A 56,635-nucleotide genomic window follows, 5' to 3' on the forward strand; every position below is an offset into this window, starting at 1 on the left:
CCGGTTCGCGCACAAATTCTGTCCTGAAGTCACCGTCCATCAAAGACTCTCTCCTCGCCCTGCTCTGCCCGTTCATAGGACACCAAGGCGGGGATCCCCGCCCCAGCTTACCCACAACTATATATCGTGGCAAAGCTCTGACAAGCCCCGAATTTCCACAATATATCGCGGATTGTTATGCCGATTCCGTGACGGGCATGTGACAGTTATCCACAGCTTGCAGACCCCACCATCCGCGCGCTATGCAAGGCGCCATGACCCGATTGATCCGCTTCAACAAACCTTTTGACGTATTGCCTCAGTTTACCGACCGGGCCAATGCCGACAGCCCTCGCAGCACATTGTCAGATTACGTCGATGTGCCCCGTGTTTATCCTGCCGGGCGGTTGGACCGCGACAGCGAGGGGTTGATGCTGTTGACCGACGACGGCAAGCTTCAAGCGCAGATTTCTGACCCCAAGCACAAGATGCCCAAGACGTATTGGGTTCAGGTCGAAGGTAGCCCAGATCCCCACACCCTCGAGGCCCTGCGAGAGGGGATCGAGCTCAAAGATGGCGTGACGAGCCCTGCCAAGGCTCGGCAAATGAATGAGCCACAAGACCTGTGGGCCAGGACGCCACCTATTCGGACGCGCAAATCCATCCCAGACACCTGGATCGAATTGACCATATTCGAAGGCCGCAATCGGCAAGTCCGGCGCATGACAGCAGCCGTCGGACATCCAACACTGCGATTGATCCGCTACGGCATCGGGGCGTGGACCTTGGACGGGTTAAAGAGCGGTGCCTGGGACGAGCTGCAGGTTCCCGTGATCGAGGCAAAGTCTCGTCCAAGTGGCAAGGATCACCGCAAAACGCACCGGCGTCGCTAACAACCCAATGACGCTTGCGTTCCACGGTGCCGCGCCTCGCCGCAGGCGAGGCGCCCGGCCCAACGCCGTAAAAGCCCGTCAGGGCATGAATCGGGGGCGGGAGTGCTCCCAGTCTATCCCGTAAGGCAAGCTTACTGACGGCTCAGAACAAAACGCTTCGAGATGCGATCAACCGGCGTCCCATCCCTCAACGGTCGGCCGTGGGCCACAGAATGATCCTGAAACCCCATCTTAGCATAATAGCTTAGTCCCGGCACATTGTCGGCGCGGATTGTGGCGTTGATCTGAGCATACCCCAGTTTGCGTGCCACCCGCGCGGTTTCAGCAAACAAGGCCCGACCGACGCCGCGCACAACCGGATCTTGCCGGGCGAAACTGGCAATGTCGGCGCAATCCGGAGGCAAATCCTCGGAGACGCCCAACCATTGAAATCCTACAACCTCTGTGTCTGCATTGACGGCAACGTGGCAACACACCTGGTCAAGACCAGCGAGAAAGTTCTCGCGGAACAGGGATTCGGAGAACGGGATCTCACGCGCCGTGGTTCCGCCCGCCTCGATTATTTCGTTCAGTATGCGGCAGCTTTCAGCCGCATCATCCGGCATCATCGGGCGGACGGTCAGTGTCATGGTTAGAGGCTCAGCTTGTCACGCATAAAGGCCAACGCGACGCTCAGCCCGTCCGGCGCAATACCGTGGCCTGTGCCCTTCATGACGTGCGCAAAGACTTCTTTGAACTCTGCAGCTTGCAGCGCCTCGGCTGCCTCGGGCAGCGATTGCGGAGGTACCACATCGTCAGCATCGCCATGCACCAACAAGATTGGCATCCGGCTGACAACCTCGTCCTCTAACGTTTCGGGGCTGAGCAACCGGCCCGAGAAAGCCACGATCCCGGCAACGGGATCTTCGCGGCGCGGTGCCACGTGCAGGCTCATCATCGTGCCTTGGCTGAAGCCGAACAAAACCACCTGCTCGGGCAGAACATCCTCGTCCACCATCAGCGCGTCCAGAAAAGCATTGAAGTCATCGACCGCTGACGCCATGCCGCGCATCGCTTCTTCCTCGGACGAGCCATCGATCCAGGGAATTGGGAACCACTGAAACCCATTGGGCATTCCGGGGATCTGCTCGGGCGCATCGGGCGACACAAACAGAGTATCCGGCAGATGTTCGGCCAAAGGATCGGCCAGCCCCAGCAAATCGGCGCCGTTGGCCCCATAGCCGTGCACGAACACCACAACCGAGCGTGTACTGCTCGAAATCGGCTCCTTGCGAAGCGCGTTCAAAACTCTGGTCATCTGATACCTTCCCTGTCTTTGGCAACGCGGTAATAGGCCCACAAAACCCGCGCTGCAACCGAGCGCCATGGAGACCATGCTTCGGCGATGGCCCGCATCTCTTTTTCCTTTGGTCGATCCGGCAAGTTATAAAGAACCCGCGCGGCCTCTTGCAGGGCCAGGTCACCGTGCGCAAAGACGTCTGCCCGCCCCAGCGAAAACATTGCATAGATCTCGGCCGTCCAAACACCAATGCCTGAAACTTCGGTCAAAACCGCAATTACCTCGTCATCGGCTGCGATTCGCAAGGCTTTGAAATCAATGCGAGCCTCGGCCATCGCGCGCGCGTAACGCATTTTCTGGCGGCTCAAACCTGCGGCGCGCAGGTCGTTGTCGGTGGCCCACATAATCTTGCGCGGCCCGGTCAGGCGCGCTTCTTTCATACGTTTCCAGATCGCATTGGCAGAGGCAACGCTCACTTGCTGGCTGACAATTGCACTCAGGAGCTGTTCAAACCCGTCCGGTCTGCGGCGGAGGGGCAACGGCCCGGTTTGATCCATGGCAAAAGCCATGCGTGGGCAGGCTTCTCGCAACCAATCCGCACCCTCAATGACACACTCTGGCGTTTCAATAATGCGTCCGATGTTGGTCATATTCATCCCTAACCAGCCGTCCTGCACCCTACCTGCATCACACCACGTTTCAACCCGCTTGTGCGCAAACAATTTCAAGGTTACGCATGCGACATGACCATGACCGCTGCCCCGACCCCATCACCTACAGATGACAGCCGCGCCAAGCGCAATGTTGCTGTTCTTGTCGCCGCCCAAGCCTTGCTGGGGGCGCAGATGCCGATGATCTTCACGATTGGAGGCCTGGCAGGTCAGTCGCTGGCCAGCAACGTTTGCCTCGCCACCTTGCCGATCTCGCTGATCGTTCTGGGGTCGATGCTGACGGCCACGCCAATTTCAGCGATCATGCAGAAATGGGGCCGTCGTTCAGGCTTTTTGATCGGCAGTGCCGGAGGGGCCGCGGGCGGTCTGGTCGGAGCCTATGGCCTTTATCTGGGATCATTCCCGATTTTCCTGCTCGGCAGTTTCCTGACCGGAATCTACATGAGCGCGCAAGGGTTCTATCGCTTTGCAGCCGCAGACACCGCGTCCGAGGCATTTCGCCCCAAAGCGATTTCCTATGTTATGGCGGGCGGACTGGTGTCCGCCGTCATTGGCCCGCAGTTGGTCAAGGCCACCAGCCAGGCCTTTGTGGTGCCCTTTATGGGCACATATCTGACGGTGATCGCGATCAATATCATCGGCTCGCTCCTGTTCTTTTTCATAAACATTCCCAAACCCGAAGCCCCGGCAGAAGACGCCCCGAAGGGTCGTACCCGGTGGGAGCTGATCACCACTCCACGCATCGCGGTCGCCGTAATCTGTGCCATGGTGTCTTATGCGCTGATGAACTTGGTCATGACCTCGACCCCCTTGGCGGTCGTGGGCTGCGGCTATACCGAAGGAGATGCTGCGGATGTTGTAACCAGCCACGTCTTGGCAATGTTTGCACCCAGCTTTTTCACCGGCCACCTAATCGCCCGCTTCGGCGTGGAAAAGATCGTGGCCACCGGCCTTGTCATCCTCGCCGGTGCCGGCGCCGTAGCCCTGCAAGGCGTAGACATCGGCAATTTCTTCATCGCTTTGATCCTGCTGGGGCTTGGCTGGAACTTTGGGTTCATCGGGGCCACCACCATGCTGGCAGGTGCACATGAACCGCACGAACGGGGTCGTATGCAAGGCCTGAATGACCTGTTGGTGTTTGGCGGTGTGACCGTAGCCTCGCTCGCTTCGGGCGGGTTGATGAACTGCTCGGGCGGCTCACCGACCGAGGGGTGGACAGCCGTTAACCTGGCGATGGGTCCCTTCTTGGTGTTGGCAGGCGGCGCGTTGATCTGGCTGGTTTTGCGTCCGAAAGAGGCCTAATGCTAGATCTCGAGACGCTCCCGCCCTCGCTACATGCCCTGACGGGCCCTTGCTCAGTTGGGCCAAGCGCCTCGCCTGCGGCGCGGCGCGGCACCGCGATACGGAACCGGATGACTTCCGCGGTATTCGTCGACCGGTTAATGCGGCAACTGACGTGCGTCAGTTCTTGCGAGACACACCATTGACAATGTCGAGACATCCCGTCTCGATCGCGGATAGCATGCCTGCATCAATGTGCGGACGGTAGATAACCCACATCCGGGCACGTATCTCACGCCCTTTGGCCGTGATCCGCAGAACCTTGCCACGCCTGTCATCTGCGGCCTTCTCGCGCGTCAGCAGCCCCTCTTCAGCCATACGCACCACCTGGCGCGAAAAGCTGGATTGATCGAACAACAATCGCTCTTCCAACCGGACCGGGCGCAACCCATCGGGATGCTGCTCCAATTCCCACAGGACATCGTACCAATTGAGCTTAGGCAGACCCGCGGTAACAAGCGCGCGCTCAACATCGCGATAAATACGTGTCCTTACCCGATTGAGGGCAATCCAAGCCCGTTCGCGCGTCTCGAAATCAGTCACATGGGCCCCTTTGAGGTGAACCGTGTCATTTCAAGGAAAATACATCCATATTCGAAATGTTTGAACAAGCCCCATTGCAATTCACCACCGTCCACTGGCCGCAACCCAAGCCAAGTGCAGGCGAGTGCTGACCTCACCGAGCGCCAAATCCCCTGCAGCAACGCTTCCGGGATTAGCAATCGCCCGTTTCAACACACTCTCTGCCTGCCATCCCGCCAACAACGCTGCACGCGCCGGAGCAGATACGGCCCACCGATTGGTCCGCGCCTTGACCAGCCGGTCTAACGCCCTTTCCGCCAACGTTCTCACAGCATTCGGCGTGCCATCAAGCAACGGTATCCGCCCGCGTGCCTCTAGCTCAGGGATGGCTCGCAACCATCCCGCGATACCGACTGCGTAGGCAAAATCCTGTACGACCTCACCCTCAGCAGGACCCAGGGCCTGAGCCGCTGCCACCATCAGATTGCCGGAACTGCAAGTGATGTAACGATCGAAATGCCCACCATCCTCGAAAGGATCTTTGTATACATCCCAACGCCTTACAGAAACATACTCGTCCAAGATTGCTGCCAGATGCGGAGACAGGACACCGGCCAGGGGCGTCACGACTTCATGCCGCCGTACAGGGCCACCATCTGCGATTTCCTGCAGGGCGTCCCGCCACCACTGCAGGCGCATTTCAGCGATCATCGGCTCTTGCGTAACCCACGGGGCGCGCGTGACTTCGACGTTCAGGGCATAGAGCGGAAAGAGCACCGCCCGCGCCGCCACGGGCGCAGCCATCGCCGCGCGAAACCGCTCGGGGTCTGCCTTTTCGACCAGGGCCGCGCAGGCGTTCAGATCCGCATCAAATTCCATAATCTGCTGCTCCTGCGACGATGCTCAACCCGCGACGTCGCGGATCAATTTCCATTGGATCGCGTCCAGCAGCGCCTCAAACGAGGCGTCAACGATATTTGCACTGACCCCGACAGTCGACCAATGTCGCCCCTGCCCGTCTTCGCTGTCGATAATGACGCGCGTGACGGCCTCGGTCCCGCCTTGGGTGATCCGTACCTTGAAATCGACCAGCTTCATGTCACTTAAGGCCGCAGAGTACTGCCCCAGATCCTTGGCCAGCGCCTTGGCCAGCGCGTTCACCGGTCCCCGGTCGCTGCCAGTGTCATCCATGCTTTCGCTGACCGAGAGCTTTTTCTCGCCATCCACCTTCACCACGACAACCGCCTCGGACAGGCTGACCATCTTGTTGTATTTGTTCTTGCGCCGCTCGACCGTGACCTTGTAGCGCTTGACCTCAAAGAACCGCGGCAACTGCCCCAACTCTTCGCGCGCCAACAGCTCGAAGCTCGCCTGCGCGGTGTCATAGGAATACCCTTCGCCTTCGCGCATCTTGATCCGTTCCAGAATGCGGCCCAAGGCGGGGTCGCCCTTTTCCACGCTCATACCCGCATCCGCCAGACGCTTACGCAGGTTCGACTGTCCGGCCTGGTTCGACATCGGGATGATACGCGCATTACCGACCACGCTGGGGTCGACGTGTTCATAGGTCGACGGGTCCTTGAGGATCGCGCTCGCATGCAGCCCTGCCTTATGCGCAAAAGCCGAGGCCCCCACGTAAGCCGCCTGTTTCGATGGCACCCGGTTCAGGATGTCATCGAGCATCCGGCTGATGCGCGTCAATTCGGCCAGCGCTTCATGGCTCACGCCGATCTCGAACGTGCTGGCATAAGGCTCCTTCAGCAGCAGCGTCGGGATCAGCGCAGTCAGATTGGCGTTGCCGCAGCGTTCGCCAAGGCCGTTGAGCGTCCCCTGGATCTGCCGCGCGCCTGCGTCCACCGCTGCCAGCGAGCAGGCCACCGCCTGTTCGGTGTCGTTGTGGGTGTGGATGCCCAGCCGGTCGCCGGGAATTCCGGCGGTGATGACTTCGGACACGATCCGGCCCACTTCGGACGGTAATGCACCGCCATTGGTGTCACACAGAACGATCCACCGCGCGCCAGCCTCCAGCGCCGCCTTGCAGACCGAGATCGCATATTCGGGGTTGTCCTTGTAGCCGTCAAAGAAATGCTCGGCATCATACAACGCCTCGCGGTCCTGTCCGACGATATGTGCCATGGATGCGGCGACATTGTCGGTGTTTTCTTCCAACGGAATGCCAAGCGCTTCGGTCACGTGGTAGTCATGCGATTTACCGACCAGACAGACAGCACCCGTGCCCGCGTTCAGCACCGCCGCCAGCACATCGTCATTGGCGGCTGAGCGGCCCGAGCGTTTGGTCATGCCAAAGGCGGTCAGCATCGAGCGGGTCTTTGGGACCTCGTCAAAAAAGGCGCTGTCAGTGGGGTTCGCCCCGGGCCAGCCGCCTTCAATGTAGTCAATACCAAGGGAATCGAGCGCCTGTGTAATCTGCACCTTCTCGGCGGTCGAGAATTGCACGCCCTGCGTCTGCTGCCCGTCACGCAGGGTGGTGTCATAAAGATAAAGGCGTTCCTTGGTCATTCTTCTGGCTCTCTGGCTAGATCGGGCAGTGCCCGGCCGCGGGTGGGTGCAAAGCGCCCGCCCATGGGGGCGGTCGGGCGCTGCCCGGGCTAGCCCGGGCGGGACAGTGGCTAGATGTTCTCCAGTTTCGAAGAATCAAAATCTGAAGCGGGAACTAGCTCAACAGAATCTCGACTCATCCTCACCTCCAAGCCTGCGTTAACAAGCACTGATTTGAAATCATCCAACTCTGAAAAGTTCTTTGTTTGCATTGCATCAGATCGTAGTTCTTGAAAACGCAGAGCCAGCTCAACAAGCGTTTCGGCAATTCGTTCAGAAACGTTGTCGGAAACTTCTAACCCAACGTTTGCCCCAATGTTGCTCCCAAGCGTAGTCATATGAAACTGCTGGAACTTCTCAACAATTCTCTCGGGAGCGAAACCCAAAATCTCTAACGCCGCCGCCAGCTCGGAAATTTGAGCATTCTTTAAGTACTTTCGGACGTGAGTAATCGCGAGCGGCGTATTCAGATCGTCCGCAAGTGCACTCAAAAACTCTTGAGGTAGTTCACCAAAGGATTGATTGGGCCGGTTTTTTTCAAGTCCCGGACGACCAAGAACTTGAGCTATTTTGGTAAGCGTCTGTCGTGCCTCCTTTGCCTTCTTCTCAGTCCAATCCATCGGCTTGCGATAGTGGGTCTGCAAAAACACAAAGCGGATCACCTCACCCGGCACGCCCTGATCCAACAGGTCGCGGACGGTGAAGAAGTTGCCAAGCGACTTGGACATCTTTTTGCCCTCGACCTGCAGCATCTCGTTGTGCAGCCAGTAGTTAGCGAAAGTATCGTCTCCATGCGCGCAGCAGCTTTGCGCAATCTCGTTTTCGTGGTGCGGGAACATCAAGTCATTACCGCCCCCATGAATGTCGAAAGTATGGGGCTTAGCCAATGCCGCTTCTGAAAGAAGGCCCCGTTCAAGCGGCTGTTTCCACAGTAGATCTTCGGCCATAGCCGAGCATTCGATGTGCCAGCCCGGACGGCCCCGGCCCCAAGGGCTGTCCCAACCGGGCTGTTCATCGGTCGACGGTTTCCACAGCACAAAGTCCATCGGGTTCTTTTTATACGGCGCGACTTCGACCCGCGCGCCTGCGATCATGTCATCGACCGAGCGGCCCGAAAGTTTGCCGTAATGTTCTTTCCATGAATCCACGGCAAACAGCACGTGCCCCTCGGCAGCATAGGCATGACCTTTGGCGATCAGGTCTTCGTTCATCGCAATCATCTGGGCAATGTACTGTGTTGCGCGCGGCATGTGGTTGGGTTCCATCGCCCCCAACGCGCCCATATCCTTTAGATACCAATCAATGGTCTCTTCGGTTCGTTCGCGCACCAACTCTTCTAATGTGCCCGCGGCTCCGGCCTCTTTGCGGGTCTGGGCAGTGGCGTTGATCTTGTCGTCCACGTCGGTGAAGTTGCGCACGTATTTGACGTGTTCCGCGCCAAAAACATGACGCAGCAAACGATAGAGTACGTCAAACACCACCACGGGACGTGCGTTGCCCAGATGGGCGCGGTCATAGACAGTGGGCCCACAGACATACATCCGCACGTTTTCAGGATCGATCGGAACAAAATCCTCTTTTGTCCGGCTCTTGGTGTTGTGCAGTTTGATCGTCGTCATGTCTTTGATCCTCAGGAACAGGCTCGGGTCACCACAGGGCGCTTATGGCCGCGGGCTTAGCAAGTTGTCTTGTAAATGAAAACGAAAGAAACCAGCCCGCGACGATGTCAGCAGGTAATGCAGCAGATAATGATGCAAATGGTCTGGTTCATGTGTCCCGCATAACATGGCCCGATCAATCCGCCAAGTCTTGAGTGAACGTCTTCCTTAAGTCACACTGCCGAACATGAGCCGAGAGATCGTCAATGCCATCTGTGAACCCTTTCCCGGAGCCGAACTGTCGGACCCCTGGGGTGGTGGTCATGATGCGTGGAAGGTGGGCGGCAAGATGTTTGCTTGTGTGGGCTCGATGGGCGACGGGGTTTCGGTCAAGACACCTGACATCGAGACGGCGCAGATGCTGATCGAGGCCGGTGTCGGCGTGAAAGCCCCCTATTTCCACCGCAGCTGGATCAGGTTGCCGTGGGACACGGACGCGGACGAAATGCGCCACCGTCTTGAGGCGAGCTATGACATTGTGCGGTCCGGGTTGACCAAAAAGCTGCAGGCGACCCTGGCACCCCGCGCCTGACGTACGGCTATTCGCAGATGCAGAAAATCAACCTGCATTTGGCGTGTGCTAAGCGTGCACACCCCGTGCACCGCCACCACGTAGAAACACGAGCGCGCGCCAGTGCGTTGCATCCAAACTCTTCCGTATTGACCTCAACCCGACTTGAGGCACTAGGCTCCTTCCACCTGCCCGAATTCACCATCAAGGAGCGATCATGAAATTCACCACCGCTGGCGTGATCCTTTTCACCCACAACTACGACGCCTGCGTCGACTTCTATGGCCGCGTGCTTGGGCTGGACATGTCGCATCGCATAGATCGGGCTGGCGAGCAGCTCACGACCTTTCGGCTGGGGGATACCTATCTGATGGTGGAAGAGGGTGGTGTTGGATCTGCACACGCAAAGACGATTGGCCAAAACCCAACGAAATTCCGGTTTAACGTTCCAGATGTCGCAGTGTCCGTGCAGGAGCTGAAGGATCGGGGGATTACCCCCAAGGTCTGCCACCACGGTTGGGGCACCACCGCAGAATTCACCGACCCGGACGGGAACCGCTGTGCACTGCGTTCTGACGATGGGTTTGGAATTTGAGCCGACCCTGGCAGAACTGGAATTGACAAATCAGCGCGGCTCTGCCCCTCTCCGCCGGTGGCCAGTTGAGGGAGACAAACATGCAGCTGTCGCATCGCATCACACATTTGACCGGCGGAGGGTCGGACGGCTGGGACGTGTTTTATCGTGCCCGCCGGATGAAGGCCGAGGGCGTTCCGGTTACCGAGCTCACCATCGGCGAGCATGACATAGGCACGCACGCGTCGATTCTGGCGGCGATGAATGCGTCGGCCAAAGGCGGCCATACAGGTTATGCCATGGTGCCCGGTGTGGCCTCGTTGCGCGAAACCGTTGCGAAACGGATCGAAGAACAGACCGGCGTGCCGACCACAGCCGACAACGTGATGATCACCCCCGGTGGCCAGGCCGCGTTGTTTGCGGCCCACGCCGCGACCTGCAATGCTGGCGATACTGCGCTTTATCTTGATCCCTACTACGCGACCTATCCCGGCACGATCCGGGGTGTGGGTGCTGTCGCCAAGGCGGTTCAAACCCATGCCGAAGACGCATTCCAACCCCGTGCAGCAGACATCGACGCCGCAGCTGAAGGCGCAGTATCTCTACTGATCAATTCGCCCAACAACCCCACCGGCGTTGTCTATTCCCGCCAAACGCTGGACGGGATCGCCGAAGTCTGCAAGGCGCGCGATCTGTGGCTGATTTCAGACGAGGTCTATGACACGCAAGTGTGGGAGGGCGAGCACATCTCGCCCCGCGCGCTGCCCGGCATGGCTGAACGCACGTTGGTGGTTGGCTCGATGTCGAAATCACACGCCATGACCGGTTCGCGCTGCGGCTGGATCGTAGGTCCGACCGAGGTGATCACTCATCTGATCAACCTGGCAACCCATACGACTTATGGCGTGCCCGGGTTCATTCAGGACGCTGCTGATTTTGCACTGAACGCGGGGGACGAGCTGGAAGCCGAAGTCGCCGCCCCATTCCGCCGCCGCAGGCTGTTGGCCAAGGACATCTTGGCCGGACAGAACACGATCAGCCTGGTGCCCGCGCAAGGCGCGATGTATCTGATGTTGGATGTCCGAGCGACGGGTATGAGCGGCGAAGACTTCGCCAATGCCTTGCTGGATGCCCACCACATTGCCGTCATGCCCGGCGAGAGTTTTGGTCAGGCTGCGGCCGGTCACATCCGGGTGGCGATGACGATCGCAGACGAGGAATTTGCCAAGGCGTTGCAAACGCTGTGTGCCTTTGCAACCGAGCGGGCCAACACGGTGGCCGCCCAGTAGCGAAAACCGGCGCGGTGGACATCGCCGCGCCGGGGTACTCGTTACGCTGAAAACTCTAGAACCGGAACGAGGCGCGCAGATTCACGGACGCCGAATCCAGATCCGATGTCGAGCTGCTCACATTGCTGAACTTGTGCTGCAAAACCTCACCGCTCACGGTGAACTGCTCGGTCACCTGATAAGCAACACCCAGACCGTAGACATAGCCGTTTTCGTTTCCCAGCGACGTATAGGCGCGCGAGGCCCCCACCACGGCATAGCCAAGCGCGGGGCCGAAGTCATAACCGCCCTTCAGTTTAAGGTTGGCCACATTGTCGACCGTGCCTCCACCTGCTGGCAGGCCAAGGTCAAAGCGAGTGACCTCTAATTCGCTACCAACGACGAAATCACCAAAGTCATAGTCATAGCCGATGTGACCGCCAAAGGTAGTCTCTTTGCCATCGGCTGCGCCAGGTCCGTCAACATCGGCATGTCCGATGCTGAAACCGGCATAAGGCCCAGTCCAATCCGCGGCCATGGCGGCAGGCGCGCCAAGCAGCGCGACTGAGGTTACTGCAGGAACCAAGAGTTTCATTTTACACTCCAATCTTCTTTGCACACCGCACGGGGATTACCGTTTAACAGCATACCTTTGCACCAATCCCCGTGCCGTGTGACAGTGAGATGGAAACGGATTCCAACTGCTTCAAGACGACTGACAGAAAGCGTGCAAGGTGCCGCGCAATTCCCGCAGGTTTTCGCGCATCGGGCGAAAACCTGCCCAAAATCACCGCTTTCAGCGTCGCAAATAGGACAGATCAGCCATGCACCTCTTGAAAAAATGGACCGAAGTTTAGGGGAGAGCCATGCAAGCAGAACAGAGTAAAATCTGTCTGGTGAGCCGCACCATTGGTGCGGATCGTGGCCGTGCCGCGCGGGGACGACCGGACCCGAGTTGATCTGAAGCAAAACTCCAGTCAACTCACATCGGACCAAATGACATGAACGACCAATCCCGATCCACTTTGCGCAGCGGCGGACGCGCCGCGCGCCGTGCTGCCCGTGCAGCCGCCCTGCCCGATCACCTGCGCCCCATTCGCCACGGCATGGAAAGCCGCGCGCTGAACCTGCTCAGCCAGCAGGATATGGAACGCATTCACTCTGCCGCGCTGGACGCTTTGGAAACCATCGGCCTGGCCGATGCACCCCAAAGCGGTATCGACTATCTGGTGGATGCAGGCTGCACCCTGGGCGACGATGGCCGCATTCGGTTCCCACGCGCCCTGGTCGAAGATATGCTGACCAAAGCAAACCGCGACGTCACGCTCTACAGCCGCGATGGCAAGACCGACCTTGATCTGACCGGCGCCAAAGTTCACTACGGCACCGCCGGGGCGGCTGTGTCGATGGTGGACCCCGATGGGCGCAATTATCGCGATTCAACGGTGCAGGATCTGCACGACGCCGCGCGCATCTGTCAGCACCTTGATAACATTCACTTTGTCCAACGCCCGATGGTGTGTCGTGACATCCCCGACAATCGCGAGATGGACCTGAACACGATCTATGCCTGCACATCCGGCACCTTCAAACATATCGGCACCTCGTTCACTGAGCCATCTTATGTGAAACCCGCACTGGAAATGCTGCACATGATTGCAGGCGGCGAGGACAAGTGGCGCGAACGGCCTTTCATGTCGAACTCGAACTGTTTTGTCGTACCACCGATGAAGTTCGCCACCGAGGCCTGCGAAGTGATGGAGGAATGCATCAAGGGCGGTATGCCGGTGCTGCTATTGTCAGCGGGCATGTCAGGAGCGACGGCGCCATCCACCGTGGCAGGCGCCATTGTGCAGGCGACCGCCGAATGTCTGGCCGGTCTGGTCTATGTCAACGCGGTCAAGCCGGGTCATCCGGCGATCATGGGCACATGGCCCTTTGGTCTGGACCTGCGCACCGGCGCGATGACCGTGGGGTCTGGCGAACAGGCGTTGTTGAGCGCAGGTTGCGCGCAGATGCACCGGTTCTATGACCTGCCGGGCGGGGCTGCGGCTGGCGCTGCGGATTCCAAGCTGCCCGATATGCAGGCCGGGTGGGAGCAGATGTGTTCGGCTGTCATGACCGGCCTGTCGGGGCTGAACATGGTGTACGAGGCTGCCGGCATGCACGCCTCGCTGCTTGGGTTCTGCTTTGAAAGCCTGATCTTAAGCGACGATCTGTTGGGACAAGCCTTGCGCTGTGTGCGCGGGATCGAGGTGACGGACGAAACCATGGCCCTGGACCAGATCGCCGAGGTTTGTCTGGGCGGCACGGGGCACTATCTGGGCACCGATGCCACGCTGAGCCGGATGCAGCAGGACTTTGTCTATCCCACGTTGGGCGATCGTACCTCGCCCAAGGAATGGGCAGAGTTGGACAAGCCCGATCTGGTGCAAAAGGCCACGGCCAAGAAGCTGCAGATCCTGGCGGAACGCTCGCCTGCAAACTTCTCACCCGATCTGGATCAGGCGATCCGCGCGGCATTCAACATTCACTTACCGTCGTAATTAACTGTAATATTTAACTTAATGGCGCACAGGTCTTAATTGAACTGCGCGCCTTACTCCTATCGGCCTAGCCGTCGGATTCAGGCAGCAGACCGGCCTTTTGCGCGGCGCCCACTTCTTCGCCGTCCAGAACACCATCGGCATTCTGATCCATCGCAACAAAGCTGCTGGCGTCCAGTTCAGGAAAGACGGCCTGCACCTCCTCCAGTGTCAGAACACCGTCGTCGTTGGCATCCGCCTGAGTGGCGGCCCACGCCGGGGCGGTCAAAAGAAGGCTGGCAATTGGCAGGGCTTTGATCAGTTTCATGAGGCACTCCTGTGTTTTTTTGGATGTCCGTTGATTGGACCCCCTTAGAAACAGGCAAACCAATCGCGCCGTCACTGGGGGACATGCAGATCGCAGAATTCCAGCCAACACACGCCGGATTCGCCCTCGTGGCTGCGCAAAGAATGGCGGGGCAAAATTCCGCGCATCGCGATCGGCGGAACTCGCCGGGATAAAGACCCCAGAAAGAGCAACCCTTTGCCGAAATTCGCCCAAAACGTGCACCGGCGCCTTTTGGCCGGTTCCCTTGAGTCGCAAAAAAAAGGGGGCCAGTGGCCCCCTTTGAGTTTCGCTTTCCAGGCTCATCTAGTTTACCGCCCGGTGTTTTTTTGCCTGCGGCCTGGACTGCGTCTGGGGCGAGCGCACCCGCCCCGTGGTCAGGTGGGAAGGACTGGTCTTCCGGCCCACCCTGTCTCGTCGGGGCCAGGATCACCGAGGGTGGATCCTTGTGTGGCCCCTACGCATCCCCCCAAGGGAACGCGATCTGTTTGCCTGTGGTTTACGAGCAGCCGCTCGTTGACCCGCAGGTGTTGCACTTCATGCAGGTGCCGTTGCGCACCAGCGTGTAGTTTCCGCATTCGTTGCAAGCCTCGCCCTCATAGCCCTGCATTTTGGCCTTGGCGCGGGCATCCATGCCCATGGCGACCACAGGGGCCGCATCCGAGGCTGTCTCGGGAACGATTGTTTGCAACGCGCTGACCGGATCAACTGCACCGTTCAACGCAGTGCCGTCCGACTGCCCACCGTTCAGCACCACAAGATCCTGCGGCAGACGCTTGCGCAGATAGCCGGTCGAGCTGATTTGTTTCAGCACTTCCAATGACTTGGACGCCGCAGTTTCGCTGATCTCGTTGATGTTGGACACGCCCTCTTCCTCGCCGCGACCGATGTCGTCGAATGTGGCACCCTCGGGCTTTACATGCGCCAGATCGGTGCGGTCCAGATATGACACCGCCAGCTCGCGGAAAATATAATCAAGGATCGAAGTAGCGTTCTTGATTGAATCGTTGCCCTGTACCATGCCCGCCGGTTCGAACTTGGTGAAGGTAAAGGCATCGACGAACTCTTCGAGTGGCACGCCGTATTGCAGACCAACCGACACGGCGATGGCAAAGTTGTTCATCATCGCGCGGAAGCCGGCGCCTTCCTTGTGCATGTCGATGAAAATCTCGCCCAGCTTGCCGTCCTCGAACTCGCCGGTGCGCAGGTACACCTTGTGCCCGCCAACGACGGCTTTTTGGGTGTAGCCCTTGCGGCGGTGGGGCAGCTTTTCACGGTGGCTGCGAATGATTTCCTTGACCACAACCTTTTCGATCACTTTCTCGGCCAGCACGACGGCCTTTTCCTGGATCGAACCGCTTTCCAGAATTTCAGCGGCGTCATCGTCATCCTCGACCAGAGCTGCAGCCAGCGGCTGGCTGAGTTTCGAGCCGTCGCGATAGAGCGCGTTGGCCTTAACCCCCAGCGACCAGCTGAGTTCATAGGCTTTCTGGCAGTCCTCGATGGTGGCATCGTTGGGCATGTTGATCGTTTTCGAAATCGCGCCCGAAATGAACGACTGCGCGGCGGCCATCATGGTGATGTGGCTGTCCACCGACAGGAAGCGCTTGCCCTTCTTGCCGCAAGGGTTGGCACAGTCAAAGATGTGATAGTGCTCTTCCTTCAGATGCGGCGCCCCTTCCAGGGTCATGGTGCCGCAGACGTGGTCGTTGGCGCCATCAATGTCGGCTTTGGTGAACCCAAGGTGGCGCAACAGGTCAAAGGTGGGGTCGTTCAGCTTGTCGGCAGGGATGCCCAGAACACCAGTGCAGAACTCTTCGCCGAGGGTCCACTGGTTGAACACAAACCGGATGTCGAACGCGCTTTCCAGCGCCGCATCGATTTTACGCAGTTCGTTAGGACCAAAACCATGGCCGGTCAGCGAGGTGTGGTTGATCCCCGGCGCGTTGCCGATGGTACCGTGACCGACGGCGTAAGATACGATCTCTTCGATCTCGGACGAGCTGTAGCCTTGGAACTCCAGAGCTGCCGGAACAGACCGGTTGATGATCTTGAAGTATCCGCCGCCTGCAAGCTTCTTGAACTTGACCAGAGCAAAGTCAGGCTCGATCCCAGTGGTGTCACAATCCATCACCAAACCGATGGTGCCGGTGGGCGCGATGACGGTGGCCTGCGCGTTGCGATAGCCGTTCTTTTCACCAAGGCTCAGCGCCTCGTCCCAGGCGGACATGGCCAGATCGACCAGGCGCACATCGGGGCAGTTGGCGTGATCCAGCGGTACTGGTTTAACGGCCAGCTTTTCATACCCATGCGAGGCACCGTGGGCCGCCTTGCGGTGGTTGCGCATGACGCGCAGCATGTGGTCGGCGTTGCGCTGATACCCCGAGAACGGACCCAGCTCGCCGGCGATCTCGGCCGAGGTGGCATAGGCGACACCGGTCATGATCGCGGTCAGCGCACCACACAGCGCGCGGCCCTCGTCGCTGTCATAGCCGTGGCCCATGTTCATCAGCAGACCGCCGATGTTGGCATAGCCCAGACCCAGCGTGCGGAAGTCATAAGACAGCTGTGCGATTTCCTTGGACGGGAATTGCGCCATGGTCACGCTGATTTCCAGCGTCAGGGTCCACAGACGCGCAGTGTGCATGTAATCGTCGGCCTGAAACTTGCCATCCTCAAGGAAGGTCAGCAGGTTCATTGACGCCAGATTACAGGCGGTGTCGTCCAGGAACATGTATTCCGAACAAGGGTTTGAGCCGCGAATTTCACCGTCTTCGGGGCATGTGTGCCACTCGTTCACCGTGTCGTGGTACTGAATACCCGGATCGGCGCAGGCCCAGGCCGCGTGGCCCACTTGGGCCCACAGGTCGCGCGCTTTGATGGTCTTGGACACTTTGCCGTCGGTGCGGTTGATCAGCTCCCAATCGGCGTCTTTTTCGATCGCCTTGAGGAAGGTGTTAGTGACGCGGATGGAGTTGTTGGAGTTCTGGCCCGAGACCGAGCTGTACGCCTCGGAATCCCAGTCGGTGTCATAGGTCGGGAATTCGATGCTGGTGTGGCCCTGCTTGGCATAATCCAGCACGCGTTTGATGTAGGTTTCCGGGATCGCGACCTTTTTGGCCTCGCGGATCGCCTTTTTCAGCGCGTCGTTGTGGTTGGCGTCATAGGCGTCATCAGCCTTGCCATCCCAAGTGCGCAGCGCCTCAAAGATACCGTTCAGCTTGGCCTCGTGCATCTTCGAACCCGCGACGATGCTCGCCACTTTCTGCTCTTCGATGACCTTCCAGTTGATGAAATCCTGAATATCGGGGTGATCGGCATCGACGATGACCATTTTCGCGGCACGGCGCGTGGTACCGCCCGACTTGATCGCGCCGGCCGCGCGGTCGCCGATTTTCAGGAAACCCATCAGGCCACTGGATTTGCCACCACCGGACAGGGCCTCGCCCTCGCCGCGCAGATGGCTGAAGTTGGTGCCAGTACCCGAGCCGTATTTGAACAGGCGCGCCTCGCGGACCCACAGGTCCATGATGCCACCTTCGTTGACCAGATCATCCTCGACGCCCTGAATAAAGCAGGCGTGGGGCTGCGGGTGCTCGTAGGACGATTTGGATTTGGTAAGTTTGCCGGTTTTGTAATCGACATAGTGGTGGCCCTGCGCCGGGCCGTCGATGCCATAGGCCCAATGCAGGCCGGTGTTGAACCACTGGGGCGAATTTGGCGCGGCCCGTTGGGTGGCCAACATGTACCGCATCTCGTCGAAATAGGCACGCGCATCTTCCTCGGTCGAGAAATAGCCGCCCTTCCAGCCCCAATAGGTCCAGGCGCCCGCCAGACGGTCGAACACCTGTTTGGATGATGTCTCACCCCCAAATTCGACGTTGCCATCTGGGGCCGAGCGCCACAGGAATTCGGGCACGTCTTTTTCGCGGACTTTTTTCAGTCGCGAGGGCACGCCTGCTTTGCGGAAATATTTCTGGGCGATGACGTCGCTGGCGACCTGGCTCCAGCTGCCCGGCACTTCGATGTCGTCCAGTTTGAACACGATCGTGCCGTCAGGATTGCGGATTTCAGACGTGGCCGAGACAAAATCAAGCTCTGCGTAGGCGTCCTGACCTGCTTTGGTGAATTTCCGTTCTATCTTCATCCCGCTGCCCCTAAATTCCAGCTTCCAACTTATGGCCCCATCAGCCCATGAATTTGCCCCGAACCAGTCCCAGGGCCGTGACAGAAGGAAAAGACATCCCGTCGCGGCCGAAGCCACGTCAAAACGGCGCTGCCGCGCCCATTTTCCGAGAGTTACCCCACTGTCGCGTCGCGCTGCTGCCCTCTGGTCATACCTACCAGATTTAGTGGCAGTGCGTCCGACCCCCACAATCTGGCGTATCTAGGCCCAAGAGGTCAACGCTCTTTTTACCAAGCTTTGGGAAAGATTTGTATTGACGCCTGCCAAGATTCTGGTCGGTCCCAGCGGGTTCCGATTCCTCCACAAGTTATGCCCAGGGCGCAGCATCCGGGATGCCCCAAGCATGATTGGGATTTCTCGATTTTTCCGGCACACTTACCAGATTTCATTAACAATTATTAACGCATCTCTCTGCATCGCGGCGCAAAAAGGGAGGTCACAAAATCCTGTGGCAAAATTGTCAAATTTGATGCGAGGCGCGGTGCTGAAACTCGAAGAACATTTGCTCGATCCGAGAGAATCGGGGGGGACCCGACGCCTTGCCCGAAAACTAGGCAGCCACAATATGTCGTGGCACCGACCCCCAATGAACACCAAAGGCAGAGCCAATCTCTCGGCTCTGCCTTTTGCACAATGTACCAGATTTAGTGTTGCGCGTGCTGGTTCAGGTAACTGCGCAGGTCATCCGACCCCACAACTTGTGCGCTGGAAAACACGACGCTGCCATCGAGCATGGCTTCTTTCATATTGGGCAACTCATGCGCGATGCCCTTGTGGCAATCGATGCAGGTCTTTTCGCCAGTAAACAAAAGCCGCTCGTGAAAGTCAGCCGCACGCGGGCTTTGCCGGGTGATGTCCATCGACTCGGCCGAGTGACAGTTGCGGCATTCCAGCGAGTCGTTGGCCTTGAGCCGCGCCCATTCGTGCTGCGCCAATTCCAGCCGCTTCTCTACAAACTTCTCCCGCGTGTTGATGGTGCCAAAGATCTTGCCCCAAACCTCTTTGCTGGCCTGCATCTTGCGCGCGATTTTTGGCGTCCATTCATGTGGTACGTGGCAGTCTGGGCATGTGGCCCGAACACCCGAGCGGTTGGAATAGTGAATGGTGGTTTTCAGTTCGGCATAAACGTTGTCGCGCATCTCGTGACAACCAGTACAGAAGGTCTCGGTGTTTGTCAGTTCCAGCGCGGTGTTGAACCCGCCCCAGAAAACGATCCCCATGATGAACCCGCCCATGGTCAGCCCACCCAGGCTGTAATGGACGCTGGGGCGTCGTATGGTGCCCCAGAGTTTGCGCAGGAAGCCCAACATCAGTCGCTGCCTCCCTTATTTTTCTCGACGTATTCAAGCACGCTGTCGATGTCGACAAAGCCGTTTTCGACCAACGCTTTGGCCTCGACCTGAACCACGTGGCACTGGTTGCAGAAGTACCGGCGCGGCGTGACAGACGCCAGGAATTGATTATCCCGGCTCATGAAATGCGTGATCGACACCATCGGGGCCTGGCTGACCTCAATCGCGGTGCGGCTGTGGCATTGCAGACATTGGTTGGCGTTCAGGTCGATCTGATAGCCGTCGATTTTGTGCGGGATCAGCGGTGGCTGCTCTGGATAATTACGCACCTGGCGCAGGTCCGAGTTCACCACCTTGGCGATTGCGGGCGGCTCGGCGTTGTCCGCCAAGGGTGTCCCCGAGCGCAAGGTTGCCACGGATTCCTGTGCAAAGGCTGCACCGGCAAAGATGATAGCTGCGGCGGTAATCCAAATGGTACGTGTCATGATCAGGCCCCCACTGGTACGATTTTGACCGCGCACTTCTTAAAGTCGGTCTGTTTCGACAGCGGATCGGTGGCATCCAGCGTGACCTTGTTGATCAACTGACGCGCATCGAACCACGGCACAAAAACCAACCCTTTGGGCGGCTTATTACGCCCGCGCGTTTCCACCCGGCTAAGGATGTGACCGCGCCGCGATTCCACTTTGACCTCGGACCCGCGACGCAATCCCATGACTTCGGCATCGTCGGGGTGCATATAGACCAACGCATCCGGGATCGCCTTGTGCAGTTCAGGCACCCGTTGAGTCATCGAGCCCGAGTGCCAGTGTTCCAGCACGCGCCCGGTCGACAGCCAGAAGGGGTATTCGTCATCCGGTTTTTCAGGTGCGGGTTCGAACGGCAGGGCAAAGATGATCGCCTTGCCGTCCTTATGGCCGTAGAATTCAAAATCGCTTCCCGCAGTGACGTAGGGGTCGGACCCTTCCTTGAATCGCCACTTGGTCTCTTTCCCGTCGACAACGGGCCAACGCAAACCGCGCACCTCGTGATACGTGTCAAACGGTGCCAGATCGTGCGCCTTGCCGCGACCGAATTCAGCGTATTCTTCGAACAGGCCTTTCTGGATGTAAAACCCGAAATCTTCGGCCTCGTGATTGGCGTATTCGTCAGATGCTTGTTCCAGCGGATAGGCGTCGACCTTGCCGTTTTTATACAGCACCTCGTAGAGCGTTTTTCCTTTGTAGTCGGGATTGGCGTCCAGAATTTCGGCGGGCCAAACCTCGTCCGTGGTGAAGCGTTTGGAAAATTCGACCAGCTGCCACAGGTCCGATTTGGATTCGCCGGGGGCGTCGACCAGCTGGTGCCAGAACTGCGTGCGCCGTTCGGCGTTGCCATATGCGCCTTCTTTCTCGACCCACATGGCGGCGGGCAGGATCAGGTCGGCGGCCTCGGCCGTTACGGTTGGATAGGCATCGGACACCACGATGAAGTTGTCAGGGTTGCGATAGCCCGGCAGCCCCTCTTCCATCATGTTGGGCGCTGCTTGCATGTTGTTGTTCACTTGCACCCAATAGCAATTGATCTTGCCGTCCTTCAGGTCGCGGTTCTGTTTCACCGCGTGCGAGCCGACCCAATCGGGCACCCCACCTTCGGGCAGCTTCCAGATCTTTTCCGCCTTCTTGCGGTGATCGGGGTTGTTCACCACCATGTCGGCGGGCAGACGGTGTGAGAAGGTCCCAACCTCGCGCGCCGTGCCACAGGCAGAAGGTTGACCGGTCAGCGAGAACGGCGAGTTTCCGGGGGTCGAGATTTTGCCCGTCAGCAGGTGCAGGTTGTAGATCATGTTGTTGACCCAAACGCCGCGGGTGTGCTGGTTCACGCCCATGGTCCAAAGCGACATCACCTTGGTATCGGGGTCGGCATAAAGCTTGGCAATCTTTTCCAGCGCGTCTTTGGGGACGCCTGACATTTCGTGTGCCTTGTCGAGCGTATAGGGCTTCACGAACTCTGCGAATTCTTCGAACGACATGGGTTCGGATTTGCCGCTATCAGGGTTGGCAGCAGCCTGTTGCAGCGGGTTTTCGGGGCGCAAGCCATAGCCGATGTCTTGCGCGCCCTTTTTGAAGTTCACGTGCTTGGACACGAAGTCTTTGTTCACCGCGTCGTTTTCGATGATGTAGTTGGCGATATAGTTCAGAATCGCCAGATCGGTCTGCGGCTCAAAGATGGCCGGGATGTCCGCCAGATCAAAGCTGCGGTGGGTGAAGGTCGACAACACCGCCACCTTCACATGTGGATGGCTGAACCGGCGGTCTGCAATGCGGGTCCACAAGATCGGGTGCATTTCCGCCATGTTCGAGCCCCAGAGCACGAATGCATCTGCGTTTTCGAAATCGTCATAACAGCCCATCGGCTCATCAATGCCAAAGGTCCGCATGAACCCCACAACCGCACTCGCCATGCAGTGGCGCGCGTTGGGGTCGATGTTGTTCGAGCGGAACCCGGCTTTCATCAGCTTGGAGGCTGCATAGCCTTCCCAAACTGTCCACTGGCCCGACCCGAACATGCCGATGCCCTTGGGCCCTTTCTCTTTCAACGTGGCCTTCCACTTTTCGGCCATGATGTCGAAAGCTTCGTCCCAGCTGACAGGTTCAAACGCGCCGTCTTTGTGAAACACACCATCCTTTTTGCGCAGCAAGGGCTGCGTCAGACGATCCGAGCCATACATGATCTTGGACAGGAAGTACCCTTTGACACAGTTCAGACCCCGGTTCACCTCGGCCTTGGCATCGCCGTGACTGGCCACGACGCGACCAGCCTTGGTCGCAACCATGATCGAACAACCCGTCCCGCAAAATCTGCACGGCGCCTTGGACCATTTCAAATCAGTAAGCTGCGCATCCGTGACCAGGTTTTGCGCCGCTGCCGGTATCGGCAACCCTGCCGCCGCAGCCGCGGCCGCAACGGCCTGGGCTTTGATGACATCGCGTCGTGACAAGTTAGGCATTTTAATCTCCCCGATCTAAAGACCTTGTTCTTTTTGATGGTAGACAAGAGCCACGCTGACAACACCGTCGAGCAGGCTCAGTGAATTCATGTGTGCGACGATCACCGCTTCGCTGTTCGTTTCCAGCGTGACGATGATCTTTCCGGTGTCGTCGGTCATCGCGACCTCGGCCCCGTCGTGTGTAAGCACCCGCGCGCAAACCGCATCCAGGTTTGCCGGGTCTGCCCTGAGCAGCAGGCTCGAGATATGAACCTCATCCATCATGCGAGAGCTCCGCTAGTGTGATTGCATCGGTTGGACACAACGGCAGGCAGGCCCCGCAGCCGGTGCAGGCGTCCTGATTGATCGCGATCTTGCCCACAGGGCGAACTGACAGATCCAGACGCAAGGCCGATCTGTCGCAAATATCCGTGCATAGTTGACATCCGATCCCCATCGACAGCATGCAACCATCCGAAATCTGCGCGACCAACGCCCAAGGTGGGTCGCTTGTGTCGGAAAAAACCGGCTCTGGGCACGCCTGTGCACAGGCTTCGCAAAAGATGCAGGCCCCCGCCGAAAAATCGACGACTGGCGTGTTCCCCGGCCCCGGCTTCAGAATCGCTTCGGGACAGGCATCAATGCAGCGGCTGCAACTGGTGCAGGCGGATTTGATCGTTGTTTCGCTGGACCAAGGCGGTCGAAAATCTGCCGACCGACCCGTTAGTACCTTGCGAAAGCTGGGGGCACGAGTCTGAGTGGTCATTTTTTCTTTCTAGCCGGTGGGCGGCCCGTAAAACATTTGCAATATCCAGACGAAAAAGCCCCAACCGCCAACGATCGCGACGGCAAGTGCCGGAGCACAAACAACAGCAAGGATCAGAAAGGCCGTGCGCTCATCCGATTTTCGCGGCAGCGCAGGATCATCGTGGAAGTCCGGAGTATTCGTCATAACACCTTAACCTCTTCGAATATGTATAGTTGAGGTTACATCGAGTCCCGACGAAGTCAAAATCTTTCACAGATTTCCGGACTTATCCCGAATCTGGCCCAACTTGAGTTGCGTTCCTGCGATCAAGCCCCCGATATCCGATGCCCTGTTCGCTTTTGAAATGGATGCATGATTTGGGGGCGTCCTGATTTGACCTAGATCAAGTCGCGGCAATCACCAGGTAACAAACTGACTTTGATCAAAGCGGCATAAACCTGGGACATCCCATTCAAAGGGCCGGCCCGCAAAAAAGCTGAAGGCCCCAACAAAGTTGGGGCCATCGAAATCGAATAACGATTTTCAGCAAAAAGTGGTCGGGGCGGCGAGATTCGAACTCACGACCCCCTGTACCCAAAACAGGTGCGCTACCAGACTGCGCCACGCCCCGGACCGTGCGTCTTCCTAGCGAGGTTGATCTGATTTGAAAAGCCCTAACAAGGCCATTCAGCCGGTCCATCCGAAAAAACTTTGTGCCGCAGAACCGTACCCTTTGAAATTCCATACCGTTTGGCCAGCCCCGCGTTGATTTCCAACACAGAATAGACCTGATCACCGCCGGGAATTGGCGTCTCATCGCCGGGAACGGCACCATGATGCACGTGGCTGACCACCCCTGTTCGGTCGACAAAGATCATATCCAGGGGAATCAGCGTGTTCTTCATCCAGAACGCCACCCGTTGAGGACGCTCGAAGACAAAAAGCATGCCCGCGCGCGCCGCCAGATGATCGCGAAACATCAATCCGCTCGACCGCTCTTTCGGGGTCTGCGCAAGCTCGATGGAGAATTGGATTTCGAATTGGTCGTTTTTGAGTGTGACTGCGTCCGCCTGACACGCAGCTGCAACCGATGAAACGGCGCCGACAAACATGAACATCACCAGCGCCACAACTCGGTAAAACAACACTTAGTCCTCGTCTTGGATTACTGCCACTTCCCAGGCCAACACTTCGGCCGCCATCCGGCCCCGTTTGCCATCAATCACGCGCATGGCCAAAGCTTCACCTGGCTGTAAATCGGCAAGACCCGACTGACGCAACACCTCGACGTGAAGGAAGACGTCTTCGGAGCGGCCAAAGACGTTTGCAAAGCCAAACCCCTTGCCCTTGTCGAACCATTTCACGCGAGCGGGTTCCAGCTCGGCGTTTTCTATGGCCTCGGCATCAAGTTCAGCAAAATCCGCCAGGACAGCTGTTTCACCACGTTCGGGGGGAGCAATCGAAATTACTTCGACGGCCTGAACGCCACGGTCCGTGCGATGGGTCACGATTTCAATCTGGGCGCCATCGGCAACCGAACTTTGTCCAAAATTCCGCAACACATTCACATGTAACAGGATGTCTGGACCGCCATCGTTCGAGACAACGAAGCCGTACCCTTTTGCAGGGTCGAACCATTTCACGTGACCTTGCACGTGGTACATACTGCTTAGATCTTCAGCCACTGATCTTCCATTGCGAAGTGTTAGTTAACGATATTTCAGACCCTTGGTGTGCAGGATTTTGCATCCGAAATTCAAGTGAAAAAAGGTTAGCAAAAACAACGGCTTGCGTTTCACGATACGTGAGCATCACGGATTTAGGCGCTGTACTTGCCATGTTTCACCTGAATTTTCCCTGACCCACGCAAACCGGTCGTGCAACCTGAACGTACCATCGGCCCAAAATTCGATGTGGCCCGGTCTCAGCCGATAGCCACCCCAGAAAGACGGTCGTGCCGGATTGGTTCCATGCTTTGCCGTAACCTTGGCCACTTCTGCTACCAGCGAAGCGCGGCTGCTCAGTGGTTTTGACTGTTTCGACGCCCAAGCTCCCAAGCGGCTTTTGAGCGAGCGAGAGGCGTAATAGGCATCTGCCTGTGGGCCATCTTCGCGCGTAATCTCGCCCCGCACGCGGATCTGGCGCCTAAGCGATTTCCAGTGCATCACAAAAGCCGCCTTGCCAGCTGCATCAAGCTCGTTGCCCTTGGTACTGTCGTAGTTCGTGTAGAACACAAAGGCGTCGTCTTCGATTTCCTTGAGCAACACCATACGCACATTGGGCAGCCCGTCAGCATCCACGGTCGCAAGCGCAATTGCATTAGGATCATTGGGTTCAGTGCCCTCAGCCTCGGTCAGCCAGTGGCGTGCAATTGCGAACGGGTCATCGCCCGCAAAGATGCCTTCGCGATCAGTCATTCCATCCCCATAAACGTCCTGTTGATAACCCTATGCCCAAGCATCACATCGGGCAAGCCCTGCTCGCGCTCTTGAAGCTGACAATTCAATCGCCTAAACCAAACGACACACAACGCGACGTTAGGCGGAGAACCGAACATGTCAAATCAGCTGATGGCCGGAAAGCGTGGCCTCATCATGGGACTGGCGAATGACAAATCCATCGCGTGGGGTATCGCAAAAGCGCTCGCCGACGCAGGGGCCGAGTTAGCCTTTTCCTATCAAGGGGATGCATTGAAAAAGCGGGTCGATCCGTTGGCCGCCCAATTGGGCAGCGCGATTGTATTGCCGTGCGACGTAGGCGATGAGGCCTCGATAGATGGCCTATTCAATGCGCTGCAGGAAAAGTGGGGCAAGCTCGATTTCATCGTTCACGCCATTGGTTTTTCCGACAAGAACGAGCTGCGCGGACGGTATGTTGACACCAGCCGGGCCAATTTCCAGCTGACCATGGACATATCTGTCTATTCCTTTACCGCCGTTGCAGCGCGGGCCGAAAAGATGATGGATGCGGGCGGTTCAATGCTGACGCTGACCTATTACGGTGCTGAACAGGTCATGCCCCACTATAACGTCATGGGTGTGGCCAAAGCTGCGCTTGAGGCATCGGTGAAATACCTGGCCGAAGATCTGGGCAAAGACGGTATCCGCGTCAACGCCATTTCCGCTGGTCCGATCAAGACGCTGGCCGCCAGTGGTATCGGCGACTTCCGCTACATCATGAAGTGGAACGAATACAACTCGCCCCTGCGCCGTAACGTGACCATCGACGATGTGGGCAATTCGGCGCTCTATCTGCTGTCGGACCTTAGCTCAGGTGTCACCGGTGAAAACCTGCACGTTGATGCCGGTTATCATGTGGTCGGCATGAAGGCGGTCGACGCCCCCGACATATCAAAGTAGCGCGTCATGAGCGTCGCTGCGTTTCTTGCTACCTGGGCCGTCTGCCTGCTGGCGGCGGTCAGCCCCGGCCCTGCCGTCCTGATGGCCGCGCGCGTTGGCCTGGCCGAAGGTTTCAAAACCGGCTTTGCTCTCGCTGCGGGCATCGGTGTTGGTGCCGTGGCCTGGGCTGCGGCGGCGCTTTTTGGTCTGTCGCTCTTGTTCGAATACGCGCCGGTTCTTCTCACCGTACTCAAGATCGGCGGCGCAGCGTTTCTGATCTGGCTTGCCATTTCGATGTGGCGTCACGCGGATGAACCCATCGCCGAACCTGACCCCACGGCCACGCCGCGTTCGGTGTGGTCGGCCTTTCGCCTTGGCGTGTTGACGCAATTGGCCAACCCCAAACCAGCCGTGTTCTTCGGCGCGGTCTTTGTCGGTATGGTCCCGGTCGGGACATCATTCTGGACGCTGGCCGCCCTGCTCTTTTGTATTTTCCTAGGCGAAACGCTGTGGAACGCGCTTGTGGCCCGGCTTTTCGCTCTTGAGAAAACGCGCCGCTTCTATATGACCCTCAAACACCTGATCGATCGCACCTTTGGCGGGCTTCTGGCCCTGCTCGCAGCAAAGGTCGCGGCCACCTGACGCCATTACCAAGCCGGGAGCGCTGATATGACCGACCGTCTGCCACACGAAAAAGGGTTCCACATCAGCTGGGATCAAATCCACCGCGACAGCCGCGCCCTGGCGTGGCGACTTGACGGTCAAGGCCCCAACGATGGCGCATGGCGCGCGGTTGTCGCCATCACCCGAGGCGGCATGGCCCCCGCGATGATCGTCAGCCGCGAGCTGGATATCCGCACGGTCGACACCATCAGCGTGAAATCCTATCACCACCAGGATCAGGGACAGGCAGAAGTTCTGAAATCCCCTGACGCTGAATTGATGGGTGACGGGACAGGCATCCTGATCATCGACGATCTGGTCGACAGCGGGAAAACCCTGGAACTGGTCCGCAAATTGTTCCCCAAAGCGCATTTCGCCACGGTCTATGCCAAACCCAAAGGCCGTCCTTTGGTTGATACCTTCATCACAGAAGTAAGCCAGGACACATGGATCTTTTTCCCTTGGGACATGGCGCTGCAATACGTCGAACCTTACCGCGGAACCGACTGATCCGAACGGCTGCTTGGGTGAGCCCGAGCCCACAACTCCAAAAAATCAAAGCGCGCCACAGTTTCTCAGATCGGCTGCGCTCATTTTGACATCAGGACCCGCGCAATGACCCAGAGCCGCACCGCGAACACCTTTGCACCACCAGTGATGGAGGCGCGCCGCTGGCTCGACGGTGTTACATTCTCTGCTGACCGTCCCTTGATCAACGTCAGCCAAGCTGCTCCGGTTGATCCCCCGCCACAGCCCCTGCGGCAAGCCATGGCCGACTTTGCGCTCACTGAAGACAGCGCACATCTTTATGGTCCGGTTCTGGGCAATGATGATCTGCGGGCAGGTCTGGCCAAAGAAATCTCGGCTCACTACGCCGCTAAGGTACGTGCCGATCAGGTCGCGATCACCTCGGGTTGCAATCAGGCCTTTGCCTGTACCATTTCGGCCATTACTACCGAAGGGGATGAGGTTATCCTGCCAACCCCATGGTATTTCAATCATAAAATGTGGCTGGACATAGCGGGTGTAAACGTGATCGCGCTCCCCGCCGGGGCCGACCTGCTGCCTGATCCGGTCAAGGCCGAGGCCCTCATCACCCCCCGCACCCGCGCCATTTCACTGGTCACGCCCAACAACCCGGGCGGCGTGGAATACCCAGCCGAGCTGGTCGGGGCGTTCTTTGATCTGGCCCGCAAACATGGGCTGTACCTGCTGCTGGACGAGACCTATCGCGATTTCGACAGCCGTGACGGCGCCCCGCATCCGTTGTTTGACCGCCCCGATTGGGATGACACTCTGGTACATCTCTACTCATTCTCCAAAGCCTACCGTCTGACAGGCCACCGGGTTGGCGCACTGGCCACCAGCCCTGCGCTGCTGTCCGAGATCGAAAAATTTCTGGACACTGTCGCCATCTGCCCCGGCCAGATTGGCCAGCATGCCGCCCTGTGGGGAATGGAAAACCTGGGCGAGTGGCTTGCAGCCGAGCGTCAGGAAATCCTGGACCGCCGTGCGGCCATTACCGAAGGCATGCCCGCGCTCGAGGCGAAGGGATGGAAGCTGATGGGCCTTGGTGCCTATTTTGCGTACCTCGAACATCCTTTTGACCTGCCGTCTGACGAATTGGCCCAGAAACTGGTGCCCGAGGCGGGCGTTTTGCTTTTGCCCGGCACCATGTTTATGCCCGCAGGCGACCCCGCCGGGAAACGCCAGGTTCGGGTGGCCTTTGCCAATCTGGACCGGGCCGGGATCGGGCAACTCTTGGACAGGTTGCAAAGCCTGCCCTTCTGATCCCGTTCGGCCCTTGCCCACCGGCACGCGCCATCGTAGACAAGGCGTCGATCAATAAGGCGCGCGTGATAGAGCACGCGCCGAAACAGGGGGCGAACCATGGCCGCAGGCGTCAAAAGTCTATCGAAAACCTTTGTCTGGATCCTGATGGGCCTGCTGATGCTGGGTCTTGCAGGATTTGGCGCGACCAACCTGACCGGCACGGTGCGTACCGTGGCAACCGTTGGCAGCCAAACGGTCAGCGTTGATGACTATGCCCGCGAGTTACAGCGTGAGATCCGCGCCGTTGAGGCGCAGACGGGCCAGAGCCTGCCCATGGCACAGGCCCGCCAATTGGGCGTCGACCGGATCGCCCTGGCAAACCTGGTCAACCTCGCCTCGCTGGACAACGAAGTGTCCGAATTGGGCGTGTCTATCGGTGACACGAATCTGCAGCAAGAAATCCTTGAAGTGCCTGCCTTTCAGGGCGTCGATGGCAATTTCGATCGCGAGGGTTATCGCTTTGCTTTGGAGCAGGCCGGTCTGAGCGAGGCAGAGTTCGAAGACGACCTGCGCCGCGAATCCGCGCGCACCTTGGTGCAGGGTGCGATCATGGGAGGGGTGGAAATGCCCTCCACCATGACCGATCTAATCATCGATTACGTCTATGCCCGCCGCAGCTTTACCGTGGCCACCGTGTCCGCCGAGGCCCTGACCACCCCGGTTCCGACGCCCACCGACACGCAGTTGCAAACGTTTTACGACGAAAACTCTGACCAGTTCACTTTGCCCGAAACCAAACGCCTGACCTATGCGCTGCTCTCACCCGAGATGCTGTTGGATCAGGTCGAGCTGGACGATGCATCGGTGCTTCGTCTGTTTGAAGAACGCGAAGCTCAGTACAATCAGCCCGAACGCCGCCTGATCGAACGGTTGGTCTTTGCTGATGAGGCTGCCGCGCTGGACGCCAAGGCACAATTGGAAGTGGGCGGAACCACATTTGAGCGCCTGGTTGAGGAGCGCGACCTGTCGCTGGCCGACATTGATCTGGGCGACGTGGCCGCCGATCAAATGGGAGAGGCCGCAGAGGCGATCTTTGCAGCCGAAGTGGGCGATGTGGTCGGCCCCCTGCCCTCGTCGCTTGGCCCGGCGCTGTTCCGTGTGAACGGCACCCTTGCCGCGCGCGTCACTGCTTTTGAAAACGTCGAAGCCGAGCTGCGCGACGAGCTGGCGGCAGAGCGCGCCCGCCGCCTGATCGAGGCACAAGCCGAAGACATCAATGACCTGCTTGCAGGTGGGGCCACGCTGGAAGAGCTGACCGGTGAGACCGACATGACAGTCGGCGAAATTGACTGGACCACCGAGAGCTCGGATGGTGTGGCCGCCTATGCCGGTTTTCGCGAAGCAGCGCAGGCCGTGCGTGACGGCGACTTCCCCGAGATCGGCTTTCTCGAGGACGGTTCGATTTTTGCCCTGCGCCTGAACGAAGTGCTGCCGCCGCGCCCCGAACCTCTGGACAGTGCCCACGAGCGTGTCGCAGCCGTCTGGACGGCAACCGAGACCAACGCCGCCCTAAGCGCGCAGGCCGACAGTGTTCTGACCACGCTGGTCACCGAGGGCGACTTTGCCGCGACTGGCCTGCCCACACGGGTAGAAAACGGCCTGACCCGCACCGCGTTTCTGGACGGCGTCCCGGTTGATTTCATGAACCAGGTGTTCGAGATGGAGCCCGGCGAGCTGCGCGTGATCGCAGGCCAAGGGCGCGCATTCATTGTCCGTCTAGATGACATCCTGCCACCTGCGGACTCTGCAGAACTGCAACAGACCCAGGACGCGGTGGCGGTGCAGATGAACCAGGCCCTGTCCCGAAACCTTTTTGACGTCTACGTCCGCGACGCTCAGACCCGCGCCCAGCCAACACTGGACCAGCGTGCTCTGAATGCGGTGCAGGCCAACTTTCAATAAGAGCTGAGATATGGCCCTGACCCCCGACTACGACAGCTTTGCCCGCGCCTATGAAGCGGGTGAAAATCAGGTCGTCTATACCCGACTGGCCGCTGATCTGGACACGCCAGTGTCGCTGATGCTCAAGCTGACGGGCGCGCAAAAAGACGCCTTTATGCTGGAATCCGTGACCGGAGGCGAGGTCCGCGGTCGCTATTCCATCATCGGGATGAAGCCGGACCTGATCTGGCGCTGTCATGGGGATCAGTCCGCTTTGAACCGTTCGGCACGCTTTGACGCGGATGATTTCACGCGCCAGGACGGCGACCCGATGGCCAACCTACGGGCTTTGCTTGCAGAAAGCCGGATTGATCTGCCCGATGACCTGCCGCAGGCGGCTGCGGGTCTGTTCGGTTATCTGGGCTATGACATGGTGCGGCTGGTGGAGCACCTGCCTGACGTGAACCCCGACCCGCTCGGCCTACCCGATGCGGTGATGATGCGCCCGTCGGTCGTTGCCGTTCTGGACGGGGTCAAGGGAGAAGTCACCGTTGTTTCACCGGCTTGGGTCAGCGACGGGCAGTCAGCCAAGGCGGCTTATGCTCAGGCGGCTGAACGTGTGATGGACGCGGTGCGCGATCTGGAACGCGCCATGCCTGCCGAAACCCGCGATCTGGGTGATGCGCGCGAAGTGGCGGAACCCGTCAGCAACTTTACCAAATCCGGCTATATGGAAGCGGTGGAAAAGGCCAAGGACTACATCCGCGCGGGCGACATCTTTCAGGTGGTCCCGGCACAACGCTGGACGCAGGAATTCCCGCTGCCGCCCTTTGCCCTCTACCGCTCGCTGCGGCGCACGAACCCGTCGCCCTTCATGTTCTATTTCAACTTCGGCGGCTTTCAAGTCGTGGGCGCCTCGCCCGAGATTCTGGTACGCGTCTTTGGCGACGAGGTCACGATCCGCCCCATCGCAGGCACACGCCCACGCGGTGCCACGCCCGAAGAAGACCGCGCGCTAGAGGCCGAGCTGTTGGCGGACAAAAAGGAACTGGCCGAGCACCTGATGCTGCTGGATCTGGGCCGCAACGACACGGGCCGGGTCGCCAAGATCGGCACCGTACGCCCTACGGAACAGTTCATCATCGAACGTTACAGCCATGTGATGCACATCGTGTCCAACGTCGTGGGTGAGCTGGCCGAGGACAAGGACGCGCTGGATGCGTTCTTTGCCGGGATGCCAGCGGGCACTGTTTCTGGTGCGCCCAAGGTCCGAGCGATGGAGATCATCGACGAGCTAGAGCCGGAAAAGCGCGGCGTCTATGGCGGTGGTGTGGGCTATTTCAGTGCCGGTGGTGACATGGACATGTGTATCGCCCTGCGTACGGCAGTGGTGCAGGATCAAAAGCTGTATATTCAGGCCGGTGGCGGAGTTGTCTATGACAGCGACCCCGAGGCGGAGTACATGGAGACGGTCCATAAATCCAACGCGATCCGGCGCGCCGCGGCGGATGCGGCGCGGTTTACCGGGAATGGGAACCGCTAGTTCGACGTCAAAGTCTGTTAACAAATAGCCGGGCTCGTCAGGGCTTTTTCTTTGAGCATCGGCGTAAATCCACTCCTACCGCACAAACTTCACAAAACCCTGTTATGGTCTCAGCGTGACACCAGACTCACCCCGAGTCGGGTGGCTATCCGTTTGAAAAGACCATTCGCAAAAAGAGGTTCGTCATGTCCGGTTTCATGTTGTCGCGTCGCCAATTCCTGGGCACCACTGCCGGGTTCATCGCCCTTCACCCGTTTTCGGCCCGTGCCGCCACCAATCAGGCACATCTGCGGATCATGGAGACGACCGACCTGCATGTGCACGTCTTTCCCTATGATTATTACGCTGACAAATCGCGCGACACCGTGGGCCTGGCGCGCACGGCGTCCATCATCAAAGAGATCCGGGACGAGGCCACAAACTCGGTTCTGATCGACAATGGCGACTTTCTGCAGGGCAACCCGATGGGGGATTACATCGCTTATGAACGCGGCATGAAGGATGGCGACATGCACCCCGTCGTTACCGCGATGAACACCGTTGGGTTTGATGCCTCGACCCTTGGTAATCATGAATTCAACTATGGTCTGGATTTCCTGATGAAATCGCTGGCCGGGGCCGACTTCCCCGTGGTCAGCGCCAATGTCGCGCTGGAACAGGGCAGCGATCCGACCAAGGACAAGACGCTAATCGAGCCCTATGTGATCCTCGATCGCAAGGTGACCGATGGTGCGGGCGCCACGCATCCGATCAAGATCGGTCTGATTGGGTTCGTGCCGCCGCAGATCATGAACTGGGACCGCCGCCACCTAGAGGGCAAAGTGCAGGCGCGTGACATTGTTGAGACCGCGCAGGCGTTCGTGCCCGAGATGAAGGAACAGGGTTGCGATCTGATCATCGCGCTCAGCCACTCGGGCATTGGCGAGGCCGATCACAGCGACGGCATGGAAAACGCCAGTGTGCCACTGGCGGCCATTGATGGAATCGATGCGGTTCTGACCGGGCACCATCATCGTGTCTTCCCCTCGTCGGCTTACGACGGCATGGCGGGCGTGGATGTGGCGAGTGGCACCATTCATGGTAAACCGGCGGCCATGGGCGGGTTCTGGGGGTCACACCTGGGGCTGATCGACTTGATGTTGGAACGATCCGGCAACGAGTGGAAGATCGTGAGCCATTCCGTTGAGGCGCGGCCGATTTCGAAACGCAACGAGGATCGTTCGATCGCTGCGCTGGTGGAAAGCCAGCAGGATGTGCTCGACTCGGTCCAAGCCGATCACGACGCGACACTGGCCTATGTGCGCCGGGCCGTCGGCAAAACAGACGCGCCGCTGCATTCCTATTTCGCCTTGGTAGCCGATGACCCCTCGGTGCAGATCGTGTCGATCGCACAGCTTTGGTACATCGAACAGATGCTGAAAGGCACCGAACACGAGGGCCTGCCGATCCTGTCCGCCGCCGCCCCGTTCAAGGCCGGTGGTCGTGGTGGACCCGAGTATTTCACGGATGTGCCCAAGGGCGATGTGGCGATCAAGAACGTCTCGGATCTGTACCTTTATCCCAACACCGCCCGCGCTGTTCTTGTCACCGGGCAACAGGTCAAGGATTGGTTGGAGCGTTCGGCGGGTATGTTTAATCAGGTCGAACCCGGCAAGGCGGATCAGGTGCTTCTGAACCCCGAATTCCCCAGCTACAACTTTGATGTGATGGACGGCGTGACCTATCAAATCGACCTGAGCCAACCGTCCAAGTTCACCCCCAAGGGTGAGTTGGCAAACCCGGATGCAAACCGGATCGTCAACTTGCAATTTGACGGCCAGGCCATTGACCTGAATTCGAAATTCGTGATTGCGACGAACAATTACCGCGCTGGTGGTGGTGGCAAATTCCCCGGTGCCATGGGCGACACGGTGATCTTTGAAGGCCCCGACACCAACCGCGACGTCATAGTGCGTTACATCGTGGAAAAGGGAACGATCAGCCCAAAAGCTGACGCCAACTGGTCCTTTGCACCGCTGGCTGACACTTCGGTCCTGTTCGACACCGGACCCAAGGCGGCGGACTATGCGGACGACGTCAAAGGCGTCACCATCGAACCTGCAGGCGATGGCCCTGACGGCTTTGCCCGTTTTCGCATTCAGTTGTAGAGAGGTCCGTCCTGAACCGACCAGGAAGGCCATTCAGATAACAGAAGCAAGAAAAGTAACCCAAACTGTGCTCGGCAATATTTGCCGGGCAACCCGTGTTAAGGGTGTCAAACATCTTTAAGACTTAGGGCTACTGGTCCACTTCACGCTTGAGGCGGGCCATCTTGAGCCGTTTGGTTTTTTCTTCGCGAGCCACCCGTTCGTCTTGCAGAATCTCACGCGCCGCAAGGTCGGTTTGCTCGTCTTTGGACAGCCGTTTGCCCGGAAGGTAGGGCTCTTTCTTTTGTGTCATTCGCCACAACTTTCGCTGCCAGAGTCGGTGTGATTGAGTAGGACGGCCCATGGGGCCGTCCTGCGATCTCTCACTTAGGCAAGCGCGATGTTGGTTGCGCTGCTGCGACCATCACGACCATCTTCAATATCGAAGGTCACTTTCTGGTCGTCGGACAGGCCGGTCAGCCCTGCGCGTTCTACAGCAGAGATATGTACGAAAATATCCTTGCCGCCATCTTCTGGGGCGATAAACCCGAAACCTTTGGTGGTGTTGAACCATTTCACGGTGCCATTGGCCATCCCGTGGACTCCTTTTGGATAATGCCATCAGCGTGTTGCGGTGGCCTTTGCGTCAGTCAGAGCAATCGAGACTGAAGCCGAAACTGGAGACAGTTGGTCGAGGTGCGATAACAGTCGCCGGTGCTGTATGGCTGCATGAGACGTGAATAACAAGGGTCGCCTGTAATTGGCCTGAAACGGCGGGGTGCCGAGCCGAGACAACTGCATCACCTTGAATGAAACCGCAGCTCTGATCGTGCGTGTCGTCCGTCAGGCAGCCAACGCTGCTTTGTCTCGAATTATCACATTGACCAGCCGCACTAAGCCTTGCTTTCGATCATTGACCTTACTCACGCGTCAACACCGCCGAAATCGGCGCAAGCGCCACGCGGCTGGCGCGGTCTTGCAGGCCCCAGAGCAGCAGTGCCGATACCGTGTCGGGACGTACGCGGCCCAGCATGATTACCGCGCCCTCTTGGCCTGCGCGGAACGCAGCCTGATCCAGAAAGCGTCGCATCACCGTGGGGGATTGCCCTGCCCCGTCGAAATCGCGGAACACTACGGCGGATGGCACGCCTGCGCGCGCGGCCAGCTTTTGTGCCGTGTTCAGCCCGTTGTCCTGCGTCACCAGCCCACGGCCCGTGCCCCCAGCAATGGCAGCCATCTGGTCCGACAGCGCGCGGTTGCCCTGAAAGCCGGTTTCAGTGCCTTCGATGATGGCGACTGTTTCGGGCAAAGTCTCAAGCCATACGGACATTGATACCTCGGCATCCTGCGCCGTAGCGGCGGCTGGCAGGTTGGTCATTGCAAGCACTTCGAACCCGGCATCGCGATAGGTCTTCATCTTGTCCGCTGCGCCCGGTTTGGACGGGTCGATGGCAAAAGACAGCGGATAAGGAAACTCTTGCAACGCCTCCAGTCCCAGCGAATCCTCGTCATCGATCAGAACAATGGCCATCAATGGCTTGTCCTCAGAGTTCTCGAACGGCGCGGCATAAGCTTCGATCGGGATCACGTCGAGGCCCGACTGGGCGGCAACAACTGCGTCGCGCTCGGTCAAGGGCACAACCGGTGTGCCAATACTTGGGCTAGGCGCAGTTCCGGCCAGGCTGCCCTCGCGCGGGGCTTCTCCCTGTTGCGGTGGTTCTGCATCTGCGTCCGGTGTTGGTGCTTCTGGCGCAGGTTGTTCGGCGGTCTTCGTATCGGGTTCGGGCGCTTCCTCAGTCGAGGGCGCCTGAGTTTCCGGTGCAGCAGTCGCAGCTTCAGGTTCAGACTGTTCCGGTGCCGGAGCTGCCGGGGCCGCATCCTCGGCCGTTTGGGAGGTTCCAAAACCCGTGCCGCCGTCTTCGACAACGGGGGCTGCGGGCTGACTGGGTTGTTCGATGACGTTGGGCGCCTGGGTCTGATCATCTGGTGCGGGCAGTTCTGTCGTGGACGTCGACGGTGCTACGGGATCATCTGCCTGGACGGCCACGTCGGTGTTGCCTGTGGTCTGCGGAGTATCCAGTTCGCCAGTGGCGTCACCAACGGAGGGCTTATCGCCAGGTTGCGTGTCGCTGTTGGTCATGGCGTCCAGATCGTCACCAGTGGCCTGACCTGCGTCTGGTGCGCGTGGTGCCAGTTCGACAAGATCCGCGTCCTTGCCTGCAGGTGCCTGACCGCTGCCTTGCTCGGTCGGCGCGGGATCACCCCCGGCAGTGGGGGTATTGGCCACCAGTTCGGGCCGCTGTGAAAGAGGGAACGACAAAGACGAAATCGCCGCCGCACCTGTCACCACAACGCCCCCGACCAGAAGTCCTCCGAAAAATCCACGCATTGCTGCCGTGCCCCTTTTGCCCGTTGCATTCCTGTCACCGTCTAAGCGGCGTTGATGATCGATACCATTTGCCCTGCCAAGCGCCCTTGACGCTGACCTACAAGCCTGAACATGTATACGCCAACACTATACTGCGGCTGAGGCTTTTGGCACCAGCCCCTAATGAACGGATCATCATGCTGCTGCTGATCGACAACTACGACAGTTTTACCTACAACCTCGTGCACTATCTTGGCGAGCTTGGGGCCGAGGTCGAAATCCACCGAAACGATGCCATTGACGTGCAACAGGCAATGGCGATGAACCCTGCCGGAATCTTGCTTAGCCCGGGGCCCTGTGACCCCGATCAGGCCGGGATCTGCCTGGCATTGACCAAAGCCGCAGCCGAGACGCGCACGCCGCTGATGGGCGTGTGCCTGGGCCATCAGACAATCGGCCAGGCGTTCGGTGGTAATGTGGTGCGCTGCCATGAAATCGTGCATGGCAAGATGGGCACCATGTCCCACACCGGCAAAGGTCTGTTTGCGGGCCTGCCGTCCCCGTTTGAGGCGACGCGCTATCATTCGCTGGTTGTGGATCGTGATACCTTGCCCGACTGCCTTGAAATCACGGCAGAATTGGAAGACGGCACCATCATGGGCCTGCAGCACAAAGAGCTGCCGATACACGGCGTGCAATTCCACCCGGAATCAATTGCCTCTGAGCATGGTCATGCCCTGTTGCAGAACTTCCTCAACGACATGAAGGTTCCCGCATGAGTGACGCCCTCAAGCCGCTGATCGGCACTGCAGCCGAGCGTGCATTGACGCGCGACGAAGCCGAGACCGCCTTTGGCATCCTGTTCAATGGCGAGGCTACGCCGTCCCAAATCGGTGGCCTGCTGATGGCACTGCGCACCCGCGGTGAAACGGTGGATGAATACGCTGCCGCCGCCGCTGTCATGCGCGCCAAATGCAACGCCGTGCGTGCGCCTGAGGGGGCGATGGATATCGTCGGAACCGGAGGCGACGGCAAAAACACGCTCAACATCTCGACCGCGACCGCATTTGTGACCTCAGGTGCCGGTGTAATTGTGGCCAAACACGGCAACCGCAACCTAAGTTCGAAATCTGGCACTGCCGATCTGCAATCGCAGATGGGGATCAATGTGATGGTCGGACCGGATGTGGTTGAGCGCGCCTTGGCCGAGGCCGGGATCGGTTTCATGATGGCGCCGATGCACCACCCGGCCACTGCCCATGTGATGCCCACACGGGCAGAGCTGGGGACGCGGACAATTTTCAACATCCTTGGCCCTCTGACCAATCCAGCTGGGGTGAAACGCCAGCTGACCGGTGCCTTTACCCGCGATCTGATCCGCCCGATGGCCGAAACTCTGGGCCTGCTCGGGTCGGAAAAAGCCTGGCTGGTCCACGGTTCGGACGGAACGGATGAGCTGACCATCACCGGCATCAGCTGGGTGGCCGCATTGGAAGACGGCGCCGTGAAAGAGGTGGAGCTGCACCCCGAGGATGCGGGCCTGCCCGTGCATCCGTTCGAGGACATCGTCGGCGGCACTCCAGAAGAGAACGCCATCGCCTTCCGTGGATTGCTCGACGGCACGCCGTCAGCCTACCGCGATGCGGTTCTGCTGAACTCTGCTGCCGCTCTGGTCGTGGCCGAGGCCGCGTCCGACCTGCGCGAAGGCGTAGCCATGGCAGCCGAGAGCATCGACAGCGGCAAGGCCAAAGACAAGATCACCGCGTTGGCGCGGATTACACAGGGCACGACATGACCGACACCATTCTCGACAAGATCAAAGCCTACAAGCTGGAAGAAGTGGCCGCCGACAAGGCCCTGAAATCGTTAGATGAGCTGGAATCCCAAGCCCGCGATGCAGGCCCCGTGCGCCCCTTTGCCAAGGCGCTCTTTGATGGGAGCCGCGAAGGTTACGGCCTGATCGCGGAAATCAAAAAAGCCAGCCCGTCCAAAGGCTTGATCCGCCCCGAGTTCGACCCGCCTGCGTTGGCCCAAGCCTATGAAGCCGGTGGCGCGACCTGCTTGTCGGTGCTGACCGACACGCCCAGCTTTCAGGGTGAAAAGTCCTTTTTGACCCAAGCGCGCGCAGCTTGCAGCCTGCCTGCGCTGCGCAAGGATTTCATGTATGATCCCTATCAGGTCGTCGAGGCCCGCGCTCTTGGTGGTGACTGCATTCTGATCATCATGGCATCGGTCGAGGACACCCAGGCCGCCGAACTGGAACAGACCGCGTTTGATTGGGGCATGGACGTGCTGATCGAGGTGCATGACGAGGCCGAACTGGAACGTGCCGAGCAGTTGAAAAGCCCCCTCATCGGCATCAACAACCGCAATCTCAAGACGTTCGAAACCTCGCTGGACACCACCAAGCGTCTGTCGAAACTGGTGTCGATAGAGCGCACCATTGTCTGTGAAAGTGGCCTGAACACCGCCGACGACCTAAGCGACATCGCACGCTACGGTGCGCGCTGCTTCCTGATCGGCGAAAGCCTGATGCGGCAGGACGACGTGACCGCCGCGACGCGCGAGATCCTGTCCAACCCATTGGTTCCGGGGGCAAGGTAATGGCGCTTACGCATTTTGACGGCAAGGGTGACGCGCATATGGTGGATGTGTCCGACAAGGACGTGACATCGCGTATTGCCGTTGCCCAGGGTTACATTAGAATGCAGCTTGAAACCTTTGAAATCATTTCAGAAGGTCGCGCAAAGAAGGGTGACGTTTTGGGCGTGGCCCGATTGGCTGGCATCATGGGTGCCAAGAGAACCGCGGACCTGATCCCGTTGTGTCACCCATTGCCTATCACCAAAGTCTCGGTCGAGATGGAGCTGGACGTTGATCTACCCGGTGTGCGGATCGAGGCGACCGTAAAGACCACCGGCCAGACTGGAGTGGAGATGGAAGCGTTGACCGCAGTGTCGACCACGGCGCTCACGATCTATGACATGTCCAAGGCCGTCGATAAATCCATGGATATTGGCGGCATCCATGTGCAGCTGAAAGACGGTGGCAAATCAGGCCGTTACGAGGCGAAATGACAACCGAGGGTCGTTCTCTGGAACTATACTTTGTCGATGGGCATCCCGATGGAATGCTGACAGCCGAGGTCTTCAATTGGACTGGGCATGTCCTTCGCATTCCACGAACCAGATTAGCCGAAGGCCTTGCCCGACCGGAAGCGCGCCAAACCGGCGTCTACCTGCTGTTGGGTGAGGATAGCTCTGGCGAGTTAGCCTACATCGGCGAAACAGAGGATATGGCCCAAAGGCTGTCGCAGCATGCTCGGGAACGTGATTGGTGGGATGAAGCCGTATTAATCACCACCTATGGAGATGCACTACATAAAGCGCATGTCAAATATTTGGAAAGCAACTTGGTCAACGCAGCTCTGGGCGCGGGGAACCGACGCTTAGAGAACGGTAACAAGCCTGCGGGAGCGAGTCTGAATGAGGCCGCCACCGCAAATATGGAGAGTTTTCTGGAAACGCTCCATATGGTTCTGCCCGCCATCAAAGTAGACCTGTTCCGTTCCGGTCGGCGTGGCAGTGAAGTGGACCTGGACCAGGGCACACCTTTACCCGAAGGCCAAGAATTCATACTACGCGTCCCAAAGCATGGCATCGAGGCTCGCGCCATCCTGGCAAACCAAGAGATGATTGTGCAGGCAGGCTCACGAATCCGCGAAAACTGGGTTGGCGACCGTAAGCACAACACGCACTATTGGAAAATCCACGACACCATCAAGCAAGGAGGCTTGATCATTGCGTCCGACGATGGCGCAGTTCTGGCTCAGCCGTTTGCATTTTCCAGCCCGTCTGCTGCTGCTGCAGTCATAACTGGTCGTGCTGCGAATGGTAGAACAGCCTGGAAAACGCCTACTGGCCAATCGTATGCAGAGTGGGAAGAAGAGAGACTTTCAAAAGGTTTGTCGTCGTGATCACCGTTGACGACGCCCGCGCGCTGCTTTTGGACCTAGTTCAGGTCAGCGATATCGAAGAGGTTCCACTGGCCCAAGCCGCCACCCGGGTGTTGGCCAGTGACGTTGCCGCCACCCGAGACCAGCCCCCTTTTGCGGCATCGTCTATGGACGGCTATGCCGTCAAGGCCGCCGAGGTGGAGCAGCATGCCATGTTCAAACTCATTGGCGAGGCAGCAGCAGGCCACGGCTTTGACGGCACAGTTGGTGCCGGTCAGGCGGTGCGCATCTTTACGGGCGCGCCAATTCCGCAAGGTGCTGATTTCGTCGTCATTCAAGAGAACGTTGATCGCAAAGGCGATCTGATCACCATTTCGGATAACCCCGGTTACAAGGACAACATCCGCCCTGCCGGCGTGGATTTCCGCATTGGCGACACAATCGCTGCACCACGTCTTATCCGGGCCGAGGATGTGGCGTTGATGGCATCAATGAACATCCCTCGCGTCCCCGTGCGCCGCAAGCCGGTTGTGGCGTTGATTTCCACTGGTGATGAGCTGGTCATGCCCGGCGAAGTTCCTGGACCGGATCAAATCATCGCCTCGAACACCTTTGGCCTCAAAGCGCTGTTCGAACGTAACGGAGCTTGCGTGCGCGTCTTGCCAATTGCCCGCGACACGGTGGCCTCGCTTGAAACCACCTTTGACCTTGCTCAAGGCGCGGATTTGGTGGTGACCATCGGCGGCGCTTCAGTCGGTGATCACGATCTGGTGGAACAGACCACGCGGCAATTGGGAATGGAGCAGTCATTCTACAAGGTCAAGATGCGTCCCGGCAAGCCGTTGATGGCTGGTCGATTGGGCGAAGCGGCCATGGTTGGCCTGCCCGGTAACCCTGTATCTGCAATGGTTTGCGGGTATGTCTTTATCTTACCTATGCTGCGCAAGATGTTGGGACAGGACAATCCGACCGATACACTAATGACCGCGACCCTTGGTCAGAACTTAGCGCAAAATGGGCCGCGCCAACACTATATGCGCGCCCGCGTCGAGAATGGGAAAATCACGATTTTCGACAATCAAGACAGCTCTCTTTTGTCCGTATTGTCGCAATCTAACGCACTCGCCGTACGACCTGCAGAAGACCCCGCTCGCAGCGTCGGAGATGACCTGCACTACCTGCCGTTGTAGGACTACCAAAGAACAAGCGTTGACACAAAACAGGAACATGCGTAGAACAAATGTAAACGCATAGATCCTGAGGTGACGTGATGCTGACCAAGAAGCAACTGGATTTGTTGGAGTTTATTCACAAACGGCTCCAAGCGGACGGCGTCCCGCCCAGTTTTGATGAAATGAAGGTCGCTTTGGACCTGCGCAGCAAATCCGGCATTCACCGTTTGATCACAGCGCTGGAAGAACGCGGGTTTATTCGGAGGCTGGCACATCGGGCTCGCGCGATTGAGATTGTCAAACTGCCCGAAAGCTTGGGTGGTGAACCAACAACCGGATTTACACCGCGTGTTATCGAAGGTGATCGACCGGAAGCGGGGCGCCCCGCGAACTCAGAACCTGTAGCCATTCACGCGGTGGAGCTACCCTTGGTGGGACGCATTGCCGCCGGTCACCCAATCGAGGCAATTAGAGATCAATCGCATCAGGTTGCTGTGCCCGGGCAGATGCTGTCAGGCAAGGGTGAACACTATGCCCTTGAAGTCAAAGGCGATTCGATGATTGATGCGGGCATCAACGATGGCGATGTGGTAGTCATCCGCGAAACCTCTACCGCAGACAACGGCGACATCGTCGTGGCCCTGGTCGAAGATCAGGAAGCCACGCTGAAGCGCTTCTTTCGCCGCGGCAATGTCATCGCGCTAGAGGCTGCGAACCCAGCTTACGAAACCCGCATGTTCCCGGACAACAAGGTCAAGGTTCAGGGGCGTTTGGTGGGTCTGATCCGCACCTATTGATCGTCACTTGGACGACGTGTTCCACAACCGGCGGCCCGTGATCTGGGCCGCTGTTTTTATTCCTTCTGTTGAAATTGACAGGCTCCCGGTTTCGCGCAGTCGCTGCGGATCAAACAGGTGGCAACCACCACTGATTGATGCGGGAACCGAGGTCACGATGATTTGGTTCGCCTTACATTGATCGACCCCTGCAACCGCGCGTTTGCCCAACAGATGGATGACTTCCATTTTTCCAACCGTGATCCGCCGTTGCTTTGCGCTGCCATCAGCCCATCGCGAGGCAGCATTTGTTTGATCCGCTGCATCGCCATCGTTTTCCAACCAGACCGTTGCGATGAACCCCGCCCCCTTTGGCTTACTCAGCGCCCGTCCCTCTTTGGTCAACACGCCGATTAACCCGCCGGTGTCTGCAATCAGAATGCCGGGGCGTTCGGCCTGCGTCCAAAGTGCGAACGCCAGAATCGCCGACCCCACCCCCATCCACCGAAGGCGACCGCGCCACAACATCAACCACAGAAAACCGATCGCCAACAACGGCAGTGTCCATTCCGGCGGTGACATCACCCGGCGTTGTGCGCCTTCCATGTCCGACACCCAATGGGCGACCCACAAGATCCAGCGCAACCCGGCCCCCATCAGCTCCAGTCCGACCCATTCCAAGCCCAAGGGGGCAAGGCACGCTGCCAGAACGGCCGCAGGGATGACGAGAATACCCATCAGGGGCACAGACAGCAGATTGGCGATCAGGCCATAGCTTGCGATCGTGTTGAAATGCGCCGCCCCAAATGGCGCAGTGGCCAGCCCCGCCACAGCCGAACTGATGACGACCCCGAAGATAGGCTTGAGCCAGTTCGGGCCCATAGACCATTCCATGTCCCGAAAGGCTCCGAACACTGCGATCAACGCGGTGGTCGCGGCAAAGGACATTTGAAATCCGGGGCCAAGCAGGCTTTCTGGTCGAAGAACCAGAACGATCATAGCTGCTACCGCAACCGCCCTGAGGGACAGCGCACGCCGGTCCACCAGAACTGCGCACAACATCACCGCCACCATGACAAAAGCCCGTTCTGTCGCGACATTCCCCCCCGACAGGGCCAGATAAATGGCGGCCGCGATCAATGCACCTATGGCCGCAATCTTTTTGACCGGAGCACGCAAGGCAAGCGAGGGGATCATTGACAGGCCCGTGCGCAATGCACCGAACACAAAGGCCGTGAGCAACCCCATGTGAAGACCCGAAATGGCTAACAGATGCGCCAAATTGCTCGTTCGTAGGTCGCGCAAGGTGTCCTGGCTTACGGCACTTCGGTCCCCCGTGGTGATTGCAGCGGCAAAGCCTCCTGTTTCTCCTGGCAGAACCGACTGGATGTGGCGCGAGGCGGACAGGCGCAGCCTGTAGATCCAGACACCCCAATCGGCATAATCCGGCGGCCCAGCTCTCAGGACTGGGGACCGGGTGTACCCCACAGCGCCTAATCCCAGAAACCACGCATGTCGGCGAAAATCAAAGCCCCCCGGCTCGACCGGCCCCTGTGGTGGTGACAGGTGACCTGTCGTCATGACGACATCGCCAGGTGTCAGGACCGGCGATGATCCGTGCAGAGACAAGCGAACTTTGCGCGGGATTTCGTCTGGGGATACCCGGTTCAGACGCACGTGATCCAATGTGATACGCACCGCATCCGAGGCTGAACGGTCAATTGCGATGATACGCCCCTCAACCGGCCCGTAGTAACGCCAGTCCAGAACGGGCCCCGAAACCCAATGTGCCCGCGCGCCTGCCAAGGCAAACCCAAAAGATACCAATGAGATGCAGGCGATCAACGGGGTCCAGACATCTGGATGGCGCAAAACCCGGTAAAAACCTGCAACTGCCGTTGTCATCAAAAGCAGATAGGCCCACCACTCAGGTTCCGATTTGAGTAGGAAATACAGACCAATCCCGATGCCCAGGCAAACGGGCGACCAGGGGAACAGGTATCCGCGTTGCTTTTGCAGTGCGGCTTCGGTCCGTACCAGAACGCGCATGCTTGCTCCTATCCGTCCGTCTGGTTAGACAGGCGCAAACGTTACCGCCACCATAGTTACCAAAAGGTAAATGCCGCATATGTCCGATCAGGTCGTCACCCGTTTCGCTCCGTCCCCCACCGGTTTTTTACATATCGGCGGCGCGCGTACAGCTCTGTTCAATTGGCTTTATGCCCGTGGTCGCGGCGGCAAGTTCCTGCTGCGGATCGAAGATACCGACCGCGAACGCTCTACCCCCGAGGCGACCGCCGCCATCCTGCAGGGCTTGGACTGGCTGGGACTGGACCATGACGGCGAGGTGGTCAGCCAGTTCGATAGCGCAGCTCGCCACGCCGAAGTTGCGCATCAGTTGTTGGATGACGGCAAAGCCTACAAGTGCTTTTCGACGCAGGAGGAGATTGCAGCGTTTCGTGATGCGGCTCGGGCCGAAGGCAAATCGACCCTCTTTCGCAGCCCCTGGCGCGACACCGATGCGGCCAGCCACCCGGACGCACCGTATGTGATCCGCATCAAGGCACCGCAGGACGGCACCACTGTGATCCGCGATCAGGTGCAGGGCGATGTGATCATCCGCAACGATCAGCTGGACGACATGATCCTGCTACGCTCGGACGGCACACCGGTCTATATGCTGGCCGTTGTGGTAGATGACCACGATATGGGTGTGACCCATGTGATCCGAGGTGACGACCACCTGAACAATGCCGCGCGCCAGATGATGATTTACACGGCCATGGGCTGGGATGTACCGGTCTGGGCGCATATCCCTCTGATCCACGGACCGGACGGCAAGAAACTGTCGAAACGTCACGGAGCGCTTGGGGCGCAGGAATATCAAGCCATGGGTTATCCGGCCGCTGGCATGCGCAACTATCTGGCGCGTCTTGGCTGGAGTCACGGCGATGACGAATTCTTTACCGACGCTCAGGCCAAGGATTGGTTCGGCTTTGATGGAATCGGCAAAAGCCCGGCGCGCTTTGACACCAAAAAGCTTGAAAACTTGTGTGGTCAGCACATCGCCATCGCAGATGACGCTGCGTTGCAGCAAGAAACTCAGGGCTACTTGGCCGCGGCAAATCTGACTGCTCTCACGGAAACACAATCCGGTGATTTGAAACGTGCGATGTATTGCCTCAAGGATCGCGCGCGAACTTTCCCGGAACTCCTTGAAAAAGCTCACTTTGCCTTGACGTCGCGTCCAATTGAGCAGGACGCCAAGGCGGCGAAAGCGCTTGCATCGGTATCCAATGGTATACTGAGTGAATTGACGCCGCATCTGCAAAATGCTAGCTGGACCCGAGACGATCTGGAGGCCTCTCTGAACGGCTTTGCCGAAGCACGAGAGACGAAGTTCGGAAAACTGGCCGGCCCGTTGCGGGCCGCGTTGGCAGGACGAGCCGTAACACCTTCGGTTTTTGACATGATGCTGGTGCTGGGCAAAGACGAAAGCCTGGCACGGCTTCAGGATGCAGCGGAAAAAGCCCAATCTTCATAAACGGGTAACGCTGCACAGATACGACGGTCCTGCGCGACAGCGCGCAGGCGCTGCCCGCACGACCGTAGCGCCAGGTGTTGTCCTAGGCGCTCGTCGTGCCAGTACAGAGGAAGGGACATCTATGACCGAGAGCAAGAAAACAGCCACCCTCAGCCTAAATGGCGAATCCTACGAGCTGCCTATTTTTTCTCCGACCACCGGTCCGGACGTCATCGACATCCGCAAGCTTTACGGCACTGCGGGTGTGTTTACCTATGACCCCGGCTTTACTTCAACCGCAAGCTGCGACAGCACCATCACCTATATCGACGGTGAAAAGGGCGAATTGCTGCACCGCGGCTATCCGATTGACCAACTTGCTGGCAAATCGCACTTCCTAGAGGTGTGTTATCTGCTGCTTTACGGTGAACTGCCCGCTGCTGCGGATTTGGAAAAGTTCGAAAGCACCATTACCCGCCACACTATGCTGCACGAGCAGATGCACAACTTCTTCCGCGGCTTCCGCCGGGATGCGCATCCGATGGCCATCATGGTGGGTGTGGTTGGCGCCATGTCCGCATTCTATCACGACTCGACCGACATCGCCGATCCGCGACAGCGCGAGATCGCGTCTCATCGCCTGATCGCCAAGATGCCGACCATTGCGGCGATGGCGTATAAGTATTCCATCGGTCAGCCGTTTGTTTTCCCGCGCAATGATCTGGATTATGCCTCGAACTTCTTGCGCATGTGCTTTGCCGTGCCCGCCGAAGACTATGAGGTCAACCCGATCCTGAGCCGCGCGATGGACCGCATCTTTACCCTGCATGCGGACCACGAACAGAACGCCTCGACATCTACCGTGCGTCTGGCATCGTCCTCGGGTGCCAACCCGTTTGCCTGCATTGCGGCGGGTATCGCCTGTCTCTGGGGGCCCGCACACGGTGGCGCCAACCAGGCGTGTCTGGAGATGCTCAAGGAAATCGGCTCTCCTGACCGTATCCCCGAGTTCATCGCGCGGGCTAAGGACAAGAACGATCCGTTCCGCCTGATGGGCTTTGGCCACCGCGTCTACAAGAACTTTGACCCGCGCGCGACCGTGATGAAACAGTCGGCGGACGAGGTTTTGGATCTGCTGGGCGTCGAAAACAACCCGCTTCTGCAGGTTGCCAAGGAACTGGAGCAGGTCGCGCTGAACGACCCCTACTTTGCCGAGAAGAAGCTGTTCCCGAACGTCGACTTTTATTCGGGCATTATCCTTGAGGCGATGGGCTTCCCGACTTCGATGTTCACCCCTATCTTTGCGCTGTCGCGCACGGTGGGCTGGATTTCGCAGTGGAAAGAGATGATCGGCGACCCGCAGAACAAGATCGGCCGCCCGCGTCAGCTGTACCTGGGATCGACCGAACGTGATTACGTCGACATCGAAAACCGCTAATTTTCAATTGGTTTCCCCCAAAACGCGAACCCGGCCTTACATCAGGCCGGGTTTTTTCTTTTTTGTGTCGCCACCATGTCCATTGACTATTTTCGGCCCGGTACCAATCAACCTGGCCGGGTCAGAATTTTCGCGTCACAAGACGCCTCCTCAATCCACTTGCGCGTTGGCCCATGAAGATACTTAAGGTGATTTCGATATGATTGGCACCGGCATGATCATTGAAGGAAAATGACACTTAAATGATGTCTTGCGCAGCCTCGATCAAAGCTTGGATCACATTCTACCGTTTGAAAACAATCAAAACAGGATGGGCATAGGCGTGGAGCCTGTTTCAGACAAAAGTCCAAACATCTGTAGTCAAAGATCACCTATTGCGTGTACCCGCAGCCTCAGAGTTGCCTTCACCTAAGAAACAAAAACACTGTAAAACTTGACGCATTCATGCATTGAGTTATGATTTTATTAGGTTTTTTACTTTTGGGGGAAAGTGATAATGCTGCCAATCTATCTGATGGGCCTTCTGGGCGCCTTGGCCATCTATGGCGTTTACGAATGGGGTCGCGAAGACGGCCAAAACGAAACTGCGGATGCGATAACAGGGGATCCGGAAGAGGAGCCCCCTGCGGACGATCCACTCGAAGGAACTGACGAGTCTCAATCCATTCTGGCCTTTGTCGGGAACGACAGCGTCGATGCGGCTGGCGGCGATGACACCGTAGACGGCGCCGGAGGCGACGACACCTTAGACGGTGGCACTGGCAATGATTTGCTTTTGGGCAATGACGGCAATGACAGCCTGTTGGGAAGCGACGGCGATGATACGCTGAACGGTATGGACGGCGATGACACCCTTTCCGGTGCATTGGGCGATGACAGCCTGTCTGGCGCTGCTGGAAACGACAGTTTGGACGGCGGTGAAGGTGATGACTCTCTTGATGACGGCGTAGGTGACGACATTATCCTTGCAGGCGCTGGAGATGACACTGTGTTTGGTCAAGCCGGGGACGATATTACATCCGGCGGAGCCGGAAACGATCTGCTGCGGCATGCAGAGGGCATTGATCTGGTGCAGGCTGGCGAAGGCGACGACGAAGTGGTTCCGTTCTCCTTTGATGATCCCAACAGCACCGTCTGGGTCGAAGGAAACGCAGGAAATGACGACATCGAAGGCAGCGGGGGCAACGACACTCTGTTGGGTGGCGACGGCGCCGACACGATCACGGGTGACTCCGGCGACGACCTGTTGTTTTCGGGGGACTACATTTCGCGCAGTTTAACGCTGGACGAACTGATCGCAACCCGCGCCACTTTGCAGGCTGGCGACCCGATCGCGTTACCCGCGGGCGTTTCGCTTGCTGTTAACGACGATGGTGCTGCTGACGTCCTAAATGGCGGTGCAGGAAATGATGACCTTTACCTTGGGGATGGGGATTCGGGCTCTGGTGGTGATGGACAGGACGATTTCGTCCTACTCGATGGTGCACTATCCGATCTTGCGCAAATTCTTGACTACGACGAGACCGAAGATTCTATCGTCTACGTCTATGATGAAGGCGAGTCCGAACCTATGATCAGCGTGACGGACAACGGCGATGGCACGCACACCATCGAGGCAGACGGTGCCGCTGTGGCAATGGTCACCGCATCCTCTTTGTCTACCAGCAATGTCGTTTTGATCGAACGCGGTTCTGGCAGCGGGTTCGCGGTCTAACGCGGTGTCAAAACAGTGAAAGCTGGTCGCCCGGCTGTTGTGGAATCGCAAAAAGATCGGTCCTGAGGGGATCGGTTTTCTGCGCCAATCCCAATCGCCGGGTGGCGCTCTCAAACCTCTGTGCGATGATCTCGGCATAATGCCCCTCGCCCCGCATCCGATGCCCCCATCGCGGATCATAATCCCGCCCCCCGTGCATCTCACGCAATCGCGCCATGACGCGGTCAGCCCTGTTGGGTTCATGTTCGCTCAACCAGTCTTGCCAAAGCTGCGACACCTCGCGAGGCAGACGCAACATGATCCAGCTCGCGGCATCAGCCCCCGCGTCCGAACCAGCCGCCAACAGAGCCTCAAGTTCGTGATCGGTAAGCCCGGGCACCACAGGTGAAGTCATCACCCTCACCGGCACCCCCGCCCCCGTCAGCGCCCGGATGATCCGCAACCGCTGCATTGGCCCCGGCGCCCGTGGCTCCATTCGACGTGACAAACCGGGGTCCAGCGTCGTCAACGATACCCCGACACGCACAAGCCCCTTCGCCGCCATTGGTGCCAGAATGTCGATGTCCCTTTCGACCAATGTGCCCTTGGTGACGATAGCCACCGGATGGTTGAACTCAGACAGAACCTTCAGGCAGTCTCGCACAATCTTCATCCCTCGCTCGATCGGTTGGTAAGGGTCGGTGTTGGTCCCGATCGCGATCGGAGCCACTTTGTATCGGCGTGCGCTCAATTCTTTCCGCAAAACGTCTGCTGCATTGGGTCTGGCAATCAGTTTGGTTTCAAAGTCCAAGCCCGGCGACAGCCCCAAATAGGCGTGCGTCGGACGCGCAAAGCAATAGCTGCACCCGTGTTCGCAGCCCCGGTAGGGGTTGATCGACCGATCAAAGGGCAGATCAGGGGATCGGTTGTATGTAATCAGGCTGCGGGCCATTTCGTTCGAAACTTCGGTTCGCAATGGTGGCAGGGTTTCGTCGGCGGCCCAGCCATCGTCGTAGCCATCACGCGTTGTCGACTCGTATCGACCCACCGCATTCGACGACACACCGCGCCCGCGCGCTTCGCGACCTAAAAGTTTTTCCGTATACACCTGTTCCATTCACACAAAATGGAACAAATGAAGAACATTAACAACCCACATTCAAAACATGAATTCTGCAACGCAGCATTAACCCGCTGATTCTTTGGGTATTTCACAAATTCGAGCGCTGCCTGACGGACGACCATGAATTCGAGGTTTCCGCTTTCGCCGCAAAAGGCCCAAAGCGCCGGTCATGCACGATATCAAACATCATTCTGCGAATTTCTCATTATCAATCTCGCAAATTCGACCCTATAGGTCGGTTGCAGAACCGTCTGTGTCGCAACTGACGCAGTCGAAACGCGGCCAAACGGCAAAAACAGAAAAAACGGCCATCAGTCGGGCGCGGCCCGCAACAGCTTAAGGAATCGCACCATGTCGGAAGAAGATGACATCATCCTGTCGGAACTCGACGACGAAGAACTGGTCCAACAGATGTTTGACGACCTTTACGACGGTCTCAAGGAAGAGATCGAAGAAGGCGTCAACATTCTTCTCGAGCGTAAGTGGATGCCCTATGACATCCTGACCAAGGCTCTGGTTGGTGGCATGACCATCGTGGGCGCGGACTTCCGCGACGGCATCCTGTTCGTTCCAGAGGTTCTGCTGGCCGCAAACGCGATGAAGGGCGGCATGTTCATCCTGAAACCGCTGCTGGCTGAAACCGGCGCGCCGCGCGTCGGCAAGATGGTCATTGGCACCGTCAAGGGCGACATCCACGACATCGGCAAGAACCTTGTTTCGATGATGATGGAAGGTGCGGGATTCGAAGTGGTCGATCTGGGAATCAACAACCCTGTCGAAAACTATCTGGAAGCATTGGAAAACGAAGAGCCGGACATCCTGGGCATGTCGGCCCTGCTGACCACCACAATGCCCTACATGAAAGTCGTGATCGACACGATGGTCGAACAGGGTATCCGGGACGACTATATCGTGCTGGTTGGCGGTGCGCCTCTGAACGAAGAGTTCGGCAAGGCCATCGGCGCAGATGCCTATTGCCGTGACGCCGCCGTCGCCGTGGAAACCGCCAAGGATTTCTGCGGACGCAAACACAACCAACTCAGCGCCTGATCCGATGGTCAGACGCAACAGAACGGCTCGCCCCGAACGGCGGGCCGTTTTGCGTGCAACGGGTCGCTCGCTGCAAGACCAAAGCCTGACAGACAAGGGGCTCGCCCCGCCAGAACGCAAGACGGGTCGTATCCTGCTGATCGCCTGCGGTGCTTTGGCCCGCGAGATTCTGGCGGTGAAAGAACGCAACGGCTGGGAGCACATGGACCTGACCTGCTTGCCCGCCATCCTGCATATTCAGCCTGACCGCATCACCGAGGCCGTCGAGGACGCTGTGTTACGCCATCGCGAAGTCTATGATCAGGTCTTTGTCGTCTATGCCGACTGCGGCACCGGGGGGCATCTACAGGCAGCCTGCGAGCGATTGGGCGTTGAGATGGTCAAAGGCCCGCACTGCTATTCCTTCTTTGAAGGCAACGATGTGTTTGACGCGCGCAAGGATGATGAAATCACGGCATTCTACCTGACGGATTTCCTGGCACGTCAATTTGATGCCTTTATCTGGAAACCGATGGGTCTGGATCGCCATCCTGAACTGCTCGACATGTACTTTGGTAACTACACTAAGGTGGTCTATCAGGCGCAGATCGACGATCCCGTACTCACCGAGCGCGCCAAAGAGATTGCCGAGAGGATGGGGCTAGAATTCGAGCGCCGCTTTACCGGCTATGGTGATCTGGAAACAACCATGGCAGCTTGGGCGAAACCACCCTCATCTTCTTGCTGAAAATATCCCGGGGGGAATGGGCCGCAGGCCCAGGGGGCTGGCCCCCTTTCACGCTGATGCCAATGCAACCTCTTGGATACGCACGATCATCGAACGCACTCCGTTTGAGCGCTGCGCCGAGAGATGCTCATTGAGCCCCAGACGCTCCAGTTCGGCCCGCGCATCCACCTGACCCACCTCGGCGACTGGCAACCCGTTGTAAAGCGCGCGCAACACCGCGATCAGCCCCCGCACAATCAACGCATCGCTTTCGCCGTCGAACTTGAACACGCCCTTGTCAATCGAGGGCTGCAACCAGACCTGGCTGGCACAGCCGTGCACCTTTGTTGCGGGCACCTTGAACGCCTCGTCCAGCGGCTCCATCGCTTTGCCCTGTTCGATCACATGGCGGTAACGGTCTTCCCAGTCGTCCAGGAATTCAAAATCTTCCACCAGTTCTTCGAACGCCGCCGTTGCCATGATCCGCATCCTTCCGCTTGTCAGTCAGTGACCTAAGCCGCCCGCCCGTCACTGTCCAGACCTGCGATGGCTTTTCAACGGGTTCCAGATGCGGTAACCGATAACAACGAAAAGACTTGCAACAAAGACGTCAACACGGGGCGGGCATGATGAACAAACCTCTCGCAGTTCTATTGATCGCGGGGCTGACACTGTCAGCATGCAACAGCTGGAGCAATTCGCGGGTCAACCCGACGAACTGGTTCGGTGGCAGCACCTCGGCCCCGATTGATTCCACAGCAACGGCCAGCACCAACCCCCTCATTCCAGCATCGCGACGCGGCATCTTTGCGCGTCCCGAAGAAGAAGACCGCAGCATCCCGATCACCAATGTGACCGAGTTGCAGATCGACCCGTCAACCAGTGGGGCGATTATTCAGGTTGTCGGTGTGGCCAAACGTCAAGGCGCCTATGATGCAGAACTGCGACTTACCCCGGCTGAGGATGACGAGGCCAAGGGGGTTCTGACTTACACGTTCTACGTCACATATCCAGAAGATCCGACGCCTCAGGGGGCTGAACGCACGCGGACGATCCGCCAGGCCATCAGCCTGTCCCGTCAGGACCTGCAGAACATTCGTTTGATCCGCGTGATCGGTCAGGAAAACGTGCGTGAATCTCGGCGGCGCGGCTGACCGCGCCCGCCTCGGTCAACCCAGAGAAACAACCTTCACGGCCTGCCCTTTGGCCGTGAGCGCGATTTCACCCTCGCACAATCGCAGCGCGTCTTCACCAAAAACCTCATACCGCCAACCGCTGAGTGCGGGCACATCACGCATGCCTGCAGCGATTGCGTCCAGATCCGAGCTGGGTGCGATCAACTTGGCCGCAACGCCCGCGCTTTCGGTCTTGGATTTCAGCAAAACCCGCAACAGGTCTGCCAACGCCGGGTTAACCTGCAGCTTGTCACGGCTTTTATCAATCGTGGGGTGCTTTTCGGGCGGGCATTCCACGCCACGCTTCACAGCAGCAAGGATACCTTCGGAAATCGCCCCTTTGCGCGCCTCGCGCAACAACAACCGCGACCCGCCTAGATCCGAGCCGCTGCTCGGTTTGGTCGAGGCCAGCTCGACCATTGCGTCGTCTTTGAACACACGGTTGCGGGGCACATTGTTTGTTTGGGCATATTCCTCGCGGAACTGCGCCAGTTCCTTAACCACCGCCAAAAATTTACCTGACGTCGTGCGCGTTTTCACACGCTTCCAAGCGTCTTCGGGACGAATGTTGTAGGTTTCAGGTGCCGTTAGGATGGCCAGTTCTTCGGTGACCCAATGGCTGCGGCCAGATTTTTCCAGTTCGGCCGCCAGATATTCATAGATCGTGCGCAAGTGGGTCACGTCCGCCAGCGCATAGGTCTGTTGCGCTTTGCTCAGCGGGCGGCGTGACCAATCGGTAAAGCGAGAGGTCTTGTCGAGCCCCTGCTTGCAGATCTTGCGCACCAGGGTTTCATAACCCACCTGATCACCAAAGCCGCACACCATCGCTGCAACTTGCGTGTCAAAGAGCGGCTCAGGGAACACTTTGGCGTCGATCCAGAAGATTTCCAGGTCCTGACGGGCGGCGTGAAACACCTTGACCACATCCGTGTTACGGAACAGTTCGTGCAGCGGTTCCAGCGATATTCCCTCGGCCAAGGGGTCGACCAGAACGGCGTTTTCATCCCCCTCGCCCGGATATGCCAGTTGAACCAGGCATAGCTTGGAATAATACGTCCGTTCCCGCAGGAATTCGGTGTCGACTGTGACATAGGGGTGCTGCGCTGCGGCCGTACAAAAGTCGGCAAGGTCTTGCGTCGAGGTGAGGGTTTTCATCCGGCCGTCTTGTTTTTCTTTTTGTTTCTACGCCTGCATCCCGGCGTTTTGGGTCATTATTACAATCTTAAGACTAATCACAAGACTGTGTAAATCCGCAGGCCAGAGATTGGCAGCAAACTTACGTAAGGTGAACCGGTGTGCTGTTTTTTCCGGCAAAACGGCGCAAAACCGCCGGGTAGAGGCGGTGTTCCTGCTTAAGGACACGCGCCGCCAGTGTTTCTGGCGTGTCGTCATCCTGCACGGGCACCCGCGCCTGGCCCAGAATTGGGCCATCGTCCAGCGCCGCCGTCACCTCGTGCACGCTGCATCCGTGCTCGGCATCGCCGGCCTCCAACGCGCGGGCGTGAGTGTTGAGGCCCTTGTATTTCGGCAAAAGTGACGGGTGGATGTTCAGCATTCGCCCCTGAAACCGAGACACGAACCCCCCGGTGAGCACCCGCATGAACCCGGCCAGACATACGATGTCCGGCTTTGCGGCAAGAATGGGTTTGATCAGCTCAGCCTCAAACGCGGCGCGATCCCCCTTGAACGGGCGATGATCAACCCACGCGGTTGCGACGCCCCGCTCGGCGGCTTTTTTTAAACCGCCCGCGTGTTCGTCGTTGGACAGCACCAGACAAGGCCGCGCCGGGTGGTCGCCCACCATGCTGTCGAGCAGGGCCACCATATTGGAGCCCCCGCCAGAAATCAGGATCGCAACACGCTGGTGGCTCACAGCAGCTGGCCCGAATAGGTCACGCCCGGTGTGCCGTTGATGGTGCCAAGACGCGAGACGGTTTCGCCTGCCTCGCTCAGCAACGCGGTCAGCGCATCCGCCTGATCCGCATCGCACACCACGATCATGCCAATGCCGCAGTTGAAGGTCTTGAGCATTTCGCTCTCAATGATACCGCCAGTTTCGGCCATCCATTTGAACACGGGCGGCAAGTCCCAGGCGTTCAGATCAATCTCGGCGCCCATCTCGTCGGGCAGAACACGCGGCAAGTTCTCGGTCAAACCACCACCGGTGATGTGGGCCAGCGCGTGCACGCCACCTGCGCGGATCGCATCCAGCACCGATTTTACATACAGTCGTGTAGGTGTCAGCAGCACCTCGCCCACAGAACCTTCGCCAAAGGGGCAATCCGAATCCCAGGTCAGGCCCGACACCTCGACCAGTTTGCGCACCAGCGAATAGCCGTTGGAATGCACGCCGTCCGACGCCAGCCCCAGCAGCACGTCGCCTTCGGCCACACCAGCAGGCAACGCCGCGCCGCGTTCCATCGCACCTACTGAGAAGCCCGCCAAATCGAAATCGCCCTCGGGATACATGCCCGGCATTTCAGCCGTTTCACCGCCGATCAGCGCACAGTTGGACCGCACACAGCCCTCGGCGATGCCTTCGATGATACGGGCAGCGGTTTCGGTCTCCAGCTTGCCGGTGGCAAAATAGTCCAGGAAAAACAGCGGCTCGGCACCCTGACAAACCAGATCATTGACGCACATGGCAACCAGGTCGATGCCCACACCGTCGACCACGCCGGTGTCAATCGCGATCCGCAGCTTGGTGCCGACACCGTCGGTGGCCCCCACCAGAATCGGATCGTTGTATCCTGCATCCTTGAGGTCGAACAGCGCACCAAAGCCGCCCAAACCGCTCATCACACCCGAGCGGTTGGTGCGTTTGGCGGCAGGTTTGATCCGGTCGACCAGCGCGTTGCCTGCATCAATATCCACACCTGCTTCGGCGTAGGTCATCCCGTTCTTGCCCGCTGTCATCGGTTCATCCTCATGTTTGCTTGCGCGCGGGTTATT

55 protein-coding genes and 1 tRNA gene (1 of these 56 cut by a window edge) are annotated in these 56,635 nt (G+C 58.5%); 26 read left to right on the top strand and 30 right to left on the bottom strand.

Annotation, left to right across the window (positions count from 1 at the left end):
• A protein-coding gene (locus G6R15_RS07385; RefSeq protein ID WP_164659134.1) for an HNH endonuclease crosses the window boundary here: on the bottom strand, positions 1 to 40 show its 5' end (the start). It extends 545 nt beyond the left edge of the window; 40 of the gene's 585 nt are visible here — the first part of the coding sequence; its start codon is at positions 38 to 40; its stop codon lies beyond the left edge, outside the window.
• A 214-nt stretch (positions 41 to 254) separates the two neighbouring features.
• On the opposite strand from G6R15_RS07385, the gene G6R15_RS07390 reads away from it, so the two are divergent.
• A complete protein-coding gene (locus tag G6R15_RS07390) occupies positions 255 to 872 on the top strand; it encodes a pseudouridine synthase (RefSeq protein WP_164659135.1) in 618 nt (205 codons plus the stop codon).
• Between the two features lie 131 nt (positions 873 to 1,003).
• Here G6R15_RS07390 and G6R15_RS07395 read toward each other — a convergent pair whose 3' ends face one another.
• The 3 genes from G6R15_RS07395 to G6R15_RS07405 are packed head-to-tail and all read right to left on the bottom strand — an operon-like array spanning position 1,004 to position 2,807.
• Complete coding sequence (locus tag G6R15_RS07395) at positions 1,004 to 1,501, bottom strand: GNAT family N-acetyltransferase (protein WP_205520479.1); 498 nt, start codon at positions 1,499 to 1,501, stop codon at positions 1,004 to 1,006.
• 2 nt (positions 1,502 to 1,503) lie between these two features.
• A complete protein-coding gene (locus G6R15_RS07400) occupies positions 1,504 to 2,169 on the bottom strand; it encodes an alpha/beta hydrolase (RefSeq protein WP_164659136.1) in 666 nt (221 codons plus the stop codon).
• The gene (locus G6R15_RS07405; protein WP_240336679.1) at positions 2,166 to 2,807 is read right to left on the bottom strand and encodes a DNA-3-methyladenine glycosylase; all 642 of its coding nucleotides are present in this window, start codon (positions 2,805 to 2,807) and stop codon (positions 2,166 to 2,168) included. Before G6R15_RS07405 ends, G6R15_RS07400 begins: the two co-directional genes overlap by 4 nt.
• Before the next feature lie 87 nt (positions 2,808 to 2,894).
• Here G6R15_RS07405 and G6R15_RS07410 point away from each other — a divergent pair, with 87 nt between their 5' ends.
• Entirely contained in the window at positions 2,895 to 4,124 is a 1,230-nt protein-coding gene (locus G6R15_RS07410) for an MFS transporter (protein WP_164659138.1), read from the top strand.
• 159 nt (positions 4,125 to 4,283) lie between these two features.
• Here the strand turns inward: G6R15_RS07410 and G6R15_RS07415 are convergent, their stop codons facing one another.
• The 4 genes from G6R15_RS07415 to cysS all read right to left on the bottom strand — a co-directional run bounded on the left by G6R15_RS07415 (position 4,284) and on the right by cysS (position 8,863).
• Complete coding sequence (locus tag G6R15_RS07415; protein WP_164659139.1) at positions 4,284 to 4,706, bottom strand: MarR family winged helix-turn-helix transcriptional regulator; 423 nt, start codon at positions 4,704 to 4,706, stop codon at positions 4,284 to 4,286.
• Positions 4,707 to 4,787: 81 nt separating this feature from the next.
• Positions 4,788 to 5,564 carry a squalene/phytoene synthase family protein gene (locus G6R15_RS07420; protein WP_164659140.1) on the bottom strand — a complete coding sequence of 259 codons (777 nt, stop codon included), beginning with the start codon at positions 5,562 to 5,564 and terminating at the stop codon, positions 4,788 to 4,790.
• 24 nt (positions 5,565 to 5,588) lie between these two features.
• The gene (cimA, locus tag G6R15_RS07425) at positions 5,589 to 7,205 is read right to left on the bottom strand and encodes a citramalate synthase (RefSeq protein WP_164659141.1); all 1,617 of its coding nucleotides are present in this window, start codon (positions 7,203 to 7,205) and stop codon (positions 5,589 to 5,591) included.
• Between the two features lie 110 nt (positions 7,206 to 7,315).
• The gene (gene cysS / locus G6R15_RS07430; RefSeq protein ID WP_164659142.1) at positions 7,316 to 8,863 is read right to left on the bottom strand and encodes a cysteine--tRNA ligase; all 1,548 of its coding nucleotides are present in this window, start codon (positions 8,861 to 8,863) and stop codon (positions 7,316 to 7,318) included.
• Between the two features lie 226 nt (positions 8,864 to 9,089).
• Between cysS and G6R15_RS07435 the strand changes: the two genes are divergently transcribed.
• The 3 genes from G6R15_RS07435 (at position 9,090) to G6R15_RS07445 (ending at position 11,276) form a co-directional block, all read left to right on the top strand.
• On the top strand, positions 9,090 to 9,434 hold the full coding sequence (locus G6R15_RS07435; protein WP_164659143.1) for an MmcQ/YjbR family DNA-binding protein: 345 nt from the start codon (positions 9,090 to 9,092) through the stop codon (positions 9,432 to 9,434).
• Positions 9,435 to 9,630: 196 nt separating this feature from the next.
• The gene (locus G6R15_RS07440) at positions 9,631 to 10,008 is read left to right on the top strand and encodes a VOC family protein (protein ID WP_164659144.1); all 378 of its coding nucleotides are present in this window, start codon (positions 9,631 to 9,633) and stop codon (positions 10,006 to 10,008) included.
• An 80-nt stretch (positions 10,009 to 10,088) separates the two neighbouring features.
• Positions 10,089 to 11,276 carry a pyridoxal phosphate-dependent aminotransferase gene (locus G6R15_RS07445; protein WP_164659145.1) on the top strand — a complete coding sequence of 396 codons (1,188 nt, stop codon included), beginning with the start codon at positions 10,089 to 10,091 and terminating at the stop codon, positions 11,274 to 11,276.
• A gap of 55 nt (positions 11,277 to 11,331) precedes the next feature.
• Here the strand turns inward: G6R15_RS07445 and G6R15_RS07450 are convergent, their stop codons facing one another.
• Positions 11,332 to 11,850 (bottom strand): outer membrane protein, encoded by a 519-nt coding sequence (locus G6R15_RS07450; RefSeq protein WP_164659146.1) that lies wholly within the window; start codon positions 11,848 to 11,850, stop codon positions 11,332 to 11,334.
• 406 nt (positions 11,851 to 12,256) lie between these two features.
• Here G6R15_RS07450 and G6R15_RS07455 point away from each other — a divergent pair, with 406 nt between their 5' ends.
• Positions 12,257 to 13,801: a trimethylamine methyltransferase family protein gene (locus tag G6R15_RS07455; protein ID WP_164659147.1), complete on the top strand. Its 1,545-nt coding sequence runs from the start codon at positions 12,257 to 12,259 to the stop codon at positions 13,799 to 13,801.
• Between the two features lie 67 nt (positions 13,802 to 13,868).
• Here G6R15_RS07455 and G6R15_RS07460 read toward each other — a convergent pair whose 3' ends face one another.
• The 12 genes from G6R15_RS07460 to pdxH form a co-directional block, all read right to left on the bottom strand.
• Positions 13,869 to 14,108 (bottom strand): hypothetical protein, encoded by a 240-nt coding sequence (locus tag G6R15_RS07460; RefSeq protein ID WP_164659148.1) that lies wholly within the window; start codon positions 14,106 to 14,108, stop codon positions 13,869 to 13,871.
• A 517-nt stretch (positions 14,109 to 14,625) separates the two neighbouring features.
• A complete protein-coding gene (locus G6R15_RS07465; protein ID WP_164659149.1) occupies positions 14,626 to 18,273 on the bottom strand; it encodes a vitamin B12-dependent ribonucleotide reductase in 3,648 nt (1,215 codons plus the stop codon).
• 683 nt (positions 18,274 to 18,956) lie between these two features.
• Complete coding sequence (locus G6R15_RS07470; RefSeq protein ID WP_164659150.1) at positions 18,957 to 19,622, bottom strand: cytochrome c3 family protein; 666 nt, start codon at positions 19,620 to 19,622, stop codon at positions 18,957 to 18,959.
• Positions 19,622 to 20,089: a nitrate reductase cytochrome c-type subunit gene (locus tag G6R15_RS07475; protein ID WP_164659151.1), complete on the bottom strand. Its 468-nt coding sequence runs from the start codon at positions 20,087 to 20,089 to the stop codon at positions 19,622 to 19,624. The genes G6R15_RS07470 and G6R15_RS07475 overlap by 1 nt, the downstream gene beginning before the upstream one ends.
• Positions 20,090 to 20,091: 2 nt before the next feature.
• Positions 20,092 to 22,593: a periplasmic nitrate reductase subunit alpha gene (napA, locus tag G6R15_RS07480; protein WP_164659152.1), complete on the bottom strand. Its 2,502-nt coding sequence runs from the start codon at positions 22,591 to 22,593 to the stop codon at positions 20,092 to 20,094.
• A 15-nt stretch (positions 22,594 to 22,608) separates the two neighbouring features.
• Positions 22,609 to 22,857 carry a chaperone NapD gene (locus G6R15_RS07485; protein ID WP_164659153.1) on the bottom strand — a complete coding sequence of 83 codons (249 nt, stop codon included), beginning with the start codon at positions 22,855 to 22,857 and terminating at the stop codon, positions 22,609 to 22,611.
• Complete coding sequence (locus G6R15_RS07490) at positions 22,847 to 23,338, bottom strand: ferredoxin-type protein NapF (RefSeq protein WP_164659154.1); 492 nt, start codon at positions 23,336 to 23,338, stop codon at positions 22,847 to 22,849. The genes G6R15_RS07485 and G6R15_RS07490 overlap by 11 nt, the downstream gene beginning before the upstream one ends.
• Before the next feature lie 9 nt (positions 23,339 to 23,347).
• Positions 23,348 to 23,524: a periplasmic nitrate reductase, NapE protein gene (locus G6R15_RS07495; protein ID WP_164659155.1), complete on the bottom strand. Its 177-nt coding sequence runs from the start codon at positions 23,522 to 23,524 to the stop codon at positions 23,348 to 23,350.
• Between the two features lie 350 nt (positions 23,525 to 23,874).
• Positions 23,875 to 23,951, bottom strand: a tRNA-Pro gene (locus G6R15_RS07500).
• Positions 23,952 to 23,994: 43 nt separating this feature from the next.
• A complete protein-coding gene (locus tag G6R15_RS07505; protein ID WP_164659289.1) occupies positions 23,995 to 24,438 on the bottom strand; it encodes a DUF192 domain-containing protein in 444 nt (147 codons plus the stop codon).
• Between the two features lie 30 nt (positions 24,439 to 24,468).
• On the bottom strand, positions 24,469 to 25,005 hold the full coding sequence (locus G6R15_RS07510; protein WP_164659156.1) for a cold-shock protein: 537 nt from the start codon (positions 25,003 to 25,005) through the stop codon (positions 24,469 to 24,471).
• A gap of 126 nt (positions 25,006 to 25,131) precedes the next feature.
• Positions 25,132 to 25,737 (bottom strand): pyridoxamine 5'-phosphate oxidase, encoded by a 606-nt coding sequence (gene pdxH / locus G6R15_RS07515; protein ID WP_164659157.1) that lies wholly within the window; start codon positions 25,735 to 25,737, stop codon positions 25,132 to 25,134.
• 138 nt (positions 25,738 to 25,875) lie between these two features.
• Between pdxH and fabI the strand changes: the two genes are divergently transcribed.
• From fabI to G6R15_RS07550, 7 genes are all read left to right on the top strand, one after another.
• A complete protein-coding gene (gene fabI, locus G6R15_RS07520) occupies positions 25,876 to 26,679 on the top strand; it encodes an enoyl-ACP reductase FabI (protein WP_164659158.1) in 804 nt (267 codons plus the stop codon).
• A 6-nt stretch (positions 26,680 to 26,685) separates the two neighbouring features.
• Entirely contained in the window at positions 26,686 to 27,300 is a 615-nt protein-coding gene (locus G6R15_RS07525) for a LysE family translocator (protein ID WP_164659159.1), read from the top strand.
• Between the two features lie 27 nt (positions 27,301 to 27,327).
• The gene (gene gpt, locus G6R15_RS07530) at positions 27,328 to 27,831 is read left to right on the top strand and encodes a xanthine phosphoribosyltransferase (protein WP_164659160.1); all 504 of its coding nucleotides are present in this window, start codon (positions 27,328 to 27,330) and stop codon (positions 27,829 to 27,831) included.
• 105 nt (positions 27,832 to 27,936) lie between these two features.
• Positions 27,937 to 29,112, top strand: a complete 1,176-nt coding sequence (locus G6R15_RS07535; protein WP_164659161.1) for an aminotransferase — start codon at positions 27,937 to 27,939, stop codon at positions 29,110 to 29,112.
• Positions 29,113 to 29,211: 99 nt separating this feature from the next.
• The gene (locus G6R15_RS07540; protein WP_164659162.1) at positions 29,212 to 31,056 is read left to right on the top strand and encodes a peptidyl-prolyl cis-trans isomerase; all 1,845 of its coding nucleotides are present in this window, start codon (positions 29,212 to 29,214) and stop codon (positions 31,054 to 31,056) included.
• A gap of 10 nt (positions 31,057 to 31,066) precedes the next feature.
• Positions 31,067 to 32,578 carry an anthranilate synthase component I gene (gene trpE, locus G6R15_RS07545; protein WP_164659163.1) on the top strand — a complete coding sequence of 504 codons (1,512 nt, stop codon included), beginning with the start codon at positions 31,067 to 31,069 and terminating at the stop codon, positions 32,576 to 32,578.
• Positions 32,579 to 32,763: 185 nt separating this feature from the next.
• The gene (locus G6R15_RS07550; protein WP_164659164.1) at positions 32,764 to 34,725 is read left to right on the top strand and encodes a bifunctional 2',3'-cyclic-nucleotide 2'-phosphodiesterase/3'-nucleotidase; all 1,962 of its coding nucleotides are present in this window, start codon (positions 32,764 to 32,766) and stop codon (positions 34,723 to 34,725) included.
• 130 nt (positions 34,726 to 34,855) lie between these two features.
• On the opposite strand, the gene G6R15_RS07555 is transcribed toward G6R15_RS07550, so the two are convergent.
• The 3 genes from G6R15_RS07555 to G6R15_RS07565 all read right to left on the bottom strand — a co-directional run bounded on the left by G6R15_RS07555 (position 34,856) and on the right by G6R15_RS07565 (position 37,093).
• Positions 34,856 to 35,017 (bottom strand): hypothetical protein, encoded by a 162-nt coding sequence (locus G6R15_RS07555; protein WP_164659165.1) that lies wholly within the window; start codon positions 35,015 to 35,017, stop codon positions 34,856 to 34,858.
• Between the two features lie 74 nt (positions 35,018 to 35,091).
• Positions 35,092 to 35,298, bottom strand: a complete 207-nt coding sequence (locus G6R15_RS07560) for a cold-shock protein (RefSeq protein WP_164659166.1) — start codon at positions 35,296 to 35,298, stop codon at positions 35,092 to 35,094.
• Between the two features lie 325 nt (positions 35,299 to 35,623).
• A complete protein-coding gene (locus G6R15_RS07565) occupies positions 35,624 to 37,093 on the bottom strand; it encodes a divergent polysaccharide deacteylase family protein (protein ID WP_164659167.1) in 1,470 nt (489 codons plus the stop codon).
• Between the two features lie 176 nt (positions 37,094 to 37,269).
• On the opposite strand from G6R15_RS07565, the gene G6R15_RS07570 reads away from it, so the two are divergent.
• The 7 genes from G6R15_RS07570 (at position 37,270) to lexA (ending at position 42,996) form a co-directional block, all read left to right on the top strand.
• On the top strand, positions 37,270 to 37,851 hold the full coding sequence (locus G6R15_RS07570) for an aminodeoxychorismate/anthranilate synthase component II (RefSeq protein WP_164659290.1): 582 nt from the start codon (positions 37,270 to 37,272) through the stop codon (positions 37,849 to 37,851).
• Positions 37,848 to 38,867 carry an anthranilate phosphoribosyltransferase gene (gene trpD, locus G6R15_RS07575; protein ID WP_164659168.1) on the top strand — a complete coding sequence of 340 codons (1,020 nt, stop codon included), beginning with the start codon at positions 37,848 to 37,850 and terminating at the stop codon, positions 38,865 to 38,867. Before G6R15_RS07570 ends, trpD begins: the two co-directional genes overlap by 4 nt.
• Positions 38,864 to 39,676: an indole-3-glycerol phosphate synthase TrpC gene (gene trpC / locus G6R15_RS07580; RefSeq protein ID WP_164659169.1), complete on the top strand. Its 813-nt coding sequence runs from the start codon at positions 38,864 to 38,866 to the stop codon at positions 39,674 to 39,676. Before trpD ends, trpC begins: the two co-directional genes overlap by 4 nt.
• Positions 39,676 to 40,149 (top strand): cyclic pyranopterin monophosphate synthase MoaC, encoded by a 474-nt coding sequence (gene moaC, locus G6R15_RS07585; RefSeq protein ID WP_164659170.1) that lies wholly within the window; start codon positions 39,676 to 39,678, stop codon positions 40,147 to 40,149. Before trpC ends, moaC begins: the two co-directional genes overlap by 1 nt.
• Before the next feature lie 53 nt (positions 40,150 to 40,202).
• The gene (locus tag G6R15_RS07590; protein ID WP_205520480.1) at positions 40,203 to 41,048 is read left to right on the top strand and encodes a GIY-YIG nuclease family protein; all 846 of its coding nucleotides are present in this window, start codon (positions 40,203 to 40,205) and stop codon (positions 41,046 to 41,048) included.
• Positions 41,045 to 42,217, top strand: coding sequence for a gephyrin-like molybdotransferase Glp (gene glp / locus G6R15_RS07595; RefSeq protein ID WP_164659172.1), 1,173 nt, complete (start codon positions 41,045 to 41,047; stop codon positions 42,215 to 42,217). The genes G6R15_RS07590 and glp overlap by 4 nt, the downstream gene beginning before the upstream one ends.
• A gap of 80 nt (positions 42,218 to 42,297) precedes the next feature.
• Positions 42,298 to 42,996 (top strand): transcriptional repressor LexA, encoded by a 699-nt coding sequence (gene lexA, locus G6R15_RS07600; RefSeq protein ID WP_164659173.1) that lies wholly within the window; start codon positions 42,298 to 42,300, stop codon positions 42,994 to 42,996.
• A gap of 3 nt (positions 42,997 to 42,999) precedes the next feature.
• Here lexA and G6R15_RS07605 read toward each other — a convergent pair whose 3' ends face one another.
• Entirely contained in the window at positions 43,000 to 45,024 is a 2,025-nt protein-coding gene (locus tag G6R15_RS07605; protein WP_164659174.1) for a ComEC/Rec2 family competence protein, read from the bottom strand.
• A gap of 79 nt (positions 45,025 to 45,103) precedes the next feature.
• Here G6R15_RS07605 and gltX point away from each other — a divergent pair, with 79 nt between their 5' ends.
• The 3 genes from gltX (at position 45,104) to G6R15_RS07620 (ending at position 49,650) form a co-directional block, all read left to right on the top strand.
• Positions 45,104 to 46,519, top strand: coding sequence for a glutamate--tRNA ligase (gene gltX / locus G6R15_RS07610; protein WP_164659175.1), 1,416 nt, complete (start codon positions 45,104 to 45,106; stop codon positions 46,517 to 46,519).
• Between the two features lie 121 nt (positions 46,520 to 46,640).
• Positions 46,641 to 47,936 carry a citrate synthase gene (gene gltA, locus G6R15_RS07615; RefSeq protein WP_164659177.1) on the top strand — a complete coding sequence of 432 codons (1,296 nt, stop codon included), beginning with the start codon at positions 46,641 to 46,643 and terminating at the stop codon, positions 47,934 to 47,936.
• 496 nt (positions 47,937 to 48,432) lie between these two features.
• A complete protein-coding gene (locus G6R15_RS07620) occupies positions 48,433 to 49,650 on the top strand; it encodes a calcium-binding protein (protein ID WP_164659178.1) in 1,218 nt (405 codons plus the stop codon).
• Between the two features lie 7 nt (positions 49,651 to 49,657).
• On the opposite strand, the gene G6R15_RS07625 is transcribed toward G6R15_RS07620, so the two are convergent.
• The gene (locus G6R15_RS07625; RefSeq protein ID WP_164659179.1) at positions 49,658 to 50,746 is read right to left on the bottom strand and encodes a PA0069 family radical SAM protein; all 1,089 of its coding nucleotides are present in this window, start codon (positions 50,744 to 50,746) and stop codon (positions 49,658 to 49,660) included.
• A gap of 357 nt (positions 50,747 to 51,103) precedes the next feature.
• Here G6R15_RS07625 and G6R15_RS07630 point away from each other — a divergent pair, with 357 nt between their 5' ends.
• Both G6R15_RS07630 and G6R15_RS07635 read left to right on the top strand, forming a co-directional pair.
• Positions 51,104 to 51,802: a B12-binding domain-containing protein gene (locus G6R15_RS07630; protein WP_164659181.1), complete on the top strand. Its 699-nt coding sequence runs from the start codon at positions 51,104 to 51,106 to the stop codon at positions 51,800 to 51,802.
• Positions 51,803 to 51,806: 4 nt separating this feature from the next.
• A complete protein-coding gene (locus G6R15_RS07635; RefSeq protein WP_164659182.1) occupies positions 51,807 to 52,529 on the top strand; it encodes a DUF1638 domain-containing protein in 723 nt (240 codons plus the stop codon).
• Positions 52,530 to 52,577: 48 nt separating this feature from the next.
• On the opposite strand, the gene G6R15_RS07640 is transcribed toward G6R15_RS07635, so the two are convergent.
• Positions 52,578 to 52,988 (bottom strand): SufE family protein, encoded by a 411-nt coding sequence (locus G6R15_RS07640; RefSeq protein WP_164659183.1) that lies wholly within the window; start codon positions 52,986 to 52,988, stop codon positions 52,578 to 52,580.
• 149 nt (positions 52,989 to 53,137) lie between these two features.
• On the opposite strand from G6R15_RS07640, the gene G6R15_RS07645 reads away from it, so the two are divergent.
• Positions 53,138 to 53,662 (top strand): hypothetical protein, encoded by a 525-nt coding sequence (locus G6R15_RS07645; protein ID WP_164659185.1) that lies wholly within the window; start codon positions 53,138 to 53,140, stop codon positions 53,660 to 53,662.
• A 15-nt stretch (positions 53,663 to 53,677) separates the two neighbouring features.
• On the opposite strand, the gene rnd is transcribed toward G6R15_RS07645, so the two are convergent.
• The 3 genes from rnd to purM all read right to left on the bottom strand — a co-directional run bounded on the left by rnd (position 53,678) and on the right by purM (position 56,599).
• Positions 53,678 to 54,838: a ribonuclease D gene (rnd, locus tag G6R15_RS07650; RefSeq protein ID WP_164659187.1), complete on the bottom strand. Its 1,161-nt coding sequence runs from the start codon at positions 54,836 to 54,838 to the stop codon at positions 53,678 to 53,680.
• Positions 54,839 to 54,959: 121 nt separating this feature from the next.
• On the bottom strand, positions 54,960 to 55,556 hold the full coding sequence (purN, locus tag G6R15_RS07655) for a phosphoribosylglycinamide formyltransferase (RefSeq protein ID WP_164659189.1): 597 nt from the start codon (positions 55,554 to 55,556) through the stop codon (positions 54,960 to 54,962).
• Positions 55,553 to 56,599, bottom strand: coding sequence for a phosphoribosylformylglycinamidine cyclo-ligase (gene purM, locus G6R15_RS07660; protein WP_164659191.1), 1,047 nt, complete (start codon positions 56,597 to 56,599; stop codon positions 55,553 to 55,555). The genes purN and purM overlap by 4 nt, the downstream gene beginning before the upstream one ends.
• Positions 56,600 to 56,635 lie beyond the last annotated feature (36 nt).

The organism is Tropicibacter sp. Alg240-R139 (assembly GCF_900537075.1).
Lineage (GTDB): Bacteria > Pseudomonadota > Alphaproteobacteria > Rhodobacterales > Rhodobacteraceae > Falsiruegeria.

Bases quoted from the DNA above. Each gene is read 5' to 3' on its own strand.
- moaC (WP_164659170.1), top strand. From the start codon at position 39,676: ATGGCGCTTACGCATTTTGACGGCAAGGGTGACGCGCATATGGTGGAT.
- G6R15_RS07540 (WP_164659162.1), top strand. From the start codon at position 29,212: ATGGCCGCAGGCGTCAAAAGTCTATCGAAAACCTTTGTCTGGATCCTG.
- G6R15_RS07475 (WP_164659151.1), bottom strand. From the start codon at position 20,089: ATGACACGTACCATTTGGATTACCGCCGCAGCTATCATCTTTGCCGGT.
- trpE (WP_164659163.1), top strand. From the start codon at position 31,067: ATGGCCCTGACCCCCGACTACGACAGCTTTGCCCGCGCCTATGAAGCG.
- lexA (WP_164659173.1), top strand. From the start codon at position 42,298: ATGCTGACCAAGAAGCAACTGGATTTGTTGGAGTTTATTCACAAACGG.
- purM (WP_164659191.1), bottom strand. From the start codon at position 56,599: ATGACAGCGGGCAAGAACGGGATGACCTACGCCGAAGCAGGTGTGGAT.
- G6R15_RS07645 (WP_164659185.1), top strand. From the start codon at position 53,138: ATGAACAAACCTCTCGCAGTTCTATTGATCGCGGGGCTGACACTGTCA.
- G6R15_RS07420 (WP_164659140.1), bottom strand. From the start codon at position 5,564: ATGGAATTTGATGCGGATCTGAACGCCTGCGCGGCCCTGGTCGAAAAG.
- gltA (WP_164659177.1), top strand. From the start codon at position 46,641: ATGACCGAGAGCAAGAAAACAGCCACCCTCAGCCTAAATGGCGAATCC.
- G6R15_RS07465 (WP_164659149.1), bottom strand. From the start codon at position 18,273: ATGAAGATAGAACGGAAATTCACCAAAGCAGGTCAGGACGCCTACGCA.
- G6R15_RS07455 (WP_164659147.1), top strand. From the start codon at position 12,257: ATGAACGACCAATCCCGATCCACTTTGCGCAGCGGCGGACGCGCCGCG.
- G6R15_RS07450 (WP_164659146.1), bottom strand. From the start codon at position 11,850: ATGAAACTCTTGGTTCCTGCAGTAACCTCAGTCGCGCTGCTTGGCGCG.
- G6R15_RS07435 (WP_164659143.1), top strand. From the start codon at position 9,090: ATGAGCCGAGAGATCGTCAATGCCATCTGTGAACCCTTTCCCGGAGCC.
- G6R15_RS07640 (WP_164659183.1), bottom strand. From the start codon at position 52,988: ATGGCAACGGCGGCGTTCGAAGAACTGGTGGAAGATTTTGAATTCCTG.
- cysS (WP_164659142.1), bottom strand. From the start codon at position 8,863: ATGACGACGATCAAACTGCACAACACCAAGAGCCGGACAAAAGAGGAT.
- G6R15_RS07400 (WP_164659136.1), bottom strand. From the start codon at position 2,169: ATGACCAGAGTTTTGAACGCGCTTCGCAAGGAGCCGATTTCGAGCAGT.
- G6R15_RS07525 (WP_164659159.1), top strand. From the start codon at position 26,686: ATGAGCGTCGCTGCGTTTCTTGCTACCTGGGCCGTCTGCCTGCTGGCG.
- G6R15_RS07555 (WP_164659165.1), bottom strand. From the start codon at position 35,017: ATGACACAAAAGAAAGAGCCCTACCTTCCGGGCAAACGGCTGTCCAAA.
- G6R15_RS07635 (WP_164659182.1), top strand. From the start codon at position 51,807: ATGGTCAGACGCAACAGAACGGCTCGCCCCGAACGGCGGGCCGTTTTG.
- G6R15_RS07605 (WP_164659174.1), bottom strand. From the start codon at position 45,024: ATGCGCGTTCTGGTACGGACCGAAGCCGCACTGCAAAAGCAACGCGGA.
- G6R15_RS07470 (WP_164659150.1), bottom strand. From the start codon at position 19,622: ATGTTGGGCTTCCTGCGCAAACTCTGGGGCACCATACGACGCCCCAGC.
- G6R15_RS07620 (WP_164659178.1), top strand. From the start codon at position 48,433: ATGCTGCCAATCTATCTGATGGGCCTTCTGGGCGCCTTGGCCATCTAT.
- G6R15_RS07625 (WP_164659179.1), bottom strand. From the start codon at position 50,746: ATGGAACAGGTGTATACGGAAAAACTTTTAGGTCGCGAAGCGCGCGGG.
- G6R15_RS07490 (WP_164659154.1), bottom strand. From the start codon at position 23,338: ATGACCACTCAGACTCGTGCCCCCAGCTTTCGCAAGGTACTAACGGGT.
- pdxH (WP_164659157.1), bottom strand. From the start codon at position 25,737: ATGACTGATCGCGAAGGCATCTTTGCGGGCGATGACCCGTTCGCAATT.
- trpD (WP_164659168.1), top strand. From the start codon at position 37,848: ATGAGTGACGCCCTCAAGCCGCTGATCGGCACTGCAGCCGAGCGTGCA.
- G6R15_RS07495 (WP_164659155.1), bottom strand. From the start codon at position 23,524: ATGACGAATACTCCGGACTTCCACGATGATCCTGCGCTGCCGCGAAAA.
- gpt (WP_164659160.1), top strand. From the start codon at position 27,328: ATGACCGACCGTCTGCCACACGAAAAAGGGTTCCACATCAGCTGGGAT.
- G6R15_RS07395 (WP_205520479.1), bottom strand. From the start codon at position 1,501: ATGACACTGACCGTCCGCCCGATGATGCCGGATGATGCGGCTGAAAGC.
- cimA (WP_164659141.1), bottom strand. From the start codon at position 7,205: ATGACCAAGGAACGCCTTTATCTTTATGACACCACCCTGCGTGACGGG.
- trpC (WP_164659169.1), top strand. From the start codon at position 38,864: ATGACCGACACCATTCTCGACAAGATCAAAGCCTACAAGCTGGAAGAA.
- G6R15_RS07535 (WP_164659161.1), top strand. From the start codon at position 27,937: ATGACCCAGAGCCGCACCGCGAACACCTTTGCACCACCAGTGATGGAG.
- G6R15_RS07565 (WP_164659167.1), bottom strand. From the start codon at position 37,093: ATGCGTGGATTTTTCGGAGGACTTCTGGTCGGGGGCGTTGTGGTGACA.
- G6R15_RS07405 (WP_240336679.1), bottom strand. From the start codon at position 2,807: ATGAATATGACCAACATCGGACGCATTATTGAAACGCCAGAGTGTGTC.
- G6R15_RS07570 (WP_164659290.1), top strand. From the start codon at position 37,270: ATGCTGCTGCTGATCGACAACTACGACAGTTTTACCTACAACCTCGTG.
- napA (WP_164659152.1), bottom strand. From the start codon at position 22,593: ATGCCTAACTTGTCACGACGCGATGTCATCAAAGCCCAGGCCGTTGCG.
- G6R15_RS07590 (WP_205520480.1), top strand. From the start codon at position 40,203: ATGCTGACAGCCGAGGTCTTCAATTGGACTGGGCATGTCCTTCGCATT.
- G6R15_RS07390 (WP_164659135.1), top strand. From the start codon at position 255: ATGACCCGATTGATCCGCTTCAACAAACCTTTTGACGTATTGCCTCAG.
- gltX (WP_164659175.1), top strand. From the start codon at position 45,104: ATGTCCGATCAGGTCGTCACCCGTTTCGCTCCGTCCCCCACCGGTTTT.
- G6R15_RS07505 (WP_164659289.1), bottom strand. From the start codon at position 24,438: ATGTTCATGTTTGTCGGCGCCGTTTCATCGGTTGCAGCTGCGTGTCAG.
- G6R15_RS07485 (WP_164659153.1), bottom strand. From the start codon at position 22,857: ATGATGGATGAGGTTCATATCTCGAGCCTGCTGCTCAGGGCAGACCCG.
- G6R15_RS07560 (WP_164659166.1), bottom strand. From the start codon at position 35,298: ATGGCCAATGGCACCGTGAAATGGTTCAACACCACCAAAGGTTTCGGG.
- G6R15_RS07410 (WP_164659138.1), top strand. From the start codon at position 2,895: ATGACCATGACCGCTGCCCCGACCCCATCACCTACAGATGACAGCCGC.
- G6R15_RS07460 (WP_164659148.1), bottom strand. From the start codon at position 14,108: ATGAAACTGATCAAAGCCCTGCCAATTGCCAGCCTTCTTTTGACCGCC.
- rnd (WP_164659187.1), bottom strand. From the start codon at position 54,838: ATGAAAACCCTCACCTCGACGCAAGACCTTGCCGACTTTTGTACGGCC.
- G6R15_RS07630 (WP_164659181.1), top strand. From the start codon at position 51,104: ATGTCGGAAGAAGATGACATCATCCTGTCGGAACTCGACGACGAAGAA.
- G6R15_RS07445 (WP_164659145.1), top strand. From the start codon at position 10,089: ATGCAGCTGTCGCATCGCATCACACATTTGACCGGCGGAGGGTCGGAC.
- G6R15_RS07550 (WP_164659164.1), top strand. From the start codon at position 32,764: ATGTCCGGTTTCATGTTGTCGCGTCGCCAATTCCTGGGCACCACTGCC.
- fabI (WP_164659158.1), top strand. From the start codon at position 25,876: ATGTCAAATCAGCTGATGGCCGGAAAGCGTGGCCTCATCATGGGACTG.
- G6R15_RS07440 (WP_164659144.1), top strand. From the start codon at position 9,631: ATGAAATTCACCACCGCTGGCGTGATCCTTTTCACCCACAACTACGAC.